This is a genomic window from Flavobacterium ranwuense, assembly GCF_004349315.1.
GTDB lineage: Bacteria > Bacteroidota > Bacteroidia > Flavobacteriales > Flavobacteriaceae > Flavobacterium > Flavobacterium ranwuense.
Genome location: NZ_SMLH01000009.1, coordinates 57,672 through 115,342, shown reverse-complemented (window position 1 = coordinate 115,342; position 57,671 = coordinate 57,672). Strand labels below are relative to the sequence as shown.

Sequence of the window (57,671 nt, the reverse complement as noted above, 5' to 3'; positions counted from 1 at the left end):
CAGTATTTGCAATTGGTTATAGGATAAAATAACTAATGGTAGTAATCCAAAAAAGAAAGCTCCTACCACTTCTCTCCAGGAATAACTTTGTGCAATAGGCTTGCTTTTACTGGAAGCATCTTCCCGTGAATACTCATGGGTAAAAATAATTGAAATTGCCGCTAATCGACTGATGGAATGCGCTGAAACAAGCAATAATAGAATTACAAATTGTGAATTATAAATTATAAATTTAGGATTATCCGACACATCAATTAATTGAGTCAACCCTTGAAATTTAAGCACTAACAATAGCACTAAACCAATAGCTCCATAAGCACCAATGGCGCTGTCCTTCATAATCATCAGTATTTTTTCTTTGGTCCAACCGCCACCAAAACCATCGCAAACATCAGCAAAACCATCTTCATGAAAAGCTCCCGTCACTAAAACGGAAGCAATTATAGAGAAGATTATCGCAATTTCAGGAGCAATTAAATAATTAAAAACACAGTATACTCCAAAAGCAACGCTACCTACAATCCACCCGATTAATGGAAAATAACGGGACGCTTTATTTAAATAATCTGGATTATGATCGATGTTTTTAGGACACGGAATCCTGGTGTAAAACATTAATGCCGTAAAAAATATGTGTACTTCTTTCTTCATTTTTGGAATTATATTTTGATTTTATTTCTCACGTAGAGACGCACTGCAGTGCGTCTCTACAATCGTGCGTCTCTATCGTTTATCGACCGCTAACCCCCGCAGATTCAAAACTCGCCATATCATTCAAGAAAGCTACAGCCGACTCAATTATAGGAAAAGCAATGGCACAACCCGTTCCTTCGCCCAATCGCAAATCGAGTTGCAATATAGAACGAGCTCCTAGATAATCTAATATTTTTTGATGTCCTTGCTCAGCAGAAGAATGGCAAAAAATAGCATTTTTAATAATGGACGGATTCTTTTTAGAGGCAATTAAAAAAGCGACACTACAGATAAAGCCATCAACAAGAATCAACATATTGGCTTCTTTTGCCTGAAGCATTCCACCTACCATTTGCATGATTTCAAATCCACCGAAATAGGCTAACTTGTTATCTAAATCATCCGAACCATCATAATTAGCAAGGCATTTTTTAAGGATACTAATTTTTTGATTCAACTGTTCTTTATTTACACCAGTGCCTTTTCCTACGCAATCTTCAATTGGTAATTCTAAAATAATACTCATTAAAACTGAAGCAGTAGCTGTGTTCCCAATGCCCATTTCACCAAAACCAATACAATTACTGCCCGTTTTTGCAATAGAGGCAACAATTTCACTTCCTTTCATAAAACACAATTCAACTTCTGTTTTACTCATTGCAGGTCCTTGTAAAAAAGAGTGTGTTCCCTTCCCTATTTTAGCCGAAATCAAATCCGTATTCATAGGGAAATCATAATTCACACCTGCATCCACAATAGCTAATTGGATCTTGTTTTGTTTACAAAACACATTGATTGCTGCCCCACCACTCAAAAAATTACTCACCATTTGTCTCGTTACATCTTGCGGATAGGCACTTACATCATGATTTGCAATTCCGTGGTCCGCTGCAAAAACAACTATATTTGGTTTTGTAATTTTAGGTTCTAAAGTTTGAAACACGATACCGATTTGTTTGGCGAGCACTTCTAAAACTCCCAATGAACCCGTGGGCTTAGTTTTTTGATCGATTTTATGTTGTAACGCATTTGCAAAAGCAGCAGTATCAATTTCCTTTTTAGAATCAAAAAACACTTTCTCCACCTTACTTTCGTGCAAAATACTGATTTCCTCAACTAATGGAACTTCTTGTTTTTGTTTCCAATTCAGTTGTTGCAACATGGGTTGATTGTCATAATTAGTAGCCGGTTTTCCCACACAAAAATACCCCAAGGGCTCCATATTTTCAGGCAAGCCTAATAATTGCTTGAACTGATGGTAATTCAATATGGAAACCCATCCCATGGAATACCCTTGCTCGGTTAAAGACAACCAAATATTTTGCGCCGCACAAACGGCACTAAACTTTACCGCTTCATTACTTCCAACGGTTCCAATCGTAAAATTATTCAAAACCGAACGGTCATAGCAAATGACCAAACCAAGTGGTGCTTCTTCAATCGCTTCCAGCTTAAGAGCTTTATATGCTAGTTTTTGTTGTTCGTCATCCGTTAGCGCAACTGCTTTTTCATCATAATCTAAAAACAAATTTTTAATGGCTTTCTTTATTTCAGCCGACTTGATCAGGTAGTATTTTGTTGCATCAGTCAAACCCACAGAAGGCGCCCAATGGCCCGCTTGCAGCGCTTTTTCTAGAACAGCATCCGGTACTTGATCCTCCGTAAAATGACGTGTGTCGCGACGGGATTTTAAAATTTCATCTAAATAAGTCATCTTAAAATAATTTTGTTTTTATGCTTCTTCCCAATTGATGAAACAATAATTTTCATAGGTAATCCTAGTAAATTCAGGCAGTTCAATCGCTTCAGAAAATAACGGACAATTAATTACCAAAGTATGAAATTCCCCATTTTCACCACAAGGATCTATCCCTTTTTCGTGTAATTCCTGCGCTAATTCTTTGGTCAAAATTTTTCCCAAATAATGTTCTCCCATCATTGTATTACAAGAAACAATCATCGTTACAATTCCTTTTTCAAGCATTTGGTTTACCAAAACGATTCGGTCTTGTTGCCACAAAGGTAAAATTGCTTTTAGCGATGCTGCGGCACATACTTTGTCTTCCCAATCTTTGTGGGGTTGCAAATCAATGTCTCCAAAAACGGCTGCTTCTAAATCATATTTGGCTTTTAGCATTTTCAAAACTGCAATAAACTTGGCTTCATAATCACCCCAAGTTGCAGGAATTCCTTCCAGAGGCAATCCCATTTTTTGGGCCTGTTGATTCAAAATAGACAAAGGCAATCCGTGAGAACGGGACACTTTTCCGTTTTCATTCATCATATTGAGCAGCACTTTTGGAATAAATCCTTGCATCATTGCTTGCATCATTGCATAACAACTGTCTTTTCCGCCACTCCAAGAAGTTACAAAATTCATTTTGTTTCTTTTATCGTTACAGGAATTCCAGAAACCATCAGCACCACAGTATCGGCAGTTGCAGCTATATATTGATTCATCCATCCTTGAAGTTCGGTGAATTTTCTACCAATGGGAGTTTCGGCATGAACGCCCATCCCTATTTCATTGGTTACCATAATAATTGTCGTATTTTCTTGATTGGCAATAGCATCAAATTCGGCTTTAGCTTGTTCTAAACATAATGAAACATCATTTTTAGTATCTACAAAAAAGTTTGTTAACCAAAGTGTTACGCAATCTACAATGGCGACCTTTCCAGAAAAATCAATTTCGCTCAAATTTTTTTCTTTCTCAACGTTTATCCATCGTTCGTCACGATCTTTTTGATGGCGATCGATTCTCTTTTGGAAATCATCATCCCATTTTCTGGCTGTAGCCACATACATTGGATTATCCGATAATCCTTTTGCTAAATTTTCGGCATAACTACTTTTACCGGAGCGTTCGCCGCCAGTTATTAAATATATCATTTTTATATTTTTTTAAATCCATACGGGCAATGTCGACATCCATTGCCACAACAATTCCCTCTTTTAAGATGAAACCAAGCCTTGAAAACATAGTTCCCATTTTCTAAATAATAGTCGATTCCTTCGATGAGATCAGTCGTTTTGGGTAAATCTTTAGCTTTATTATCCATTGCCGTTTCAGAAGATAGTATTGCAACATATTCGTCAATTTTAGTGGAGCAAGCAGTTGTAAAACAACTGGAACAGAGGCAATCCACCACTTCTGACGGAATAAAAATGGGCGGAAAATTGTTGCACCAGCATTTACTTCCTTCAGGTGTGTCCCCACAATTGAAAGGAGTTCCGCAAGTAGAACAGTTTTTGACTTTAATGCTATTCATTTCGTAAAGATAGTATTTGTTCAATTTTTTACTGCTAAAAATAAACAAGAAATTTTATAAATTTGGTATACCTTTGTTGCTATTGAAAAATTAAATCATGAAATTCACCTTTAAATTAATCCTTTTTGTTTTCTCTTTTTCAACTTTCGTTGGATGCAAAAAAAGTGAAAACGGGAACGTAAAAGAAAGTACTAATTCAAGAAATACAATCGAATATGCCTCGGGACTTTCTATTAATAAGCACGAAGGATATTCAGTAGTGACAGTTTCAAATCCTTGGCCTGAAGCCAATAAAAACTTCACTTATATACTAAAAGAAAAAAACGGCAGCATTCCTGATAGCCTACAAAAATACACCACAATTCCAGTTCCTTTAGAATCAATCGTCGTTACTTCAACTACCAATATTCCTTTTTTGGAAATGCTGGGAGTTGAAAAATCACTGGTGGGTTTCCCGCATACCGATTATGTTTCTTCCGAAAAAACCAGAAAACTAATTGATGCCGGCGCTGTTAAAAACATAGGACAAAACGAAAAATTAAATATGGAGCAACTCATTGAATTGGAGCCTAATTTAATTGTAACTTTTGGAGTTGACAACAACAATCCGATGATTGATAATTTACAAAAAAGCGGTCTTAAAGTATTCATTCAAGCGGACTGGATGGAACAAACTCCGCTTGGAAAAGCAGAATGGATTAAGCTTTACGGTGCTTTATTTGGAAAAGAAAAAGAAGCCAAAACGCTTTTTGATGGAATCGTTAAAAATTACAATGACGCGATACAATTGGTTGCAACCAAAAAACCAACAGCAACCGTTTTGTACGGATCTATGTATCAAAATCAATGGTATGTAGCAAGAGGAAATAGCTGGGTAGCCCAATTTATGAAAGATGCCAAAGCAAATTATTTGTGGGCAAATGTGGAAGGAACAGGAAGTCTTAGTTTGCCTTTTGAAAAAATATTAGAGAAAGCAAAAACAGCGAAATATTGGATAGCAACAGGTTCTTTTAAAAATAGTACTGAATTCGAAAACAGCAATACGCATTACAGTCAATTTGACGCTTTAAAATCTAAAAATGTGTATACTTTTGAAAGTAAATTAGGTGCAACTGGAGGAACTATTTATTATGAATTGGCACCAAGCAGACCGGATTTGGTATTGAAAGATTACATTAAAATCTTCCATCCGGAATTGCTTCCAAATTATACTTTTACTTTTGCACAAAAACTGAATTAAATTGGCGAATCAAAAACGAAATACGATTCTATTTTTCTTGCTTACTTTGGGGCTTGTGCTATTGTTTTTTGTAAACATTAGTTTTGGTTCCATCACCATACCTTTTAAAGAAGTCTATACCAGTTTAACGGGTGGTCAAGCGAGTAAATCTACTTGGGAATATATTATCATCAATTATCGGTTACCCAAAGCCATTACGGCAATTCTCGTTGGAATGGGATTATCAATCAGTGGTTTACTGATGCAAACTTTATTTCGAAATCCATTGGCCGGACCTTATGTTTTAGGACTGAGTTCTGGTGCCAGTTTAGGCGTTGCTTTCGTAATATTAGGAGCGAGCTTACTTCCGCCTTTTCTAAGTACAATTTTACTATCCTCGTATGGTGTTGTTTTAGCTTCAACTATAGGAAGCTCTATTGTATTACTCGCCGTTTTAATGGTATCACAACGGTTGCGCGATACAATGGCCATCTTAATTGTAGGGTTAATGTTTGGTAGTTTTACCAGCGCAATAGTAGGTGTTCTTACGTATTTTAGTTCGGCTGAACAATTGCAAAAGTTTACGTTTTGGTCCATGGGAAATTTAGGCAACTTATCGTGGTCTTCTATATTAATTTTATCCGTTTGTGTGGGAATTGGCTTATTATTAAGTCTGTTTAGCATCAAGCCACTGAATGCATTGTTATTGGGCGAAAATTACGCTCGCAGTTTAGGTTTGAATTTCAAAAAAACACGATTAATTATTATTTTTGCAACAAGTATTTTAGCCGGAAGCATCACCGCGTATGCAGGCCCAATTGCCTTTGTAGGACTGGCAGTTCCGCACATAGCAAAATTAGTATTCCAAACCAGCAACCATTCGGTTTTGTATTGGAGTACGTTACTTTTAGGGGCTTCGATTATGCTTATTTGTGATGTAATTTCAGAATTGCCCGGATTGGAGATCACTTTGCCAATCAATGCGGTGACGTCAATAATTGGGGCTCCTGTAGTAATTTGGTTGTTGGTCAGTAAACGAAAAATGATTGCCTAATGGAAAAAAAAATCATCTTACAAGCGTCTCAAATCAGCATTGGTTATTCTCATAAAAAAGAGAAAATCGTAGTGGCTTCGAATATTTCTATTGCTTTAAAAAAAGGAAAACTGATTGCTTTAATTGGTGCCAATGGCATCGGAAAATCAACGCTTTTAAAAACGATAACGGGAATCCAGAAACCGCTTTCCGGTGCTGTATTCTTGAATGAAAAGAAAATTACTGATTACGAACCTTTGGATTTAGCGCAAAACCTAAGTATCGTTTTGACTGAAAAATTACCGCCCAGTAATTTAACCGTTTTTGAACTCATTGCTTTAGGAAGACAGCCCTACACCAATTGGATGGGAACTTTATCGGATCTTGATATTGTAAAAGTTAACGAGGCCATGGCACTGACTCAAATCAGTCATTTAGCAACAAAAAAACATTATGAGATCAGTGACGGACAATTACAAAAAGTGTTGATTGCACGCGCATTGGCCCAAGACACTCCGTTAATAATTTTAGATGAACCTACCACTCATTTGGATTTATTGCATAAAGTAGCTTTATTCAAACTTTTGAAAAAGCTTACCCATGAAACCGGAAAATGCATTTTATTTTCTACCCATGATATTGATATGGCGATACAATTGAGTGACGAAATGATTATCATGACACCGGAAACAGTGCTTCAAGACGAGCCTTGTAATTTTATTTCTAAAGGAAGTTTTAATACTTTATTCAAAGATGAACATATTGTTTTTGACGCTGAAAAAGGGAAGTTTACAATTGTCTAAATCATTGCCCTTTCAATAAATTAATACTGACAGTCGCTAAATCAGAATCCGGAAATCTCCTGAAGAAATTAGGATCCGGATACAATCCCGCTTCAGCAGCTACTTTGTGTAAAACCGGAATTTCAACAATATACTGATCCGAAAAGCCATGCGTGGCGTCATAAGCCGTAGCAGCCGTTTTTCCAAGATTAGCAGCAGTCAAATTTGGAGCAATCGTATGCAATTCAATCATTAACAATCCGAATTTCCGAACATACGGCGACCATTTATGCAGATGTTCCAATAGATTGTCTTCGACCAAACTATTATGGATCCGTTCTCCTCTATGTGCAAATGCTCCAGTGGAATGACTCAGTCTGCCTTTGGTGATCTGTTTAGGCATTTCCCAAATTCGGTTGTGATCCAAGAAGGTTCGAACATTCAGCAAATCTTTCAAATCAATGTTATAATTTTCCAATAAATCATTGGCCAACAAATCCGGCTGGCCAATATCTCCCCAAATTACTTTGGCCCAAATATCGGCTTTGATTAAATTGGCTCGGGTTACTTTCAACGCCGCCTGGTTATAATCGGCACCCACAAGGAATAAAGGATAGTCATCCAGCATTTTTCCCCGCAAGGTTTGTCTTTCGATTACAGTATAAATATGTTCTATAAATGCTCCGTTTCCACAACCCATATCGAGAATTCCTTTTGGCTGATCCTCAATTGGCAAATTAAACAATTTGATAATAATTTCATCTACAACTTTAAAATACGTGTCATGTGCGCCTCCGCTTCCCCAAACATTCATTTCTCGGTCCACATGAATTTCATCTTCACCCGCGGCAACCGTTCGCAGTATATTTGGGTTACCAAAAAGCAAATCCTCCATTTTACTGAAAGTAGGCAAATAAGAAACCGTCACACCATAAGCAGCAGCTCTTTTGGCAAAAAACAAACCCATTTCCGTAAACTGATAATTCCCTTTTTTTTGGGTAAACCACCCCAAATGAGTAAAGAAATCGAGAATTATTTTGAAATTTTCGGGGGACTTATGAAATTCTTCGGGACGGAAGGAAATCTCCATAAAATATTTGTGAAACATGCCACTCATCCCAAGACGAACTAAAGTAGGACCTACCAAACATCCTTCTATATGTGTTAAAATCTGATGCTGAACAGAATTCGTCAACGCATCATTCGAAAAAGAAATTTCGTAATTGTGCCTGTATTTTTCGAAAATAACACGCAACCGTTCAAAAGGAGCTTCTTCAAATAATCTAGGGTGAAATTGCATCGAAAAATGCAATAAATCAATCACATCTTTATACAAATGAAACATTGAAAAAGCAGTTTCACTTTTATCATTGATGCTAAATTTAATTATATCGGTAGCATTATTGACATGATAATTCAGAAATCCTTGAGAACATAAATTCCGTAAACCCACGTTGAGATAACCTTCATTTGCTTTAAAATGTGAGGTAAGTTCGGTAAGTGTCACTTCCTTTCGGTCAAGAATATAAGACAACACTCCTTTTTTATGCAATTCATACGCAACAGGTGCAGTAACCAAACCATCCAAATGTTTGAAAATGGTACTTCTAAGGAGAACTTTATCAATCATAAAATAAGCTTTAAAGGAGGGAAAATACAATTTAATCCGGAATCACCTTCTCAAATATATGACATTTTACCCATAAAACGGACTGTATTTTTAGAGTCTAAAATTTACCGGTTATTTGCCTCTTTGCTTCGCCAATGACAAACGCCACTGAATTTGCAATATTGAAACTTCTAATTAACGGCGACATTGGAATTGTCAGATGATTGGGAAATTCGTTTAAGACAGCTGCACTCAAACCTTTACTTTCTTTTCCAAAAACCAACCAGTCACCATCTTGAAAATCATTCTCCAAATACGATTTTTCAGCATGGGAACTCATCAGGAAAACCCGGGATAAATCCGGAATTTGCGCTTTCCATTCGGCTACATTTTGATATTCTGTGACATCAAGGTGCACCCAATAATCCAATCCGGAACGTTTCAGGTTTTTATCATTAATGACAAACCCAAAAGGATGGATTAAGTGCAAACGGCTTTCGGTGCCTACACACAATCGGCCAATATTTCCCGTATTATTTGGGATTTCAGGTTCTACTAAAACAATGTTTAACATATTATACTTTATTAAAAAATTGAAAAATTAAAAAATTGAAAAATTCAGATCAAATCCTTTAAATTTCTATTTGAAAATTTTCTACTTCCAGAACTTCTCCCGCTTGTAAATCATTAAGATGTACGTTTCCTATTCGAACACGAACCAATCGTAACGTAGGAAAACCCACAGCAGCAGTCATTTTTCTGACTTGTCGAAACTTTCCTTCGTTGACTGTAATGGAAGCCCAAGAAGTAGGTCCGTGACGTTCATCCCGTATTTTTTTCCCTCTTGCACCAAAATCGGGAATTTCGTTTATCAGGAACGCCTTGCAAGGTTTCGTTATGTATTTGGTGCCATTAAAACCTATTTCGACACCTTTTTGCAATTGCTCAATTGCTTCCTGATGGATAACCCCATCAACTTGAACATAGTATTCTTTATAGACTTTTTTACTTCTTATGATTTCGCTCATCATTCCGTCCGTGGTCAACAACAATAATCCTTCGGAATCTTCGTCAAGACGGCCTATTGCCATCGTTCCTTTGGGAAAATTGTGCAATTCTCCAAGCAGTTTCTTTTTTCTTTTTAACTCGTAAATAAACTGACTCAGATACCCGTAAGGTTTGTGAATGATGAAATGAGAATGAGACATTTTATTGTATTATTTGTGCGTGCAAATATAGTTTTGTTTTTGCTGGATTTAAAATAGTGTTGCGATACATTTATTGGTGTAAACCAAAAGCTAAGTTAAATGATTAAATTACTTCGTTTAAAAGACGTAATATTATAATAGCTAATATGATATCATTAAAATTAAACATCATGGAAAATAACGATTTAGGTTCAAAAAAAACAAACAATAAGCAAAATATAAACGAAGGATTTAGCGGTCAGAATCTAGCCAAAAATACGAATCCTGAAGTATCACATCTAAAATCAGAGGTAGAAACTGATAGTCATGGAAATCAAAAAATTGTTCAAAGAGCACGTAATATTGACGGAACTCTCGAACAGAATGAGGACTGTACTCCTAAAAACTTAAGTTCAGATGTCGCGAATGTTTCCGAAGAACAAGCTAAAAAAATGGTAGAAAATAAAGATCATAACTCAGACATCATCCCAAATCGATATCCTAATGAACATCCTGATAACAAAGAAGACAGAGGGAATATCAAACTAGACGAATAAAAATTAATTTAGTTTAAAAAGGCCAATACAAATCTAATTCCGTATTGGCCATTTTTATTTTCTATCTAAATTACTGCTTCTTATTTTCCCAATCCCAATCAGTAAAGTCCCAAAAAAAAGAAAAGCCAATAGCATAAAAAAGCTGTTAAGCAACACTATATTGTAACCCAACAGATTCACATCGATAAACGGATACGGGTAAAAATTAAAAAAAGCGCCCCGAATTAAAGTGTAAACCAAATATAAGGAAGGGAAAATCAGCCAAAGGAAAATGTCTTTGAATCCCAATGCTTTTTTAGGTACAAAAAGAATCCAATATACTAAAACCAAAATTGGAATAACCAAATGCAACAATTCATCCACTACTTTTTGAGAACCCGTTGGAGCCCATAAAAATCGCAGAATCGCATTGTAAACAAGTCCTACAATGGTGATGTATAACGTAATTGCTGTTGTGTTTTTAGGTTTCGAAAAAAACAAACCCCATTTGGATTTTGGCTTCAGCCAAAGAAAAGTAAAACATATAGCCACCAAAATATTCGTTTGAATCGTAAAAAAACTAAAAAATCGAACAATTGTCTCCGGAAGAGAGGCCACACGATTGATAATGATAAGATACAATTGCAATACAACAGCAAACCAACCGACAATAGCTATAATTGCAAAAAAACGAGAATTCAATTTTAAAGATTTATCCTGCATATTTTTAAAAGTATAAAAATTAATTGACAACTAAATTTACAAATCCATGAATACTAAAACTTAAGGTAGTATTTTGATTTCCGAAAGGAAACAAGGAAACTTTTGTTTATTTTTACAAACTTACAAAAAGAAATTCTATGTCAAATATGCTTCCGTTTTTATTGATTTTCATTGTTGCTCTCGTTATTGGTATTTTCATCGGTAAACTGATTTTCTCTGCCCGATTCCAGTCGGAAAAAATTAGTTTAGAAGAAAAATTGATTGCATTTTCTTCCCAATTCAATCAACTAAAAGAACAGATTATTGTAGACAAAACAACTTTTGAAAAACAATTAGAAAACACCAATACTGAGAAAGAAAGTATTCGAAACGAAAAAGACAGCTTAGCCATCCAGCTTTCTAAAAAGGAAGTTGATTTTGAAAATCTTTGGGAGCGCAACAAAGAACAGAAAGAAGAAGTCGAAAAATTACAGGAAAAATTCACCAAAGAATTTGAGAATCTCGCCAATAAAATATTAGAAGAAAAGTCTACTAAATTCACGGAGCAGAACAAGGAAAACATGAAAAACATCCTGTCGCCTTTGCAGGATAAAATTCATTTGTTCGAAAAGAAAGTTGAAGACACACACAAAGAAAGTATTGATTATCATGCAGCTTTGCGCCAACAAATTCTAGGCTTACAAGAAATGAATATCCAAATGAGCAAAGAAACCATCAACTTGACAAAAGCTTTGAAAGGCGACAGCAAGATGCAGGGGAATTGGGGGGAATTAGTTTTAGAACGCGTTCTTGAAAAATCAGGATTAGAAAAAGGCCGTGAATATGAAGTACAACAAGCTTTCACTACCGAAGATGGAAATCGCGTTTTTCCTGACGTTGTCATCAATCTGCCGGATGGTAAAAAGATGATTGTCGATTCTAAAGTTTCTTTGACAGCTTATGAAAAATACATCAATGAGGAAGATGATATTCTGAAAATCGGATATCTAAAAGAACACGTCAATTCCATCAAACGCCATGTAGAACAATTAGGTAATAAAAATTACCACGATTTATACCAAATAGAAAGTCCTGATTTTGTCTTGCTTTTTATTCCTATTGAACCCGCATTTGCTATGGCACTGAATGAAGATACGAGTTTGTACAACAAAGCATTCGAGAAGAACATTGTCATAGTTACGCCTGCGACTTTATTAGCTACTTTACGAACTATTGACAGCATGTGGACCAACCAAAAACAACAGGAAAACGCTTTGGAAATTGCGCGCCAAGCTGGGGCTTTGTATGATAAATTTGAAGGTTTTGTAGGTGATTTAATCAAAATTGGAAAGAAGATAGACGAGAGTAAAATAGAATACAGCGGTGCCATGAATAAACTCGTAGAAGGAAAAGGAAACTTAATCGTGAGTGTGGAGAAATTGAAAAAAATGGGAGCCAAAGCGAAGAAAGCACTACCGGAAAGCATATTAAATCGAGCAGAAAAAGACGAAAATCAACTTTTAAACTAAACAAAGAATGAGGAAATTTTTAATGGTTATTGCATTAATACTTGTAGTATCAGTTGCCGGTTATTTCGCTTTTTTATACAATGCCACGTATAGCGAAGGGGTACGTTCAGGCGAACTAATAAAAGTGAGCCGAAAAGGAGTTGCATTCAAAACTTGGGAGGGCGAAATAAGTCAAGGGATTTCTGGAGCACAGATTTTCTCTTTTTCGGTGATGGACAATCAGGAAAAAGTGATTACTGATTTGAAAGATATGGAAGGTAAATATGTTCAGGTAACTTATGTGGAACGCTATAGAACATTTCCTTGGTGGGGCGATACGCGCTACTTTATTACAGACGTAAAAATGGTGAATTCTCCTTTTAAAATAAAATAAATGAACCGTACCTTTAAAACTGTCGCATCCTCTAATATTCGAATTTCAGAATTGATGCTACCGTCACACACTAATTTTAGCGGAAAGATACACGGAGGTTATATTTTGTCTTTATTAGATCAAATCGCTTTTGCCTGCGCTTCAAAATTTTCAGGAAATTATTGCGTAACCGCTTCAGTAGATACCGTGAATTTCTTAAAACCAATAGAAGTAGGCGAACTCGTTACAATGAAAGCCAGTGTCAATTATGTAGGTAACAGTTCCATGATTATTGGCATTCGTGTAGAAGCCGAGAACATTCAAACGGGAAAAATTAAACATTGTAATTCGTCTTATTTTACTATGGTCGCCAAAGACAAAGAAGGCAATAGCATGCTTGTTCCCGGATTAATTCTGTCCAATCTTAATGAAGTACGTCGCTTTTGCAATTGCATCAAACAAATCGCCTTAAAAAGGGAAAAAGACCTACACGAAGAAAAGTTTGATTACACCTCAAAAGAATCATTAGAGAACTTAAAAAAATACAACATTAAGTTGGAACTATGATTGTAATAATCATTAGTAAAGACGGCTTTTCTACGAATATTACATTTTAGAATTACAACCTAATTTCTGATTAAAAAAACCTTGAAAAATTAACTGATTTGGTGATTTTTCAACGGCTTAATGCTTTTATTTCATTTGTTTATTTCGTAACTTTAAGTAATTTAATTCATAAACCACTATGAAAAAAATTACTCTAATAGTATTACTAGTTATTGCGTTTAGAACTATTGCTCAAGAAAAAATGGTAACTTATGGAGGCACCATACATTTTGAAGCTTCAATCCCTTTATTTGAAGAAGTGAAAGCAATGAATGAAAAAACAACCTGTATTTTGATAACTAAAACGGGACAGATTGCCTGTTGGATGAACATCAAAGATTTCAAATTTGAAAGAAATCTGATGGAAGAACATTTTAATGAAAACTACATGGAAAGCAACCGATATCCCAGAGCAGTTTTTAAAGGTAAAATCGAAAAATTTGATTTAAAAAATATCAATTCAGTCGCTAAAGAATATAAAATAAATGGGAAAATTACCATTCATGGCAGAACTAGAAAAATAGGCATTAATAGTACCCTAAAAAAAGTGGATAAACGAATTGAAATTAACGCTCAATTTCCCTTAAACACTGATGATTTTATGATTGAAATTCCTTTTATTGTTCGCAGCAAAATATCTAAAAGTGTAAACACACAACTCATTTGTGTCTTAGAATAAATCTATTTTGCTATACAATCTCTTAATGCCACTTCAAGATTTTTAAATTTAAATTGAAAACCAGTTTGTTCAATTTTATCAGATGAGACTCTTCTTCCAGTCAGGACAATTATAGCCATTTCCCCCAGTACCAATTTTAATACAAAAACAGGAATATTAGGCAACCAAATAGGATAACCAAAAATACGCGCCAATGTTTTAGAAAAAATAGTATTGGTCGTATTGTCATTCATTGCTGCGTTATAAGGTCCTTCCATATTTGAATCAACTATTGCCTGAAAATAGATGCTACATAAATCATCAACATGAATCCATGGCATGTATTGCTTTCCGGAACCCAATGCAGAACCCAATCTAAACTTGAATAAAGGAAGCAGTTTCTTTAAAAAACCATCATTTTTCCCTAATACCAATCCCGTGCGGATTTTTACGGTTCGAATATGCAAGTTTTCAATAAAATCCAAAGTCCCTTCCCATCTCTGGCAGGTATACCCTAAGAAATCATTTGCAGGAGGCATGTTTTCTGAACAAATCTCTTCGCCATTTACGGCTCCATAAATACCTACCGCCGAAGCTGAAATAAAAGCTTCGAGTTTTTTATTGTTCGTTTTTAAAACGGAATACAACAACTGAGTAGATTTTTCCCGGCTGTCTATAATAGCAGCTTTTCGTTTGGCGGTCCATCTTTTCTCAGCAATATTTTCACCTGCTAAGTGAATTATATAATCAGCTTTTAAAACCGCTTCTTCATCGATAGTCTGATTTATAACATCCCACTTGTAATAGAAAATGTCACCCTTGTTTTGTTTTTCACTTCTACTCAAGATGGAAACTGAGTACCCTTTTGCTATCAATAAGCCTGTTAAATGGCTGCCAATAAATCCTGAACCTCCGCTGATTAACACATTTTTTTTCATCATAATGTAAAGCTAATGATTTATAATGATATAAAATTATATTAAATTTTGTTTAACTTTATTAATATATAGTTAAACATTTCATATCTTTATACTTTAATTAGAAATATACAAAAAATGGCTGCTAAAAAAACAATACTAACAAAGGACAAAATAGTTTTAATGTACATGAACTATGTACTCGATCATAGTGAAAAACCGAAATCAGTATATCATTTTGCAAAAATAAATGATTTTACGGAAGCTGATTTCTATACATTCTTTGGAACTATAGAAAGTATCGAGAAAGAGATTTTTAAAATGTTTTTAGAAAAAACGGTAGAATTACTGAATAAAAACAAAGAATACGAGATGTATGATATGAAAAGTAAAATGCTAAGTTTCTATTTTACTTTTTTTGAAATTCTAACAGCGAACAGAAGTTATGTTATGCTCGTTTTAAAAGAACACAACATTCAATTAAAGAAACTAATGCAACTTTCTAAACTTAGAAACAGTTTTAAAAATTATCTGATTGAAATAATCTCAGACGAGTTTAGAACGCAACAAGAAAAACTTCAAAATTTCCAAGAGAAAGCATTTCAGGAAACGTCTTGGATACAACTTTTATTGACGCTAAAATTCTGGCTAGATGATTCTTCTCCTGCTTTTGAGAAAACAGACATCTATATTGAGAAGTCTGTAAAAGCCACATTTGAATTGATGAACATCACTCCGCTAGATAGCTTAATAGACTTTGGAAAATTTATTTTCAAAGAAAAAATATACAACAAGTAATGAAAACGATAGACTACATACCTACTACAAAAATTGAAAGAGCTACAAAACTGGTGCAAACAGGTGCAAAAGTTGGTGTAAACTACCTGAAATATTACGGAAAAAAAATGGTTAATTCAGATTTGACTCGTGACAAACTCAACGAAGATAACGCAGAAGATATTTATGACGGACTGAAAAGTTTGAAAGGAAGTGCGCTGAAAGTAGCGCAAATGTTAAGCATGGACAAAAGCTTTTTGCCGCAGGCTTATGTAGAAAAATTTTCACTTTCACAATTTTCTGTTCCTCCACTTTCGGCACCATTAGTGTTAAAAACCTTCCAGACAAATTTTGGAAAAACACCTTATGAAATTTTTGATGAATTCAATGCTAATTCTGTTAATGCCGCAAGTATAGGACAAGTTCATGTTGCAGTAAAAGATGGTAAAAAGCTGGCTGTAAAAATCCAATATCCTGGCGTTGCCAATAGTATTTCGTCAGATTTGGCTTTGGTAAAACCAATAGCGATTAGAATGTTTAACCTTCAGGGGAAAGATTCTGACAAGTATTTTAAGGAAGTTGAAGACAAATTGATTGAGGAAACCAATTATTTATTGGAATTGAAACAAAGCCAAGAAGTTGTTGAAGCCTGTAAAAAGATTGAAAATTTGGTTTTCCCGAATTACTATTCTGAATATTCATCGGAGAAGATTATCACGATGGATTGGATGACAGGAATACATCTTTCGGAGTTTACCAATAAAAATGACAATCAGGAAATCGCAGACAAAATTGGTCAAGCTTTATGGGATTTCTACATGTATCAGATACATATCCTGAAAAAAGTACATGCTGATCCGCATCCGGGAAATTTCTTGATTAACGATGAAAACCAATTAATGGCACTGGATTTTGGTTGTATGAAACTAATCCCTAATGACTTCTATATTCCTTATTTCGAATTAATAAACAAAGAAGTAATTGATAACAAGAAACTTTTTAGCCAAAAATTATTCGAATTAGAAATCCTTAGAGTGGATGATTCCAAAGAGGAAGTGGCGTATTTCACTCAAATGTTTTACGATTTGTTATCGCTTTTCACTAAACCTTTTCAAACCGAAACTTTTGATTTCTCGGACGCAGCATTTTTTGAAAGCATCGCACAATTGGGCGAACGATTTTCAAAAGACACAAATCTTAGAAAAATGAATGGCAATCGAGGTTCCAAACACTTCATTTATATGAACCGAACTTTTTTTGGATTATACAATTTGATGTTTGATTTGAAAGCGAAAATCGTTGTCAATGAATATCAAAAATACAACTAGTGAAAAAGGGAAATCTGCCTTCAAAAATGTGTTTGGTTTGTAACCGACCTTTTAGCTGGCGGAAAAAATGGGAAAAGGTTTGGGACGAAGTCAAATATTGTAGTGAAAAATGCAAAAGAAACAAAAAGGGTTAGTCTGGTTTAGAAATGATTTGAGAGTCAATGATAATGAATCTTTGACAAATGCTATTGATGAAAATGAAATCGTAATCGCGATGTACTGTTTTGATCCAAGGCATTTTAAACAAACAAGATTTGGTTTTAAGAAAACAGAGAAATTCCGGGCTAAATTCCTAATTGAATCGGTAACAGCATTGAAACAAAATCTGGAAAAATTAAATATTCAACTTTTGGTGTATCATCAAAATCCCGAAGATTCTATTCCCGAAATTGTAGCTCAAAACGAAATTAATTCTGTTTACTTTCAAGAAGAATGGACGAGTGAGGAAATGGAAGTTTTAGAGAATATAAAATCTAAAGTTCCAGATTCAGTATTGTTCAAAGCTACTTACAATCAGTTCTTATTTCATCCTGCAAACATTCCGTTTGACATTTCATCTATTCCAAATGTTTTTACACAATTCAGGAATCAATGTGAAAAATCAATAAAAGTCAGACCTGAATTTGCAGCTCAACCGCTGTCTAAAGAAAATTGGGCCACAAACAAAACTGTAATTCCTACGATGAAAACATTAGGATTTAGTGATTTTGAAATAGATTCCAGAACGGCATTTCCTTTTTGCGGTGGTGAAAACGAAGCGCTACAAAGACTGGAGCATTATTTTTGGAAAACCAAAAAACTAAGTGTTTATAAATTGACTCGCAACGGATTAATTAGGACTGATTTTAGTTCGAAATTTTCTCCTTGGTTGGCAAACGGTTCCATTTCGGCGAAAACTATTTATTGGGAGATTGTTAGATATGAGCAACAAATCAGGAAAAATGATTCTACGTATTGGTTGATTTTCGAACTGATTTGGAGGGATTATTTTAAATATGTTTCGATGAAAAATGGGAATTCGATTTTTAAAATTGGAGGGATTTTAGACAAAAAATACGATTGGAAAACCAATCCATCAGACATAAACAATTGGATTAACGGCACGACAGAAGAGCCTTTTGTAAATGCCAACATGATTGAATTACAACAAACCGGTTGGATGAGCAATCGCGGGAGACAAAATGTAGCATCTTATTTTGCAAAGGAGCTTCTGTTAGACTGGCGTATCGGAGCCGCTTATTTTGAAGCGATGCTTATTGATTACGATGTACACAGCAATTACGGGAATTGGATGTATGTTTCAGGAGTTGGAAACGACCTAAGAGATCGAAAATTCAATATTAAGCTACAAGCTGAAAATTACGACGGGCAATCAAAATTCCAGAAATTATGGCTACAACAACAATTATTTTAAAAATTAAATGAATACAAACAAGAAACATATCAATGTAGTTTGGTTTAAAAGGGACCTTCGTTTACAGGATAACGAAGCGATTTTTAATGCTACACAAACTGATACACCTACTTTGTTGCTTTATGTATTCGAAAAATCTTTAGAAAACGATTCGCATTACAGTCCGAGACATTGGAATTTCATCAAGCAATCGCTTTTAGACATCAACAAACAACTGGAAAAATCGAACACACATGTTTTAGCGGTGTCCTCAGAGGTGCTTCCCGTTTTCAATACTATACAAGAAATATATAAAATAGATTTGGTTTTTTCGCATCAGGAAACGGGATTAAAAATCACGTACGAAAGAGACAAAACCTTTAAACGTTTTTGTAAAAACAATCAAATCAATTGGGTTGAAAACACCAATAACGGAATTTTTAGAGCGTTGAGAAACAGAACAAACTGGATTTCAAAGTGGGAAAAATACATGAATGAACTCCAATTTATTTTTGATTCGAAAGCAGAAAATTTCCTCGATACGGAAGCAATAACAGAACTCGAAAAAGCATTAGAAAAGACAAATTTAGAAACCATTCCGGATACTGTTTTTCAAAAAGGAGGCAGCACAATGGCTGGTAAATATTTACAAAACTTCTTTGACGAGCGCTATCACAATTATAATTCCCATATTTCAAAACCTTTATTGGCTCGAAAAAGTTGCAGCAGATTATCCCCATACATTGCTTGGGGAAATATATCATCCAGGCAAGTTTTGCAAAAAGCAGCATCGTTCAGATTGACGTGCAGCCATAAAAAGCAAATTGACTCTTTTATATCCAGACTGACTTGGCAGGCACATTTCATTCAAAAATTTGAAATGGAAGAAGTCATGGAGTTTGAAAGTGTCAATAAAGGCTTCCATTCGTTAAAAAAGAAAGTCAATGAAAATTATATTGAAGTTTGGAAAACAGGAAAAACGGGATTTCCATTAATCGATGCATCTATGCGGTGCTTGAATGAAACCGGTTATTTGAACTTTAGAATGCGTGCCATGTTAGTATCGTTTTTTACACATAATCTATGGCAACCTTGGCAAGAAGCTACACAACATTTATCACAAATGTTCTTGGATTTTGAACCCGGAATTCATTTTCCGCAGTTGCAAATGCAGGCTGGTGAAACCGGAATCAATATGTTACGTATATATAATCCAATAAAGAACAGTTACGAACACGATCCTGATGGTGAATTTATAAAAAAATGGGTTCCGGAATTGCGCAATTTGCCACGAGGATTTGTACATGAACCGTATAAAATGACCTATTTAGACCAGAAATTTAATGATTTCGAAATAGGCATCAGTTATCCGAAACCAATTGTAAATATGGAACGGACGAGAAAATTTGCCAGTGATTTTTTATGGAAAATGAAGAAAAATCCATTGGTAAAAGAGGAAAGTTCCCGCATATTAAAGTTACACACTATGGCTGATATTGGCGACAGCGAATAATTTTTCAATAGCAATTTGAATTAAATAAAATATCGTGACTATAAAAAAAGAACTTACTGATTTAGACAAAGACCGAATCATAGAAATGGCTTGGGAAGACCGAACCACATTTGATGCGATTTTAATGCAATTTGGATTAAAAGAACAAGAAGTAATCGACTTGATGCGCATCGAAATGAAACCTTCGAGTTTTAGAATGTGGCGCGAAAGAGTGCAAGGCCGTAAAACAAAACATGAAAAATTAAGGGATTTTAAGGAAGGACGTTTTAAATGTACCATGCAAAGACAAATTAATAATAACAAAATTTCCAAACGATAAAAATTAGTGTTCAGTGAACAGTAATCTGTTAAAACAACAATATATATAAAATGAAAAACATAGTAATCATTGGTGGTAGTAAGGGAATTGGTAGTGCAATTTTGTTGCAACAATTAGAAACAAACATGGTGTACAACATTAGTAGAAACGCGCCAGATATCACACATCCCAATCTGAAACACTTTTCTGCAGATGTTTTGCAGGATGCACTTCCGGAAATAGAAACTATTGACACCTTGATTTACTGTCCGGGTTCCATCAATTTGAAACCAATAGGAAGTCTTAGTATCGATGATTTTAGAAATGATTTTGAAATTAATGTAATTGGCGCAGTAAAAGCCATTCAGAAATATTTACCTGTTTTAAAAAAGGGAACTAATCCATCGATTGTTTTGTTTAGCACCGTAGCCGCAAAATTAGGAATGCCGTTTCATGCTAGTATTGCTACCGCAAAAGCAGGAATTGAAGGATTAGTGAAATCGCTGGGAGCAGAATTGGCTTCGGTAGTACGCATCAATGCCATTGCTCCCACGATTACCGAAACATCACTTTCGGCAGGTATTTTAAGAAATGATCGAATGAAAGAAAATATGGTGGAACGCCACCCGATGAAAGGTTATTTGAAACCGGAAGAAGTGGCCAATATGGCAAACTTCCTGATTTCTGAAAATACGAAATCAATCTCAGGTCAGATATTCGAAATGGATTACGGAATAGTGACTTTTAAAATCTAAAAAAATAATTAGCCAAACTTAATATTGAAAGACAGCATACCATGATAAAAGAAATGAAAAGTTACGAAAAAATCGAACAATACGATACTGAAATAACGGAAGCTTTAGCTGATAATTATAGAGTAATAATTGAAAATTTAGGAGAAGATGTTACTCGTGAAGGTCTTGAAAAAACACCTGAACGTGTTGCAAAAGCAATGCAATATCTAACTCATGGTTACGGATTAGATCCTTTGGAAATACTAAAATCAGCGATGTTTATCGAAGACCATCAACAAATGATTGTGGTAAAAGACATCGAAGTTTACTCTATGTGTGAACACCATATGTTGCCGTTTTTTGGAAAAGCACATGTCGCTTATATTCCAAATGGTAAAATTGTAGGTTTAAGTAAAATCCCAAGAGTCGTGGATGCTTTTGCCAGAAGAATGCAAGTTCAGGAACGATTGACAGACCAGATTAAAAACTGTATTCAGGACGCTTTGAATCCACTTGGTGTAGCCGTTGTTATTGAAGCCCAACACATGTGCATGCAAATGCGAGGCATTCAAAAACAAAACTCAGTTACCACAACATCATCTTTCACCGGTGCTTTCGAAAAAGACAAAACCAGAAAAGAATTTATTAGTTTGGTTTCTAATAAACTGAGTTAATTTTAATAACATCACGATTTTTAAATTATAAAATTAGTGCCTTAACGGCAAAAAAACACAAAATCATGAAAATTCTCTTAACAGGTGCAACAGGTTATATCGGGAAGCGACTTTTGCCTTTGTTGGTGGCACAAGGACATGAAATAATCTGTTGTGTAAGAGATAAAAACAGGTTTTATTGTCCAATAGAATTTCAAAAAAGTGTTACCGTAATTGAGATCGATTTTCTCAAACAAGAAACATTGACAGCCATTCCAGATGCTATTGATGCTGCTTATTATCTGATTCATTCCATGTCAGGATCTGCTAATAATTTTGATGAATTAGAAAGCGTGTCAGCACTGAATTTTGTGCAACGATTGAATGAAACCGAAGCAAAACAAGTTATTTATTTGAGCGGAATCGTAAATGACAAATCCCTTTCGAAACATTTATCATCCAGGAAAAAAGTAGAAGAAATTTTAAATATTGGAACGTTTGCCACGACAACTTTACGAGCTGGAATTATTGTGGGTTCTGGAAGTGCTTCGTTCGAAATCATTCGGGATTTAGTGAATAAATTGCCCATTATGATAACTCCAAAATGGCTCAACACAAAATGCCAGCCGATTGCAATTCCAGATGTACTTGATTTTTTATCCAAATCCTTATTAAATCCGCTTACCTACAATCAGAGTTTTGACATTGGCGGACCGGATATTTTAACGTACAAAGAAATGCTTTTGGGTTTTGCAGAAGCAAAAAAACTAAAGCGATGGATTTTTACTGTCCCAATAATGACTCCAAAATTATCCTCGTATTGGTTGTATTTTGTAACCTCAACATCGTATAGACTCGCATCAGCATTGGTTAGCAGTATGAAAGTCGAAGTGGTTTGCAGTGATAACAGAATCAATGCTTTATTGAATGTTTCTCCTATGACCTACAAACAAGCGCTTTCCCGTGCTTTGATAAAAGTAGACGAAGACAAAGTAGCTTCGAGCTGGAAAGATTCCTTAATCAGCGGGCGTTTTAGCAGCAATATGTCGGAGTATTTGAAAGTTCCAAAAAAGGATTGCTACATCGACCGCCGTAAAATGGAAATCATAGACCGCGATTTTACCATCAGCAGAGTTTGGTCCATTGGTGGTGATTCGGGTTGGTATTATGGCGATTGGCTTTGGAATTTACGAGGTTTTATAGACAAATTATACGGTGGCGTGGGTTCCCGAAGAGGAAGAACGAACCGACATGACATTCATTCCGGTGATGCCTTAGATTTTTGGCGTGTTTTGTATGCCAATAAAGAAGAGGGAAAGTTAATTTTATTTGCCGAAATGAAATTACCAGGTGAAGCTTGGTTAGAATTCAAAATAATAGGAAATACTTTGTACCAATCCGCAACATTCAGACCAAGAGGAATTTGGGGAAAATTATACTGGTATTCCGTTTTGCCATTTCATGGATTTATTTTCGAGGGAATGCTGAAGAAATTGATCCGTTAGTAAACAAATATCCTTTTCTATACCTGCTTGAAAAAGGAAAATAAAGATTGAACGAATTATGAATCCGTTCAATCTTTATCTTTTTATTTTAAAATTCCGGCTTTGTAAGTCGCAATCGCTCTGTCTCTAGCCATAGCATGTTCTACCATTGGTTTTCCATAACCTAAATCAAATTCTGGAATCCATTTTCGGATGTAGCTTCCTTTTTCGTCAAATTTTTTCTGTTGTATTTCCGGATTGAAAACACGAAAATAAGGAGCGGCGTCACAACCGGTTCCTGCCGCCCATTGCCAGTTTCCTACATTGGCAGACAATTCATAATCCAGTAATTTTTGAGCAAAATAAGCTTCACCCCATTGCCACTGAATCAATAAATGCTTGCAGAGAAAACTCGCCACGACCATTCGGACTCTGTTGTGCATGTATCCGGTTTCATTGAGCTGACGCATTCCGGCATCAACCATTGGATATCCGGTAGTTCCCGAACACCAACGTTTGAAATCATCATCGTTATTACGCCACTGAATCCCATCATACGCTGATTTGAAGTTTTGTGTTACGACTTTTGGGAAACTGAATAAAATTTGCATGAAGAATTCTCTCCAAATCAATTCACTCAAAAAGACATCATTTTTATGAAATGCCCAATTGACTAATTTCCTAACGCTTACGGTTCCAAAACGCAGATGTGGCGAAAGATATGAGGTTTTGTCCAAGGCTGGAAAATCCCTTATATCGTGATAATTTGCAATGAATTTTAAATTGTGCGGCTTTACTTTTATTGGACTTTCTTCGAAACCTATTTGTTCTAATGTTGGAAAAGTAAAACTATTTTTATGGAAATTAGAAAACATATCCGTGGCATCATATTCTGGAACCGGAGCCATTGATTTGTATTTTTCTAACCATTTATTTTTAAAAGGAGTGTAAACCGTGTACGGCAATCCATCAGCCTTTATGATTTCTTTTTCTTCAAAAATTACTTGGTCTTTAAAAGAATAAGAAATGGTATTGTTGGCTTCCAAAATTTCACAAATAATGGTGTCACGTTGTATGGCGTACGGTTCGTAATCTTTGTTGAAGAAAACTTCTTTGGCATCGAATTCTTGAATCAGCGATTGCCAAACGTCAATAGTTTTTCCTTTTTTTACCAAAACAGAACTTCCTGTTTCCTGTAATTGTTGATTTATTTTTGAAAGTGATTCGTGGATGAAACCTACTCGAGCATCATTTTTTGGTAAACTGTCTAAAATGGAATCATCAAAAATAAACAACGGAATCACTGGATATTTAGACTTCAAAGCTTGAAATAATCCAACGTTATCTTCTAAACGCAAATCGCGTCTGAACCAAAAAAAAGATACTTCTTGTTTCACCATTATTTTGAATTAAACATTTGATCTACCATAACACGTCTGTGATCAAAAATGGCTTTCAATTTATTTTTTACGATAAGTGTGTTCATAATGCGACCAATGAAACCCAAAGGCAGCGCATAATGAACCAAATCAGTCATTTTTACTCCGTTTTCAGTGGCTTCAAAAAAATGTTTGTGATGCCACAATGCATAAGGGCCAAAACGTTGTTCGTCGATAAAATAACTATTCTCTTTTACAAATGTAATTTCAGTAACCCAAGGCAATTTTAATCCTAAAAGTGGTGATACTTTGTATTGTATTATTTGCCCTGCGTACATGGATTTATTATCGAAATCTGTGATTTCGAAACCCATTGTTTCCGGTGTAATTTTCTGAAGATTACTTGGACTGGAAAAAAAAGCCCAACATTCTTCTAAACTTGCATTAACATGTTGAATGCTTTCTTTTTTATAGAGTTTCATTTTTACAATTAAATTTTATAGTACTTAAAAGGCACGAATAGCATTCCGAAACACTCTCCTTGTTCCTTACCCAAATGTTTGTGATGTACTTTGTGTGCTTTGCGTAATCCAATCAAATACTTGTTATTGGTGTTTTTGAACCACTTGAAACGTTGGTGGATCAAGACATCATGAATCATGAAATAACAAAATCCGTAAAATGTGGTTCCGAGACCAATAAAAAACAAATAGTTCATTCCGCCTTCAACTCCAAAGTAAAAAAGTAAGATACTGGGTATAGCGAAAATTAGAAAGAAAAAATCATTTCGTTCGAAAACATTGGCGTATTTAGGTTGGTGATGATCGGCATGAAAATACCACATCAAACCGTGCATAATGTACTTATGTGTAAGCCATGTCACACATTCCATGAAAAGGAAAACACCCAAAAAGATTAAAAAAGAAATCATTGTTTTTTTATTTAATTAAAAATATACTTTTCAAAACTGGTATTATTTTATACCAATTTTAATTTATACGTTACAAAAGATTGCGCCAAGAGACCTGCTTTGGTATAATTAGAAACCCGAATCCTTGCATTTCCAATCTCATCGCAAGGTGTGTTTTCTAATTTTTTTAGTAGTTTTTTGTAGTACACAAAGGCGGTGTAAACTCCAAACTTAGCTTCTATTGGCAATTTCACAATTCCTTCATAGGCGACTTTGAAATCTTCTTCGATTTCATTGATGATTGCTGTTTTAGCTTTTTCATCGAATGAATTCAAATCGACTCCCGGGAAATAATTTCGGTTCAATACCAAATTATCATCTTTCAAATCTCTCAAAAAATTAACTTTCTGAAAAGCAGAACCCAATCGCATGGCTTCGTCTTTTAGTTGCTCATATCGTTTATTATCACCGTCAACAAAAACCTTTAGACACATCAATCCAACCACATCTGCAGAGCCATAAATATATTCATCATATTCAGCTTTGCTGTTATAATCGGATTTGATTAAATCTAATTTCATACTTTTCAAAAAAGCCTGAATCAAGTCATCAGTAATGTTATATTTCTTTACCGTTTGCTGAAAAGAGTTCAAGATTGGATTTAAACTTATTCCTCTTTCGATTGCTTTGTAATACTCATCCTCAAACTCCGTGATTAAACTTTCTTTGTCAAAACCGTGAAATGAATCTACAATTTCATCGGCAAAACGAACAAATCCATAAATACTATAAATGGCATCTCTTATACTAGGCGACAACATGTAAACCGCCATAGAAAAAGAGGTGCTATAGTTTTTTGTAACTAGCTTACTACATTTAAAAGATACGTCATCAAATAATTGCTTCATATTATTGCTCTGAAAATTGCTTGTTAATTAATTCTGACACTAATTTTCCTGAAATTAATGCTGGCGGAACACCCGGTCCCGGAACGGTCAATTGACCTGTGAAATATAAATTTTTTACTTTTTTACTTTTTAATTTAGGTCTCAAAAAAGCGGTTTGCAATAACGTATTCGCCATTCCGTATGCATTTCCTTTATAAGAGTTGTACTCCGATACAAAGTCGTTTTTGCAAAATGATTTTTTAAATATAATATTATTTTTCACACTTTGCTGTGTTAACGTTTCAAAACGATCTATTATTTTTTCAAAATATTCTTCTCGTAACGCCTCATTATCAGTGATTCCTGGAGCCAGAGGCACTAAAAAAAAACCGGACTCCATTCCTTTGGGAGCGGCAGTTTTATCTGTCACTGATGGAAAATTGGCATAAAACAACGGTTCTTTTGGCCATTGTGGTTCATCATAAATATCCTTAGCATGCTGATAAAAATCGACATCAAAAAATAATGCGTGATGTGAAATATTATCTATTTTTTTATTGAAACCAACATAAAACAATAATGATGAAGGTGCGAAAACTCGGCTGTCCCAATATTTCTCAGAATACGCACGATGTTCTTGATCCAATAATGTTTCGGTATGATGGTAATCGGCACCACTCAAAATCAAATCGGAAGCAATTGTTTCGCCATTTACAACTAAAGCCTTAGCTGTTTTATTCTCAACAATTATCTTTTCAATATTAGAATTCGTTTTGAATTTGACTCCTAATTCTAATGCTAAACTTTCCATGGCACGAACCACATCAAACATTCCTGTTTTTGGATGCCAGGTTCCAAGACCAAAATCGGCATAATTCATAAAACTGTAAAACGAAGGCGTATCGGATGGTTTTGCACCAAGAAACAAAACTGGAAATTCCAGAATTTGAATCAACCTTTCATTTTTAAATTTCTTACGTATATCTTTACTGATGTTGCTGAAAAACTGTCCTACTTTTTTAGCCGTTTCAACGGTTATTAACTCCAGTGGAGAAACTCCCGGACGGTATACTAAATCCTTTATGGCAATATCATAATTGCTTTTGGCCTCAGCCATAAAATCATTTAATATTTTTCCACTACCTTTTTCAATCGCTTCAAAAGCAAATATTATATCGGTTAAATTATCCGCAATGGTAATAAAATCATCGATTCCGTAATACACACGATACGCTGGTGATAACTTTATTAACTCGTAATAATCAGAAGTTTTTTTATCAAAATCAGCAAAAAAACGATCGAACACATCTGGCATCCAGTACCAACTTGGTCCCATGTCAAAAGTAAAACCCTCCATTTTTAATTGTCGAGCTCTTCCGCCAATTGTCGCATTTTTTTCATACACGCTAACATCATGACCACTTTGTGCTAAATAGCAGGAAGCAGCAAGCGAAGAAAACCCAGAACCTATAATTGCAACTTTTTTTATTTCTCTCATTTGTTTAGCAAATATACGAAAAGTTTAAACAAAAAATTAAATTTCATCCACTAATTCAGAAATGGAATTGAAAATTGATATTTTATCTGAGAGTCCTTCTTTATTAATAAACTCAACCAAACGTCCAGTATACCATAATTCAGTAGTATCATCCAGTAATTCTTCAGACATTTTTTGGATGTATTCGTCCAAAATATCTCTTTCAGGTTGCACCGTGAGATAGGAAATAAAAATAATGGAGTCAAAATGTTTTTTTAAATCTTTTAAATTACTGATGGGCATACTTTCACCCAGATAGATGGTTTTATAACCCAATAATAAAATTTCATAATTTAAATACATCAACCCAAGTTCATGAATTTCATTCATAGGAAGAGAAAGCACAAAAACTTTATCTTTTTTAGTTTGCTTTAAAACCTGCAATTTCTCAGTATTTATGAGTAATTTTTGTTTGATTAAATAGCTGATAAAATGCTCATGAGCCGGCGTTATGGTATCTGATTGCCATAATAATCCCAGTTCGTTCATCAAAGGAATAAAAACTTGAAGAAATACTTCCTTGAATGATTTGTCAGCAATCAACCAATTGTAAGTATTTAAAAATAATTCTTGGTCAAAATTCATCATCGCCATCTTAAATTCACTCACAGCATGGCTTTTGGCTGTTCTATTCGAAATTATTTCTCGTACAAGAGACGGGATTTTATCTTGAGGATACGTAGCTATTTTTGAAATTTTATATCCATAGTCGTGTAGCAAAGTAATGTTTAATAGTTTTTGCAAACTAGCCAAATCATATAATCGGATATTAGTATCTGTACGCATCGGTTGAAGAATATCATATCTTTTTTCCCAGATTCGTATCGTGTGCGCTTTGATTCCTGAAAGATTTTCAAGATCTTTAATACTAAACACACTTTTTATATTGTTTATCATTTATCTAAATTTAATAAACAAATGTAAAATAAATTTTATTATAAATTTGAAATAATTTGAAAACTATTGTATTATTCTAAAGTGACGTTGTAAAAGGCATTTAATTTGTCTAAATCAAGAATAGTTTTGGAATTATCAGTGCTTCGCGTATACATAGGTTCAAATTTTGCTCCGTAAATAACTTCTTCAAAAGTATACGAAGTACGAATGGCAACGGTATTGCTAAACATATCATCAAAGGTTTTTATAAAAACAAGGATTTCACCATGAATATTATCAAAATCTTCTTTGGTTAAGTTATAAAGTGGGCTGTTTTCTGTTATGGGATGCACCAAAGTCCAGCTTAAGGTTAATGCATTTATTCTTTCCAATTCTAATGCTAAAGAATAAAATTTATTAGTCTTTGCACCATTCTCTTCCACACTCATTCCGAGCGTCATTTTAGCTTCGGCATCAGTGAAATTAGTATTTTTAAAAGGTGTAATCCTAATCATTAAACCCTTTGTTTCCCCATAAGGAGCGATCAGGGCATTGTGTGAAAACTTCAAAAAAGCGGTGGGCTTACTGAAACGCCCAAAGAATAAACCGGTCGCAATTGCAAAACTCAACAATCCTATCAATGCCTCTACAGCCGCTAATAAACTGGTTAAAAAACCGGAAGGACTAATGTGCCCATACCCCACTGTTGTAAATGTTTGTGCACTAAAAAAATAGGCCTGACCAAATTTAACCCAATTTGAACCTGAAGAATCAATCCCATTCAAATTTTCGATTCCAATTGCATAGTACAGTAACGCAAATAAAAAATTCATCCCCACATAGAATAAAAGAAGAATTAACATAAATTTCCATCTTGGCAAATCAATCATGGTATGATACCAACTAATGCGATGCAAAAGTTGCATGCCTCGCTTTTCTACATTAGCAGATCCATTTTTATTCACAAAACGTCCACCATAATTATTAGCATTTGTTCCAAAACCAGTATTCGTATCTGCCTTTGCTTTTGAATTTATTTTCTTCATTGCAGTTATTACTATCCATTTGTTGTGAAGTAAAAATAGCAAAAAACATTTTATAAATAAGTAGTGATTTTAGTTTTTAAATAAGTCTTTCCTTAGTCTAAATTGTTTTTTATTATGCTACTTTTTCATTTGTAAAAACCATGTTTTTTAATCGTCCTTAATATTCCTTTTCAATAATTTTTTTAGCATAATTTATAATCTCAACACTAATATATTTTAAAAAAAAATCGCAATCATTTGAAAATCAATATATTTATGTGTAATTTTATTCTTTTACATAAAACTCAAAATTATGTATAACGAGATATTAAAAGATAGAATTGAGGCTGGTTTATTGCTTTCGGAGAAACTAAAAAAGTACCAGAATAGCAATACCATAATAATTGCCGTTCCCAGAGGTGGCGTGCCTGTGGGATATGTAATTGCTAAAAACTTACATCTTCCTTTAGATATTGTGCTCTCAAAAAAAATAGGACATCCTAATAATAAAGAATTTGCGATTGGTGCCGTCTCATCAGATTCCATGATTCTTGATGAGCATTCAAATATTCCCAAAAAGTACATTGATGATGAAATTATCCGACTGCGGAAATTAATGAAAGAGAAATACGAGCTCTACGTGGGCAACAGAAAACCGCAGGATATAAAAGGGAAAAATATAATTTTAGTAGATGATGGCATCGCTACAGGAAATACTTTGCTTGCCAGTATCGCAATGTTACGAAAAAAAAAACCTGCAAAAATAATTGTCGCCACGCCTGTAATACCTTATGACACCGTGCCTGTATTTAAAAAAAATACTGATGAGTTTGTCTATTTGATGGCTCCCAAATATTTTAGTGGAGTAAGCGGATTTTACGAAGAATTCAATCAAGTGGAAGATAAGGAAGTGATACAATTGTTGCGTCTTCCCATTAGCACTGAATAATATGATTTTAAGATGCGGTTTTATTTTTAAAATTTGAAATGATGGAGAAATTAGATTTAGATATCCCTTTATCATCTGTAACATTGAAAGGAGATTTGATAATTCCTGAAAATGCAAGAGCAATAGTCATTTTTTCTCACGGAAGTGGCAGTACCAGATTCAGTTCCCGAAACAGAGTGGTAGCCGAGTTGATTCAAAAACAAAAGATAGGCACATTTCTTTTTGACTTACTCACGGAAGAAGAAGATAAACTTTATGAGAATCGATTCAATATTGATTTACTGAGTGACCGATTGATAGAAACGACGCAATGGCTGATGGACTATAAGAACATTAAAGATTTGCCCATAGGTTATTTTGGTGCAAGTACTGGAGCTGCATCGGCATTGCGGGCGGCAGCTTATTTTAAGAAAAAAATAAAAGCGGTAGTTTCCCGTGGCGGACGTCCAGATTTAGCCATTACCGAATTGCCACAGGTAACCGCTCCCACTCTGCTCATTGTAGGCGGTCTTGATGTTGCGGTTATTGGCATGAATAAAATGGCCTACGGTCAATTAGAATCCGTAAAAAAAATAAAAATAATCCCCGGAGCAACACACCTTTTTGAAGAACCTGGAAAATTACTTGAAGTAGCTGATTTAGCAATTGTTTGGTACAAAAGGCATTTGGTAAACAAAAAAGAATAATAACACACATAAAAGTTTAACAATTAAACACAATCACAATGGCAACAGTAAACACGTACATCACCTATAATGGGAATTGCGAAGAAGCGTTCAATTTTTACAAATCAGTTTTTGGCGGTGAATTTTCTTATTTTGGAAAATTTAAGGACATGCCACCGATGGACGGCAAAACTTGTCCTCCTGGAGAAGCAGAAAAAATAATGCATGTATCCTTACCCATTAGTAAAGAAACGGCTATAATGGGAAGTGACAGCTTCGAATCCTTTGGAACCAAAACCATTTATGGGAATAATTTCTCGATTTCCATCAATGCAGAAAGCAAAGAAGAAGCTGACAAATTATTCAATGCGCTTTCAGCAGGCGGAAAAGTGGGAATGCCAATGGAAGATGCGTTTTGGGGTGACTATTTTGGAACTTTTACCGATAAATTCGGGGTCAACTGGATGGTGAATTTTGATAAAAATCAAGCGAAATAAAACACACATGAAAAAAGAAAAACACGAATTTCACAAATTTACATGAATTAATTCGTGTAAATTTGTGAAGTGCGTGTTTAAACATTAAGCCCAATATTTGGGTCTATAATGTAGGATTTCCAGATATTTTTTTCTTAATACTCTTATATTACTATCTCATTTACGAAGTTCATTTCCCTGTATCTGAGCAACAGCTTTTTTCAGTACTATGTTTATTGATTCAAAAAGGGCTAACATTTGCTCTTTATCTTGCGTTTCCCTAACCAATTTTTCAAGAGCTTTTACATCGTCAATAATGGAATTTATTTCGAAAATTTCTATACTGGGCTTTATTTCATGTATCAATTGCCCCACTTCCATAAAATTATCGTTAATAATTTTTTGTTCTATTTTTTCAAGTATAACTGCGGTTTGCTCTACAAAAATTAGCATCATTGAATCTATAAATTTCACATTTCCTTTACTTAAATCATATACTGAATTTAGATTGTATAGTTTATTCGTACTGGCAATCTCTTTCGCATTCACTGACAACGAAGTCGTATTATTTCTGACATGTTTAGCAATAGTTTCAATCATTACTTTCTCATCAAAAGGCTTAGCTATATAGTCATCCATCCCTGCTTCACGGCATTTTTCAATTTCAGATTTAAAAACATTTGCAGTCAGAGCAATAATTGGCGTAGTAAGTTTAAATTCATTTCTAATAATTTTTGTAGCCTCAATGCCATCCATTTCCGGCATTTGGATATCCATGAGGATAACATCAAAATCTTGTCTTCTCAAAATTTCGAGCGCTTCAAGTCCGTTTTCTGCTTCGGTTACTTTACAATTGAAATATTGCAAAGAATTTTGGGCTACCAACCTATTTAAATCATTGTCCTCTACCAAAAGGATTGATATATTGTCTATTCGCACTGACTCTTTATCAACATGTATCTTATTTATATTTTTTTCATTGCCTTTATTAAAACTAAGATTAATTCGAATTGTTGTTCCTTTATTTTTTTCACTTTCAACATCAATTCTTCCTTCCATTAATTGAACAAACTCTTTAGTTATAGCCATACCTAAGCCCGTACCTCCGTATCTTCTGGTTATTGCTTTATCTTCTTGAGAAAACTTATTAAAGATAGTATCAACAAATTTTTTATCCATACCTATTCCTGTATCCGAAATAGAAATACTCACTTCTTGGGAAACATCGGTATCGCTTATGAGTTCACAATTAACAGCTATTTCTCCTTTTTGGGTAAACTTTAAGGCGTTACCAACAAGATTAAACAATATTTGTTCCAATCGTAAGGCATCTCCATTTAACACTTGGTGAATGGCTTTTGAAATATTCGCAGTAAGATTTAATCCTTTTTGTTCTGCTTTAGACTGAAGCACACTGATTACGTTAGTTATAGCATTTTCAAAAACAAAATCTTCATAATCAAGCGACATCTCGCCTGCTTCAATTTTTGAAATATCTAAAATATTATTAATAATGGCTAATAAATGCTTCGAAGCAATGGAACTGTTTTCAATATATTTCTTTTGAAGTTCCGTAAGTTCCTGTTTTTCTAATTCTCTTAAAAATCCAATAATTGCATTAAGCGGTGTTCTTATTTCATGGCTCATATTGGCCAAAAAAGCTTCTTTAGCTTTTGAAGCTTCCTGAGCTTTTATTTTCTCTTTTTCAAGGGCGATTTCCAGCTGTTTTTGTTCGGTTACATCCAAATGAATCCCAATGGAGCCAATTAATTCCCCTTTGTCATCATATTCCGGTGCCCCGCCTATTGCCCACCATCTTGGCTCCCCACTTTTGTTTTTCACACATAGTTGGTAAACATCAGAAACTCCATTTTCTCTCATTTCCTTTTTGGAATTCATAATCTCAGAATTTTCTTCAGTAGCAAAAACCTCTGATGCATTTTTTCCCAGAAGATCATCCATTTCATAACCGGAAATGGATAAAAAACTCTGATTGGCAAATTGAATGATCTCATCATTATCAACCACCATTAAACCAAGATTCATATTGGCAATAATATTTCGGTATTTTTCTTCTTGAGATTTTAGATTTTCTTCTGCTTTTTTCCTTTCTGAGATATCCTGAATAAAGGAACAGAAAAATGTTTCGCCATTCTGTTTTATAGGAATTATGGAAATTTCTATGGGAAATTCATTTCCGTTTCTGTTTATGGCCGTAATTTCAAAATGTCTGTTTAAAACAGGGCCGTCACCCGTTTTCATATAGTGCTTCATTCCCCTGTTATGCGCTTCAGCATATTGATGAGGAATAATTATTTCTGATAAATCTTTTCCTAACACTTCCTCTTTCTCCCAACCAAAAATAGTTTCGGCAGGGCTGTTCCAAAAAGTAATAATCCCATTGCTGTCTATCGTTATAATAGCATTTAACGAAGCATTCATGATGAGTCTGCTTCGCTTCTCACTTTGTTCCAAAAGATTCCTATTTTGTATGCTTTGGGTAACATCTACATACCTCCAAAGATGACCTTCAGATTCATTACCTATAGAAATTGGTATATAGTCTCTTTCTAAAAACCGGCCGTCAACCCTCTCCAGAAGTTCATTAGTCACAACCTTTCTTTCGGCTAAAATTTCATTGATTCTGGGACTAAAAGCTTCAGGTTCTTTAAACAAGCTTTTGTACTGTTCTTCTGAGTTGGTACAATCCACCCCAATCATGGTTTCGGGTAGCATTGGAATTGAAAATACATCGCAAAACGATTGATTAGTAAACAATAGTTTTCGGTTTTCATCTTCCATTAAAATCCCTGCCGGAAGATTGGCCAATAATGTTTTTAATAATTCAACCGTTCGTGAGAGCCGATTTTCAGTTTCTTTTCTTTTTCTAATTTGTTCGCTTATATACTTAGAAATAAAGAGTGAATTGTTCTTTTCTTCTTCATTAAAAGCATCATAATTTTCTTCATCTTCCTGAAGGCTTTCATATAGATTTTTAATGGTGTTCGTCTTTAATTCATCCTCGCTTTTTAAATCTTCATTAACTTCGCGGTATTCTTTTTCGCTTTCTTGAAAAGCGTGATTCATCAAATTTTTATCTCTTTCAAAAGTCAGATAAGAGTCATTAATCGCCTTAAAAAAAGATTTAAACTCATTATTTTCGGCAAATTCAAGAGTCAAGTACTGCTTTATTTGTTTCTGCAAAAGTTTATGAAAACCCATAATTAGTCTATTTCGTTTATACAAGTGATGGTCATTGTCTGGTTATGAAGTTCACAATTTGCTAATGGTTTTAATGGCGAAATTTCTCCATAAGAATAAAAGCCAGTAAGTGTGGTATGGTCTCCAAAAATAGCTTCCACTGCCTCAACTTCTTCCTCAACTCTATTTCCAAGAAGTATTTTTCTGCCAACACAACTGATTAGTATCGCTAATTTAGGCTTGTCTTTGGACATTTCTAAACAAGAAATTGCAGCCTCAGTTGAGGCATCAATTAATTGGTCAAAATTTGCTTTCGCAAACCGGACTTTACTTCCTTCCGGAATGTCTCCTGCAAAAGTCATCGTTTGATTTTCAGCATCAATAGAAAGAATAGCCCTAACAACAGGGTCCTGATCTTCATCTAATTTAATTGATAACGGAAAATGCAGCGCTGACTCTGGTAGTTCATCCGCATATTCCCTTAAATACTTTTTATATATGCCAAGTGCACTTTTATGGTCTATTTCAAATAAAACATTTGCCTTCGCTTTGGTAATAGTCCTTTCTATACCAAAAGCTTCCCAACCTCCTGATGAACCATGAGACAAAACCAATTTATCCCCATAAAAACCTATCGCAATAATATTTCCTGATTCGGGTCTTTGATTTAACCCTACAATTGTTTTTTCAAATTTTGTTCCATCGCCAGCTAAGCCACCTGTTATTAAAACCTCATTATCCTTTAAAAAATTCATTCCTTTTACCAGTTCGCTCCCGTTTACTTTTCCGCCATCGGATAGCACAAAAATGAGTTTTAAATTTTCTTGTGAAAAATTTTGAATAAGTGCTTTACCCGCTTCAAAGCTGGAAGAATAATCATCGATACGAACTTGTGTAGTTTCTAAAGAAGTTGATTTGAATTGAAGGGCAACCAATGAGATTGTGTTGTCTAAAACTTCATTTTTAAAAATTTCTCCAGCAGAGGAACATAATGCAATTTGGGCATTTGGAAATTTAATTTTAATTTCATTAAAGGGATTGTCTTGAGACAGTAACTCCCTTGATCCAAAACCAATTATTAATTGGGCTTCATTGAAATTCATATTCTCATTATTTCTTTCTCTGAAAAAAATATTGTTTTTGTACAATAATGACGCTATTTTCATATCTATTTTTATGTTAGAAAGACTTAGTTAATACCATTTAGAAGAATAACATCTCTATATTTTCAATATGCCAATTATTTATTAATGCGATTTTAAAGATTTTAAAAAAATAGTGCTAAAAAATGTGAATCTTAAGAGTATACATTGCGCTCTAATCCCAAGCTTAATCCTTTACTAAAATAGTAAAAAAGAATCAATCTCGCTATTTTAAAAAAAAGAAAGAAAAAACTTAAAAGTAAATTTACAATTGCCAATTCCTTAAAACGGCATTTTTGGAGTTTGATAAAACAATCGCTTTTTTTCCTAAATTAGTTGAATCAAAATAAATGCTATGAAAAAACTAACCAAAGAAGATATCAGTCAGGAAGTATTTGACTTATACGATGACTACGCCCATAACAAAATTGAAAGAAGACAATTCGTCGAGAAACTATCCTTGTTTGCGGTAGGAACGCTTACGCTTCCGTCACTTCTTAGCTTTATGACACCAAATTACCTGGATTCTATTTTGATTAAACCCGGTGATCCAAGGCTGAAATCAGAATTTATAATCTACGATTCTCCTAAAGGCGGTGGAAAAATCAAAGGTCTTTTATCCCAACCCACAGGAACCAAAAAAAAATTACCGGGAATTATTGTTGTACATGAAAACCGTGGACTGAATCCGTATATTGAAGATGTAGGACGAAGAGCTGCCGTGGAAGGATTCATCACTTTGGCACCCGATGCCTTATCTCCACTGGGCGGTTATCCAGGGAATGATGATGCGGGAAGGGAATTACAGAAAAAACGTACCCGTGAAGAAATGCTCGAAGACTTCATTGCAGCTTATGAATACTTAAAATTACACAAAGATTGTAATGGTCATATCGGTGTGGTAGGATTTTGTTTTGGCGGTTGGATTGCCAATATGATGGCGGTCAAAATCCCAGATTTATGCGCCGCAGTTCCCTATTACGGAGGACAACCCACTGCCGAAGAAGCCGAAAAAATAAAAACACCCATTATGGCGCAGTATGCAAGTTTAGACACTCGCGTAAATGAGGGTTGGCCTGCATTTGAAGCTATACTTAAAAAGAACAAAGTAGAACACACCGCTTATTTCTATCCCGGAGTGAATCATGGTTTTCATAACAATACGACTCCCAGATATGATGAAAAAGCCGCCACTTTATCGTGGACACGAACCATTGATTTTTTCAAGGAGAAATTGAAGAAGAAATAATTTCAGAATTATGTTATGTAAAAGTTCAAATATTTTGTAAACACAAAGCAATAGCGAATTTGGCTACATTTAATAGCGATAAAAAAATGTCTGATAACTTTCAAAAATACGGTGGCCTGTTTCAAGTAGATGTTGAACATTTTGAAGAGTTTTTTTCTCTTTTGAAAAGTATTACGCTTGGAAAATCAGAGTTCTTTTTACAACAGGAAGAGAAATGCCAGTATATTGGTTTTGTAAAAAACGGTACGATGAGAAGTTTTTATAACAATGAAAATGGTAATGACATAAGCTTTATTTTTCATTTTCATAATCAATTCTTTACTGATTATGAAAGTATATTGTGTGACAAAAAATCAAAATTAAACATACAAGCAATTCACAAATCAGAACTTTTGCTTTTACATAAGGATGATTTACAAAAATTATATAACAAAGAAGCTTATTGGCAGGAATTCGGTCGAAAAATGACAGAAAAATTATATCTTGATGCAAAAAAAAGAATCGAAGACTTACTATACTATACCCCTGAAAAACGATATAAGAATCTATTAAAAGAAAACCCATTGGTTTTCCAACAAATCCACCAAAAACACATTGCAAGCTTTTTGGGTATTACGCCACAATCTCTTAGCAGAATAAGAAAACGGATTTCTACTAATTAACTTAAGTGAATGTTTATTGAATTTTAAGTGGATAGCTTTGTGTTATAACAATTTAAAAAATAAAAATTATGGCAACAAAAGACTTGACCATTATTTTGGTCCATGGTGCTTGGGGCGATGGCTCCCATTGGCAACACGTAATTCCTGCATTGGTAAAAGAAGGTTATAAAGTACGTAGCGTTCAAAATCCTTTAACCTCATTGCAAGATGACATCAACAAAACAAACGATTTAATTGATGCACAAGACGAAAAAGTCCTATTGGTGGGACATTCTTACGGAGGAGCAGTAATTTCAGGAGCAGGAAACCACGACAAAGTTGTCGGCTTGGTATTCATTGCTGCATTTGCACCCGATGCAGGTGACAGTTTAGGCGCACTTTTAGGTCGACGAGCTTCCTCGGGAGGAGCCAGTATTTACCCCGATGCTAAAGGATTTTTATGGATTAAATATGATGAATATCACAAAAATTTCTGCCAAGACTTAAATGAGGAAGACACCTTGGTAATGTCTTTATCGCAAAGACCAATCCACAGCCAATGCTTTGGCGACATAGCAGGTACACCAGCGTGGAAAACAAAACCGAGTTGGTATCAAATTTCCAATCAAGACAATATGATACCACCAGTAACTCAGAAAGAAATGGCAGAAAGAATGAATCCTAAAAAAATCATTAATCTTGGCGCAGGACACGCCTCTTTGGCATCTCACCCAAAAGAAGTAACAGCGCTGATTTTGGAAGCGGCATCAACATTTGAATAAAACATACCGCTAATAGGGGTTTACAATAGTAGAGAAACAGTGCTTAATTGGACATTTATGCATATTTGCATCAGTGTTTAATAATTCTCCACCATCGCAAAGCACTGACCCTGCTGGTGCGAGCGTCCCACCCCGCTCTACGAAGAGTTAGTCTGTATACGCTGGGCAAATGTCTCTGACTTTGACCCCGTAACTATAAGCAAATAAAACACTATCCCACAAAAAAGCCCCAAACGGGGCTTTTTACATATACTAAATTCAAGTATTATTTACTCAAATACATTTTTCTTCTGGAGTACAATTCGTAGAACTGATCGTCCTTCAAATCATCAATAAACAAGATGCTTTCTCCTGTTGATTTCATTTCCGGTCCTAATGCTTTATTTACATTATGGAACTTACTGAAAGAGAAAACCGGTTGCTTGATGGCATATCCTTTCAACTGTGGGTTGAAAGTAAAGTCGGTTACTTTATTGTGGCCTAACATTACTTTAGTCGCATAATTCACATAAGGTTCTCCGTAAGCTTTCGCAATAAAAGGAACCGTACGAGAGGCTCTAGGATTCGCTTCAATAATATAAACGATATCATCTTTAATCGCAAACTGAATATTTATTAAACCAACCGTTCTCAAAGCCAACGCAATATTCTTGGTATGGTCTTTTATTTGTTGCATGACAAACTCCCCTAAGTTAAATGGTGGCAAAGTCGCGTTACTATCTCCAGAGTGTACTCCGCAAGGTTCGATATGCTCCATAATTCCTATGATGTACACATTTTCGCCATCGCAAATTGCATCGGCTTCGGCTTCTATTGCACCATCTAAATAATGGTCTAAAAGCAATTTATTTCCTGGAATCGTTTTCAATAAATTGATTACGTGTTCTTCTAATTCTTGTTTGTTGATTACAATTTTCATTCCCTGACCACCCAACACGTACGAAGGACGAATCAATAATGGAAAGTCTAAAACATCCGCTAAAGCCGAAGCTTCGTCAGCCGTTTCGGCGATACCAAATTGTGGGAAAGGGATTTTCAAATCGGTTAAAAGTTCAGAGAAACGTCCTCTGTCTTCGGCTAAATCCAAAGCATCAAAACTCGTTCCTATAATTTTAATACCGTATTTAGACAATTTTTCAGCCAATTTAAGAGCCGTTTGCCCTCCTAATTGCACGATAACACCTTCTGGTTTCTCGTGTTGGATAATATCGTAAATATGTTCCCAGAAAACCGGTTCGAAATATAATTTATCGGCTGTATCAAAATCAGTCGAAACCGTTTCCGGATTACAGTTGATCATGATGGTTTCGTAGCCACATTCTTTGGCGGCAAGCACACCGTGAACACAAGAATAATCAAATTCGATTCCTTGTCCAATTCTATTTGGGCCTGACCCAAGAACAATTATTTTCTTTTTATCAGTAACTATACTTTCGTTGTCAACGTAACGTGTTCCGTCCGCTTTTTCTATTTCGGCTTCAAAAGTCGAATAGTAATAAGGCGTTTTTGCTTTGAACTCCGCCGCACAAGTATCCACTAATTTGAATACACGATTGATGTTCATTGTAGTACGCAACGTATGCACTTGGCTTTCCAAGCAACCTACCATGTGCGCGATTTGTCTGTCTGCAAAACCTTTTTGTTTCGCTTCCAACAATAATTCTCTTGGCAAAGAATCTACTTTATAGTTTGAAATTTCTTTTTCTAACGTATAAAGTTCTTCGTATTGTTTCAAGAACCACATATCGATTTTGGTAATTTCATGAATGCGACTCAACGGAATTCCCATCGCGATAGCATCATAAATTACAAAAACACGATCCCAACTCGCAAAAGTAAGTTTCTCGATAATCTGCTCGTAGTTAGTGTATCCTTTTCCATCAGCACCTAATCCATTCCTTTTGATTTCCAATGATTGAGTGGCTTTGTGCAACGCTTCCTGGAACGAACGTCCAATTCCCATTACCTCTCCAACGGATTTCATTTGAAGTCCCAATGTTCTGTCAGCTCCTTCAAATTTATCAAAGTTCCAACGTGGAATTTTCACAATCACATAATCCAAAGTTGGTTCGAATAAAGCCGAAGTCGATTTGGTGATTTGATTTTGTAATTCGTCTAAGTTATATCCCAAAGCCAGTTTGGAAGCAATTTTTGCAATAGGATAACCCGTTGCTTTTGATGCCAAAGCGGATGAACGAGATACACGAGGATTGATTTCAATCGCTACTATATCTTCTTTATCGTCAGGTGAAACGGCAAACTGCACATTACAACCTCCGGCAAAGTTTCCGATGCTGCGCATCATCAAGATTGCCATATCACGCATTTTTTGAAAAGTCGTATCAGACAAAGTCATCGCAGGCGCAACCGTGATTGAATCTCCCGTATGAATTCCCATTGGGTCCATATTTTCGATAGAACAGATAATTACAACATTATCGTTTTTATCTCTCAAAAGTTCCAATTCATATTCTTTCCAACCCATTAAAGCTTTATCAATTAAAACTTCGTGAATTGGTGATGCTTCTAAACCTCTGGTTAAAAGTTCATCAAAATCTTCTTTTTTATAGACAATAGCAGCTCCGGTTCCTCCAAGTGTAAACGAAGGACGAATTACTAATGGAAAACCAAATTCCTGAGCAATTTCTTTTCCCCTAAGATATGAAGTACATATTTCTGCAGGTGCAGAAGGCACCCCAATTTTTTTAAGCAATTGTTTGAACTGTTCTCTGTCTTCCGTAATATTAATGGCATTGACATCAACACCTATCAACTTTACTCCGAAATCCTGCCAAATTCCTTTTTCATCTGCTTCCAGACACAAGTTTAAAGCGGTTTGTCCTCCCATGGTAGGTAAAACTGCATCAATTTGAGGATGGGCTTTAAGGATTTCGATAATTGATTTCGTCGTTAATGGCTTCAAATAAACATGATCGGCCATGGTTGGGTCGGTCATAATTGTTGCCGGATTGGAGTTTATCAAAATAACTTCAATTCCTTCTTCACGAATAGAACGGGCAGATTGAGAACCTGCATAATCAAATTCGCACGCTTGACCAATAACAATAGGACCTGAACCTATTATTAAAACTGATTTTATGGATGTATCTTTTGGCATTGTATGGTATTATTGTGTTGTGTAGTTGTTGTTTTCAAAAGATTAAAGTTACTGAACTCAAACCCTTTAACTGTAAATCTTAAACTTTTTTTAACGAATAGGTATAAAAAAAGGCGATACTAAAAAAAGTAACGCCTTATTTATGTTTATAGAAACATTATTTTTTGTGTCTTGGTTCGCAAGAAACAGTCAATTTATGTCTTCCTTTAGCTCTTCTACGCGCAAGAACTTTTCTTCCATTAGCAGAAGCCATTCTGTCCATAAATCCGTGCTTATTTCTTCTTTTTCTTTTCGATGGTTGAAACGTTCTTTTGCTCATTGCTTTGTATCTTTAAAATCTTATTTATATGTCTTCCTATTTTTGAATAACTGTTATTCTAAAACCGAGTGCAAATATACAAAGACTTTTTTTTCTCACAAGCAGTTTTGTAAAAATATTTTCAATTCATTTTACTATATTTGTGATCTTAAAATAATCACACTATGTTTCACAGAAATATTAAACTTATTATCGCCGGACTAATTATCATTACTGGCATTTGGCAATTTACAGAAAGCAATATCGGTAATGGAATTTTCCTTATATTATTGAGTGCATTTCCTATTTTCCTTTACTTTAAAAACGAATTCATCTTATTAGCCTTCTTAAAACTAAGAAAACAAGATTTTGAAGGTGCTAAAAAATGGTTGGCTTACATCAAAAACCCAGAAACAGCTTTGGTACAAAAACAACAAGGATACTTTAATTACCTGCACGGAATCATGCTTTCGCAAACAAATATCAATCAAGCGGAGAAATATTTCAAAAAAGCAATTGAGTTAGGATTATCAATGGATATGGATTTGGCTGTAGCCAAATTGAATTTAGCCGGAGTTGCAATGACACGCAGAAGGAAATTAGAGGCTACTACCTTATTGAATGAAGCTAAAAAATTAGACAAACAAAATATGTTGAAAGAACAGATTGTGATGATGAAAGAACAAATGAAGAAAATATAATTTTTATAATTATCGAAAAAGGGGCAAATGATACACATTTGGCCCTTTTTTTATTTGGTTCCTATTCTACTTTTCGCAAGAACAGAACTACTTCACATTTTTAAAATCAACCCTATAAGAAATATAAGTTCATTTAAGCAATTGCTGATTTTAGTTTTTACGTGACTTATATTTCCTTATATGACTGTCCTGCTAAACAGACCATGATTATTTTTTTACTATCATCAACAATGAGATTAAGAGTCAATTTTTTCAACAAATTCTTAAAAAAATCACTGAATGTCGTGAATGCCGCTTGATATCTTTATTTCTTGTTTAAAAAAAAAATCTCATTCTTAAAACAGAAAAAAGCCAGCATCTCTTAACCTCTAAACCTCACTGTTTAAGAATTACAATGTTTTCTTTGTTAAATTCAATATTTACAGGTATTTACAAAGCACTTTTGTAAGCTTGAATTTTAATACAGAGATTGAAATATTTTTTTTGGCATTCGTAACGGACAGTCATATTTCCTTAAATGCCTTATATGGTTCAAAAAATCAGTTAATACCCCTTCAAAGGAATCTCGATTTGGTATTTTTTACCGGTATCATTTATTAATTTAGTTTCCCTGAGCCAAGGATTGTGAATTTTCAAAATCTTATAGTTAATCCCTTCACTTTTAGCAAAATCAGCCAAATCTGTAATTGTACTATCAATTTCAATTTTTCGAGTTGGCAAAATTCCATATAAATCTTCCGGAGCAATGGTAAATCCATATTTCACAGGATTCGTCATGATTTCTTTCAAAGCTAAAATCCTGAAAACATAGCGAGACGTTTCTTCGGTAAGCAACAAATCATAATAATTAGATACTTTTTGGATGCCAATTTGTTTATTCACACCTGTCATTCCTCCGTTATAAGAAGCTGCCGCCAAGGTCCAGCTTCCAAATTTTCCTTTGGCACTCAAAAAATAACTGCAAGCCGCATGCGTTGATTTTTCTAAATCATAGCGCTGATCCACATTTTCATTGACTTCCATTCCGCGCTCCTTGGCTGTATCAGGCATGAATTGCCAAATTCCTCTTGCTCCTGCTGGCGAAACCACATTTACTAATCCACTTTCTATAACTGCCAGATATTTAAAATCATCCGGAATACCGTTCTTTTTTAAAATAGGCTCAATTACAGGAAAAGCACGATTCGCTCTTTTTATAGCTAAAATAGTGGACGCATGCAGATTTACATTTACCAGCAACTCTCTGTCCAAACGCTCTTTTACATCCGATATTTTCAAGGGAGTTTCTTCACCTGCAAAATCCAATTTTACAGGAAAATCACTAGCAATTTCTTTTGCTACCTCTTTTTCTTCGTTCGGATTTTTAGCAGCAAAAATAAATACACCGCTCGCAAAAATCACGGTAAGGACCAAGGCAACTTTATTAATTAATTTCATTTTTTCTTTTTTATGCCTTTCATATAGTTATAAAAGTGCGTTTACTCTTTTTCTGTTCCCAATATAATGGAAGGTAAATTTTCATTCAACCATTTGTATTTGTTCAAAATCATTATATGCGTCCCTCCTTTTACAACGACACAATTCTTGATATATTTTATAGGAAAAACATCATCCATATCTCCATGAATGTGGATTACTTTTTCATCTGCAGCAGTTCTGTTCCATAAAATCACCTGCTCCACCGCCCAATTCAAATAACGAATATCTCGAACCGAGAGAAATTTCTCGTAAAGCTTAAGTCTTTGATTTACTTTTTCGCCAAAGGAAAACTTAGCAAGACTCTCAATATTTGCAATCAGATTCATGGGAATTAATTTATAGGCTTTGGTAGTTTTAGCAATTTTCATTCTTCTGGGAAATTCCACATTACTTTTGACACTCGAAATGATAATAACTTTCCTAGCTTCAACATATTTAGCCATTTCCTGTACCAAAATACCTCCAAACGAAACTCCGATTAAAACGGGATTAGCATGTTTAATTTTAACTGTAAGTCTCTTCGCATAATCCGCTAAAGACTCTTTATCAAGAGGAATTTCCCATTCCAAAAGATGAATTTCAAAAGCATCCTCCGGAAGCGCAATTCGCTCAAAAATGGCAGTACTTGCCGCTAATCCTGGCATTAAATAAACTGGGATTTTACTCATGATTGTTTTAACTATTTTTCAATAACGTCCGATTTATTATCTCTATTTTTTTATAAAATTAATTTTTTAATTGAAATCAAGCTGATTTACTACTTTATATTATCAATAATTTATGACTGTAAAACTATTTTGAATAGAATTCAAAAATAAAGCTAATTTTGGTTAACTTAAAATTACGATTATAAGCATTGACTGACAAAGAAGGAGCTGCACCAAGATACGCCAAGAAATCATTTGATATTGAGAATCAAATCAATACCTTTGTAAATATCGTTTCGCCAAAAGACAGTAATGACGAAAATGCGCTTTGGATTTACCAGAAAACTTTTTTTTATTTAGGTATTTTCGATAGCAATTCACTCGACATATGAAGTTAAAATTCCTCAAAACGGAGTTTATTTATTTTTTAATTGATAGCGAAATAGAAGTTAATAGTCAAATTTGAAGGTAAGAGATACCATGGGAATAACTCATCTCGGTCTATTCGAGATCAAGATTAGCACCAAATTAAAAATACTATTGGCAGAAACACCAATGAATCAAAGTTAATTATTATGGAAGCAGGAATCATTATGGAAATCAAAGACAATACTTTTTCAAGACAATTTGAAACTATGGTAGACGAAGGATTAGTTTCTGTCGAATATTCATTTCAGGAGAAAAAAATATTTTTAACAAAAATAAATGTGCCCGAAACATTTGAAAACGAAGAATTCATTTCTAATTTTCTAAAAAACATTATGGAAATTGCCATTGAACGAAAACTAAAAGTTGTCCCTATTCTTCCCAAAATAGTTGTGTTTTTCAAAAAAAACCCAATTTACAAAGAATTACTTCCTCCCGGAATACGATTATAAAAAAAGGCTGTATAATTAAAAACACAGTCTTTTTTTAGTAAAAATTCAAATTTTGAATTAATTTCTATCCTTACCACGAGAAGGGTTATTCGTTCTTGCCGGCGGCGTTTTTTCCACAGGTCTTCTTGATGGAGCGGAACGTGTTCCTTCGTTTCGTTGGCGATTCGCTGGTGCAATAGATCTAGCCGGTCGGGTTGTTGAAGGATTATCTTGACGTGTTCTTGGTGCCTGTTGGCGATTTGTTGGTGCCGTAGGCTGAACTGGATGCGCTGACGAAGGATTTCGCTGGCGGTTTTCATCTACATTTTGACGTCTTGTTGGTGTCATGGGCTGAACTGAAAGGGAAGTTCGAGGATTTGCGGAACGGTTTCCTCTCATTTGCTCTCGAGTTCTAGGAAGAACTGTTCCTTCCGGTCTTCTAAAATTCCTTCCTTGATACGTCTCTCTATAAGTATTATTCATCCGGTTTCTCTTTACTACTGGAGAGCTATTCCTTCTGGAATAATAATACGAATGCGCAAGAGGATATCTTACATATCCTACTCTTCGATAAAAATCGTTTCTATAATAATGACGATGGTAATCCCAATAATTATAATAATAAACAGGAGTCCACGCACGCCAATAAGATGGATAATATCCCCAACGCCATGGAGATATGTAAATTACAAATGATGGAGAAAATAAATTGATTACTATTGGCCAATTATTAACATATAAAACACCGTTCCAATAATTACCCGTGTACGCTCTTTCATAACCTAAATAACCCGGATTTGGAGTATAATTATCCCCTGATGAAGGTTCCAAAATATAATCTTCACCATACAATTCTTCATCACCTATAATTTGAATAACAACCTTCCCAAATCTATTTTTATTGACTTCTATAACAGCTACATCCTGATATTCAATCCTATTTACCGCCACGCGAAGGACTATTGAATAAGAATCTCCATCCCTATAACTAACTACCTGAATGTAATCTACATAGCCATCATTATTCAAATCAAGATTATTAATATTGGTATCTTTATCATTAATCGCTCTTTCAAATTCTTCTAAAGTTTTTGATTTTTGAAAAATATCTAATACTGCATAAAGATTAAGGTTATCACCCGGCATACCCAAAGCTACAGCTCTACTTTCTATTTGAGAAAAAAGTGGCGCACTAAACAGCGCGGTAGCTAAAAAGACAAAGGATAAAATTAATTTTTTCATGACTAAAAATTTTATACATTGAAATTCAATTACAATACAAGGTACGAAAAAATTAAAATTAAAATATTACTAACAAGCACTTTAACCTTTTATATATAAAAAATTACCTTCAAAAATCACTATGTTTTTACTACAAAAAAAATTCTCAAAACTTGACTTAAACAAAAAAGACATGCGTTATACGCATGTCTTTTTTGTATCTATAACCTGTTCTATCTGAACACTATTTCTCTATCTCTCGCATACTGTCCATTTTCTTATGAGCCAAGAAACCGGTAATATCTTCAAAATGTTCTACTACTCTTTTGTTTCCAAACTCAAAAACTTTAGTTGCCAATCCATCCAAGAAATCCCTGTCGTGAGAAACCAAAATTAATGTTCCGTCAAAATCACGCAACGCATCTTTGATAATATCTTTGGTTTTCATGTCCAAGTGATTCGAAGGCTCATCCAAAATCAATAAATTCACTGGTTCCAACAATAGTTTAATCATTGCCAAACGCGTTTTTTCGCCACCGGAAAGTACTTTCACTTTTTTGGTCACATCATCACCCTGAAACATAAAAGCTCCTAAAATATCTTTAATTTTAGTTCGAACATCACCCACGGCAATATCATCAATAGTTTCAAAAATAGTGGCGTTTTCATCTAATAAAGAGGCTTGATTTTGAGCAAAATAACCAATTTGGGCATTATGACCAATTTCTAAACTTCCACCATTTATTTCGATTTCTTTCATAATGGCTTTGATCATCGTTGATTTCCCTTCCCCATTTTTCCCTACGAAAGCTACTTTTTCTCCTCTTTCAATGACCATATTTGCATTCGAAAAAACAACGTGATTGCCATACGATTTTGTTAAATCTTTTACAATTACCGGATATTGTCCTGAACGGGCAGCAGGTGGGAATTTTAGTTTCAAAGCCGAAGTATCCACCTCATCAACCTGAACAATAACCAATTTCTCTAACATTTTAACACGGGATTGAACGGCATCCGTTTTAGAAAATGTCCCTTTAAAACGATCGATAAAAGTTCTATTATCAGCAATCATTCGTTGTTGCTCGTCATACGCTTTTTGCTGATGCACACGTCTGTCTTTTCTAAGTTCCAGATAATGAGAGTATTTAGCTTTATAATCATAAATACGTCCCATCGTAACTTCGATGGTACGATTGGTAATATTATCGACAAAAGCTCTATCGTGAGAAATTACCACAACCGCTTTGGCTGAATTAATCAAGAAATCCTCTAACCATTGAATACTTTCAATATCCATATGATTGGTAGGCTCATCCAGTAAAATTAAGTCTGGTTTTTGCAAAAGAATTTTGGCAAGTTCAATTCGCATTCTCCATCCTCCAGAGAATTCTGAAGTTTGGCGGACAAAATCTTCGCGGACAAAACCTAAACCAATTAATATTTTCTCTACTTCGGCTTCGTAATTTATTTCTTCAATAGCATAAAATTTCTCGCTTAAGTCAGAAACTCTTTCGATTAATTTCATGTATGCATCACTTTCATAATCCGTACGAATGGTTAATTGTTCATTGATTTCATCAATCTCCGCTTTCATTGCAAAAACTTCTCCAAAAGCTTTCGACGTTTCTTGCATCACCGTTGCACCGTCTGTAGTCAACAAATGCTGAGGCAAATAGGCCACAACAGCATCTTTTGGTGCCGAAATATTACCGGTTGAAGGCTTGCTTTGACCCGCAATAATTTTAAGCAGCGTCGATTTTCCTGCTCCATTTTTACCCATTAGGGCAATTTTATCATTTTCATTTATAGCAAAAGAAACATCACTAAAAAGTGTTGTGCCACCAAATTGCACAGAAATATCGTTAACTGTAATCATTTAGATTATAAGATTTTTAGATAATTTGATTATCTGATTTTAAAAGTGCAAAGATAGATTAATTCAGTAATTGGACAATTGAATAATTTATAACAATTTAAATTTTAAATACAAGAAATAAAAAAATTAAACCGAGCACAATAATAGTGTTTTTTTATAGTTTTGTAGTTGATATTTAGACCTTTACTAACTAAAAATATTTTGCATTTGAAACAAAAGAAAAATCTTAAAAACAACAAATCCCTAAATCATGATGAAAACAGTTATCCATGTTTAAACAATGTAAAAAACAGGAGAATAGTGTAGAAAACAAAATCGATGTGTAAACGAAAAACCTAATTTTTCTAGGTTGAATGAAAATTTAAAAACTAGTTCATGAAAAAAACATTAACAATTATTCTCTTATGCGCTTTTAATTTTATTGTAGCTCAGAGCAATGAAGAAATTGTACAGAAAGCTTGTGAAGTACAAACAAAATGGGGTTCTAAAGCCAAAAATAAAAATATTATTACGCTAATTGATTTTTCAAAATCAATCAACGAAGCAAGGCTGTATGTTATTGATTTAAAAAATAACAAAATACTTCTGACCAGTAATGTTGATCATGGTTCCGGCTCAGGAACCGGATTGACTCCTAGTTCATTTAGCAATATTGAAGGAAGTAAAGCCACTTCATTAGGATGTTATGTTACGCTACAGACCTATCAAGGCATGTGGGGATATTCTTTAAGATTAGATGGTTTAGAAAACGATAAAAATTCGAATGCTTTGAAAAGAAATATCGTGGTTCATTCGTCAAAAAAAATGTTTAGTAAGTTCAGTTGGGGATGTTTTTCTGTTCCTGACAATAATGCCAATCCGTTGATTGACTTGATAAAAAACGGCTCCCTTATTTATGCTTATCAATAAACAGCTATTTACTTAGTAGTACTTAAAATAAAAAAAAGCCTCAATCAAGAGGCTTTTTACATTGTATATAAAGTAGAAATTATTCTTTTCTCCACTTTTTTGATTCCTCAAAAACATGTTCTAGAATAGCTTCTTCTCTTTCGTCAAAATCCACATTTCTACGACTCATTACTAATCGAGCCGTTTCAAAAGCTTTTTTGGTCACATAAGTGGTAAAACCGGAAGCGCCACCCCAGGAAAAACTAGGTACAAAATTGCGAGGAAACCCACTGCCAAAGATATTAGCACTCACTCCTACTACCGTCCCCGTATTGAACATAGTATTAATTCCGCATTTGCTGTGATCCCCCATCATCAATCCGCAAAACTGAAGTCCAGTTTTAGCAAAACCTTCCGTTTCATAACTCCACAATTTCACTTCTTCGTAATTATTCTTTAGATTAGAATTGTTGCTGTCAGCACCAATATTACACCATTCGCCAAGAACAGAATCTCCAAGAAACCCATCATGTCCCTTATTCGAATATGCAAAAAGCACTGTGTTTTTTACCTCCCCACCAATCCTGGAATACGGACCAACAGTTGTAGCGCCATATACTTTTGAAGCCATTTTTACTTGCGCATTTTCGCACAAGGCAAAAGGTCCTCTGATTACGGAACCTTCCATAATTTCTGAATCTTTACCTATATATATGGGACCTAAAGAAGCATTTAAAGTTACAAACTCTAACTTTGCCCCTTCTTCTATAAATATGTTCTCCGGCGCAATGACATTGACACTTTTTGGGATGGGTTGTGATTTCCTGTCTTCCGTTAAATATTCGAAATCTTCTCGTATCGCAGCATCATTTTTAGAAAAAATATCCCAAGTATGCTCAACTGTCAAGCAATCATCATTGTATTCAATAATTTTATAGGTATCAAAATCTACTTCTTCTTGTTCCTCATTCGTATAAAAAGCAATGACTTCATCGCCTTTAAAAATGGCTTGATTTGGTTCCAGATTACTAACCAGCTCTGCTAATACATCATTAGGAAGAAAAGAGGCGTTTATCATTACATTTTCTTCTAATTCTACCATTGGAAATTTCTCTGATAAATATTCCTCTGTCAATGTAGTTGTAGTAGAACCCAGACGCATTTCCCATTTTTGACGAATGGTCATGATTCCGATAAGAATATCAGCAACCGGGCGTGTGAAAGTAAATGGCAAAAGTGCATTTCGAGCGGGACCATCAAAAAGGATGTAATTCATAAATAAATTGATTTGGCAATTATTAAAATATTGATTTGGTTATCGGGTTCAAAGTTACAAAGATTTATATTTATTTTAATGGGAGTGACTGTATAACTCATTCTATATTAAATAAAAAAAGCCTTCCAAAAAGGAAGGCTTGATTGTATTTGAGAACAAGTTAAAATTATTTAACGTGTTTAGCGTATTTAGTTTTGAATTTATCAATACGTCCTGCAGTATCAATAAGTTTAGATTTACCTGTGTAAAAAGGGTGAGATGTTCTAGAGATCTCCATTTTTACAACTGGATATTCAACTCCGTCAACTGTTAATGTTTCTCTTGTATCTGCAGTAGATTTAGTGATAAAAACTTCGTCATTTGACATGTCTTTAAATGCAACTAATCTGTAATTTTCTGGGTGAATTCCTTTTTTCATCTTGTTAATCTTTTTTATTTGTTAATTATAATTTGTCTTGAAGCTTTTCTTCTAACAGAAAAGGTATAAACTCCTTATAACTTTTTGTTTTACAATATTATTTTGAGTTTGCAAATTTACAATTATTTTCCAATAAACAAATCTTTGCATCACTTTTTTTATATAATCGTAAAAAACGATTTTTAGCTACGAATATATTGGGAATTGTTATATTTGTGGATTAATTCTAAAACAGTAACAATGATAAATGAAATTATTAAAAAGAATGGAATAACCTTTGGAGTAACAATTGGAATTGTTTCTGCATTAATTACTTCGACAATATACGCTATTGATTTAAATCTGTTTACTTCTTGGTGGATTGGAGCTTTAAGCATTTTAATTTACCTTGTATTGGGAATTGTTTTACTTTCGAAAACAAAAAAAGAGCTCAACAATGTTTTCTCTTTCAAAGATGCTTTTACGACTTACTTCATTGCTACACTAATAGGTATTTTAATTTCTACACTTTTTAATGTTCTTTTATTCAATTTTATTGATCCTTCTGCTAAAGAGACTTTAAGTGAATTAATGATTAAATATACTGTCAATATGATGCAGAAATTTGGCACACCAGCATCAGCCATTAACGAAGCAATAGCAAAAATGAAAGAAAACAATCCTTATTCTACATTGGAATTACTAAAAGGATCCGTTTTTAGTATTGTTTTTAGTTCAATTTTCGGATTAATTTTGGCAGCATTTTTCAAAAGCAAATCTACACAAGAATAAAAATTAATGAATTTATCTATACTCATACCGCTTCTTAATGAAGAGGAATCACTTAATGAACTGTATAACTGGATCATTAAAGTGATGCAATCTCATAATTATTCTTATGAAATCATTTTTCTGGATGATGGAAGTACGGATAATTCATGGAATATTATCGAAGGATTTGCCCAAGAAAACCCACACGTAAAAGGGGTTCGTTTCATGAAAAATTTCGGAAAATCACAAGCCTTACATGCCGGTTTTGCAAAAGCAAAAGGCGATGTCATTATCACCATGGATGCCGATTTACAAGATAGCCCAGAGGAAATTCCGGGATTGTACGATATGATTACCAATGGTAAATATGATTTGGTTTCCGGTTGGAAAAAGAAACGCTACGATTCTGTTGTGGCAAAAAACTTACCTTCTAAATTATTCAATTGGGCGGCGAGAAAAACATCAGGAGTTGAATTGAATGATTTCAATTGCGGATTGAAAGCGTACAAAAATGTTGTGGTGAAAAACATTGAAGTTTCAGGTGAAATGCACCGATACATTCCAGTTTTGGCAAAAAATGCCGGTTTTGGAAAAATTGGTGAAAAAGTGGTGCAGCATCAAGCCAGAAAATATGGCGAAACTAAATTTGGGATGGAACGTTTCATCAATGGTTTCTTGGATTTAATTACCATTTGGTTTCTTTCAAGGTTTGGAAAAAGACCAATGCATTTATTTGGTGCCATGGGCTCCGTAATGTTTATCATTGGTTTTATGCTTGCCGGATATATTGGTATTTCAAAACTATATCATATGTATAATGATATGCGCTATAGTCTGGTAACGAGTAATCCTTGGTTTTATATCGCACTTACCACAATGGTTTTGGGAACACAATTATTTTTGGCTGGATTTCTTGGTGAAATAATTTTGCGAACAAAAAACAATGAAGAGCGTTATAAAGTGTCAAGTGAAGTTAATTTTTTATAAATTTAATTAAAACTAAATTTAAAGGAAATGGTTATGGTTTAGCCAATACCTAGCCCTGATTACTTCACATAACTTTTATTTTGATAAGAGTTCAGTGAATTTCATTTGCAGCAACATACTTTTTCTTTTTTTTCTTTAAAAAAAGAAAAAGATACAACGAATAGCAGGATATAGCTCCTAAAAAAACAAAAAACTGTATTTAAATTTTAATTACAAATTTAGAAACTAAAAAAAATAGCATGGATATCAAACAAAATATTTTGGACGCAGTAAATGAGTGGCTTACGCCAACATTTGACACCGCTACTCAGGAAGCTATTACCGAATTGATAACTACATCCCCTAAAGAACTGGAAGAGAGTTTTTATAAAAATCTTGAATTTGGAACTGGTGGAATGCGTGGTGTTATGGGTGTAGGAAACAATCGCATCAATAAATATACGCTTGGAAAAAGCACACAAGGACTTTCGGATTATATGCATACTGCATTTCCCAATCAGTCTTTGAAAGCCGTTATTGCTTACGATTGTCGTCATAATAGTGATACTTTGGCCAAATTAGTTGCGGATGTTTTCTCAGCTAATGGAATTGAAGTTTATTTGTTTTCGGAATTGAGACCCACACCAGAATTGTCATTTGCGGTTAAACTTTTAGGTTGTCAATGCGGAATTGTTCTTACGGCATCTCACAATCCGCCGGAATACAACGGATACAAAGTATACTGGGAAGATGGCGGACAAATTGTGCCACCGGAAGATGAGGGAATCATCAATGTTATTGAGAATTTAAATTACAATCAAATCAAGTTTACTGCCAATGAAGATTTGATACACTATATTGACAAGGAAGTTGATAAAGCTTTTATCAGATCGACTATCGAGAATGCCAGTTTTGGAACTTCGGCTGAAGCCAAAGAAAATCTAAATGTTGTTTTTACTTCGTTACATGGAACTTCAATAACGTTGGTTCCTGATACCTTATCAGAAGCAGGTTACACAAACGTTCATATTGTTCCGGAACAAGCGGAGCCAAATGGTGATTTCCCAACGGTAAAATCTCCAAATCCTGAAGAGCCGGAAGCATTGACGATGGCATTAGCCTTGGCTGATAAAACCAATTCTGATATTGTTATTGGGACTGATCCTGACTGTGACCGTTTAGGAGTTGCCGTTAGAAATAACGAAGGCAAAATGACTTTGCTTAACGGAAATCAAACCATGATTTTGATGACTGCCTTTTTATTGGAACAATGGAAAAAAGCAGGTAAAATCAATGGCAAGCAATTTGTAGGTTCTACAATAGTTTCTACTCCTATGATGATGGAATTAGCGACAAACTACGGCGTAGAATGTAAAGTTGGTTTGACAGGTTTCAAATGGATTGCCAAGATGATTAAGGATTTTCCGGAGTTGGAATTCATTGGTGGTGGTGAAGAAAGTTTTGGCTACATGGTAGGCGATGCCGTACGTGATAAAGATGCTGTGGCGGCGACTTTATTGATTTGCGAAGTGGCGGCTCAAGCCAAAGCTAAAGGAAGTACTGTTTACAAAGAATTACTAAAACTGTATGTTGACAACGGTTTTTACAAAGAATACTTAGTTTCATTGACTAAAAAAGGAATGGATGGCTTACAGGAAATTAATCAGATGATGATTGATTTACGTGAGAATCCATTGAAAGAAATCAACGGATTGAGAGTTGTAATGATGGAAGATTACCAATCTTCAATTGCTAAAAACTTGCTTACCGATGAGGAAACCAAAATGGAAATCCCAAAATCGAACGTGCTTATTTATTACACTGAAGACGGCTCTAAAATATGCGCCAGACCAAGTGGAACTGAACCTAAAATAAAATTCTACATCAGTGTAAATACTGAATTGGATTCCGTAGAAGATTTCAACGAAGTAGAGAGCATTTTGGGCAACAAAATAAAAAATATTATTGCATCAATGCAATTGAACTAATTTAATAAAAAATTGATTTTTCAGACAGACCCGATAAGTGGAGAACTCATCGGGTCTTGATGATAAAAAAACAACTTAAATGGACTCAAATTTCAAAAAAATTATTCCTTTCACAAACCCATATCGCTCTCATGTGGTCTGGAACGTAATATTCAATATTTTTTACGCACTGTTTAGTACCTTGTCTTTTATTGCATTAATCCCAATGATGGATGTCCTTTTTGGTACTTCTGAAAAAATCGATAAAAAACCTGTTTTAGAGTCTATTTTTGACATCATCAAATTTTCTAAAGAATACTTATATTACAACATCACACTACTAACCGAAAAGAATGGTCCTGAATTTGCCTTACTGTTAGTTATTGCCATAGTAAGTGTAACTTTTCTATTAAAAAATCTATTTAATTACCTAGCATCCAATCATTTGATGCATCTTAAAAATGGTGTACTGAAGGATTTAAGGAATTCAATGTATCACAAAATCATTAACTTACCTGTTTCCTACTATTCTGAAAAAAGAAAAGGTGATATTATGGCTCGAATGTTAGGTGATGTAAACGAGGTTCAAAATTCTTTTTTTTCTATCTTAGAATTAATCGTTAAGGAGCCAATGACCATCGTATTCACTCTTATTGGTATGATTGCTATAAGTTTCAAGTTAACCTTGTTTGTCTTTATTTTTATCCCACTTTCAGGACTATTAATATCAAAAATTGGTAAATCACTGCGCAGCAAATCCGAAAAAGTTCAATATGAAAACGGCTATCTAATTTCGATTGTAGAAGAATCGTTATCTGGACTAAAAGTTGTTAAAAGTTACAATGCCGAATCAAATTTTAAACAAAAATTTAATGATTCAGTCACCCGAGTTTTAAAATTGTCTAACAGTATAGGTAAAAAAAACAACTTGGCTACGCCTTTAAGTGAGTTCTTAGGGATTATTACTATTTGCATATTGCTTTGGTTTGGTGGAAAAATGGTACTTGTTGATACATTACCTAATGGAAAAGCATTACTTGATGGTGCTAAATTTCTAGCCTACATGGGTCTTGCTTATAATATCTTAACTCCTGCCAAAGCCATTTCTAAAGCCTCTTATTCGGTAAAAAATGGACTAGCAGCTGCTCAACGTGTTTTTGAAGTTTTAGAAGTAAATAATGAGATTACAGACGGCAAAAATGCAATTAAAAAATTAGCTTTTGAAGACAGTATAGCAATTAAGAATATTAATTTTAGATACGAAGACGAGAACGTTTTAAAAGACTTTTCACTTAACGTAAAAAAAGGACAAACAGTTGCTCTTGTAGGACAATCCGGAAGTGGAAAAAGTACGATTGCCAATTTATTAACTCGTTTCTATGATGTAAATGAAGGAACAATAAGCATCGATGGAATCAACATCAAAGACATTAATTTGCATTCCCTTCGTGATTTGATGGGATTAGTGACTCAAGACAGCATTTTGTTTAATGACACCATAAAAGCAAATATCGCACTTGGTAAACATGACGCCACGGATACAGAAATCATCGAAGCGTTGAAAATTGCCAATGCGTACGAATTTGTAAAAGACTTACCACTCGGAATTCACACAAATATTGGCGACAGCGGAAACAAACTTTCCGGCGGACAAAAACAACGATTATCAATTGCCAGAGCAGTTTTGAAAAATCCTCCAATTATGATTCTCGATGAAGCAACATCAGCATTGGATACCGAAAGCGAAAAATTCGTTCAAGTAGCTCTGGAAAATATGATGCAAAACAGAACTTCAATTGTTATTGCACACCGTCTTTCGACTATTCAAAAAGCAGATTTGATTGTGGTGATGCAAAAAGGAAAAATAGTCGAGCAAGGAAAACATGACGAACTTATTGCAATGAATGGCATGTATAACAAATTAGTGACAATGCAGTCCTTTGAATGAAGATTGCAGATTAACGATTTTTGATTTAAGATTTTATTGAGGGTCGAAAATCTTTAAATAATTCAATTTTTTAAATTTTTAAATCTAAAAGATGTACATCAACAATCCAAACATAAAACTTCCTGAAGATCCAAATACTGTTGTTTGGAAATACCTTGACTTATCTAAGTTTCTTGATTTGTTGTTGTCACAAAAGCTGTTTATGTCGCGATCCGATAAATTTGAAGATCAATACGAAGGTACCTTTAGCGAACCAACTTTTGA

60 protein-coding genes (2 of these 60 cut by a window edge) are annotated in these 57,671 nt (G+C 34.4%); 33 read left to right on the top strand and 27 right to left on the bottom strand.

Annotated features, from left to right (window positions below; genetic code table 11):
* From E0I61_RS13785 to E0I61_RS16500, 5 genes are all read right to left on the bottom strand, one after another.
* Positions 1–651, bottom strand: partial view of an adenosylcobinamide-GDP ribazoletransferase gene (locus tag E0I61_RS13785; RefSeq protein ID WP_132072105.1) — the 5' portion only. The gene continues 156 nt to the left of window position 1, outside the view; only the first 651 of its 807 coding nucleotides appear in the window; the start codon lies at positions 649–651; its stop codon lies beyond the left edge, outside the window.
* 79 nt (positions 652–730) lie between these two features.
* Positions 731–2,407, bottom strand: a complete 1,677-nt coding sequence (gene cobT, locus E0I61_RS13780) for a nicotinate-nucleotide--dimethylbenzimidazole phosphoribosyltransferase (protein WP_132072103.1) — start codon at positions 2,405–2,407, stop codon at positions 731–733.
* A gap of 18 nt (positions 2,408–2,425) precedes the next feature.
* Entirely contained in the window at positions 2,426–3,073 is a 648-nt protein-coding gene (locus E0I61_RS13775; RefSeq protein ID WP_132072101.1) for a Dph6-related ATP pyrophosphatase, read from the bottom strand.
* Complete coding sequence (gene cobU, locus E0I61_RS13770; protein WP_132072099.1) at positions 3,070–3,585, bottom strand: bifunctional adenosylcobinamide kinase/adenosylcobinamide-phosphate guanylyltransferase; 516 nt, start codon at positions 3,583–3,585, stop codon at positions 3,070–3,072. The genes E0I61_RS13775 and cobU overlap by 4 nt, the downstream gene beginning before the upstream one ends.
* A 2-nt stretch (positions 3,586–3,587) precedes the next feature.
* A complete protein-coding gene (locus E0I61_RS16500) occupies positions 3,588–3,755 on the bottom strand; it encodes a DUF5522 domain-containing protein (protein WP_235832131.1) in 168 nt (55 codons plus the stop codon).
* On the opposite strand from E0I61_RS16500, the gene E0I61_RS16495 reads away from it, so the two are divergent.
* The 4 genes from E0I61_RS16495 (at position 3,712) to E0I61_RS13750 (ending at position 7,020) form a co-directional block, all read left to right on the top strand.
* A complete protein-coding gene (locus tag E0I61_RS16495) occupies positions 3,712–3,972 on the top strand; it encodes a hypothetical protein (RefSeq protein WP_235832132.1) in 261 nt (86 codons plus the stop codon). The two genes, E0I61_RS16500 and E0I61_RS16495, sit on opposite strands and share 44 nt — an antisense overlap.
* Before the next feature lie 90 nt (positions 3,973–4,062).
* Complete coding sequence (locus E0I61_RS13760; protein ID WP_132072095.1) at positions 4,063–5,205, top strand: ABC transporter substrate-binding protein; 1,143 nt, start codon at positions 4,063–4,065, stop codon at positions 5,203–5,205.
* Between the two features lies 1 nt (position 5,206).
* The gene (locus E0I61_RS13755) at positions 5,207–6,238 is read left to right on the top strand and encodes an iron ABC transporter permease (RefSeq protein WP_131992750.1); all 1,032 of its coding nucleotides are present in this window, start codon (positions 5,207–5,209) and stop codon (positions 6,236–6,238) included.
* On the top strand, positions 6,238–7,020 hold the full coding sequence (locus E0I61_RS13750; RefSeq protein ID WP_132072093.1) for an ABC transporter ATP-binding protein: 783 nt from the start codon (positions 6,238–6,240) through the stop codon (positions 7,018–7,020). Before E0I61_RS13755 ends, E0I61_RS13750 begins: the two co-directional genes overlap by 1 nt.
* A 1-nt stretch (position 7,021) precedes the next feature.
* Here E0I61_RS13750 and E0I61_RS13745 read toward each other — a convergent pair whose 3' ends face one another.
* From E0I61_RS13745 to E0I61_RS13735, 3 genes are all read right to left on the bottom strand, one after another.
* Positions 7,022–8,629, bottom strand: coding sequence for a class I SAM-dependent methyltransferase (locus E0I61_RS13745; protein ID WP_132072091.1), 1,608 nt, complete (start codon positions 8,627–8,629; stop codon positions 7,022–7,024).
* 97 nt (positions 8,630–8,726) lie between these two features.
* On the bottom strand, positions 8,727–9,182 hold the full coding sequence (locus tag E0I61_RS13740) for a tRNA (cytidine(34)-2'-O)-methyltransferase (RefSeq protein ID WP_132072089.1): 456 nt from the start codon (positions 9,180–9,182) through the stop codon (positions 8,727–8,729).
* A 58-nt stretch (positions 9,183–9,240) separates the two neighbouring features.
* Complete coding sequence (locus tag E0I61_RS13735; protein ID WP_132072087.1) at positions 9,241–9,816, bottom strand: pseudouridine synthase; 576 nt, start codon at positions 9,814–9,816, stop codon at positions 9,241–9,243.
* A gap of 170 nt (positions 9,817–9,986) precedes the next feature.
* Here E0I61_RS13735 and E0I61_RS13730 point away from each other — a divergent pair, with 170 nt between their 5' ends.
* Complete coding sequence (locus E0I61_RS13730; RefSeq protein ID WP_131992764.1) at positions 9,987–10,352, top strand: hypothetical protein; 366 nt, start codon at positions 9,987–9,989, stop codon at positions 10,350–10,352.
* A 54-nt stretch (positions 10,353–10,406) separates the two neighbouring features.
* Here E0I61_RS13730 and E0I61_RS13725 read toward each other — a convergent pair whose 3' ends face one another.
* A complete protein-coding gene (locus tag E0I61_RS13725) occupies positions 10,407–11,054 on the bottom strand; it encodes a Pr6Pr family membrane protein (protein ID WP_132072085.1) in 648 nt (215 codons plus the stop codon).
* Positions 11,055–11,191: 137 nt separating this feature from the next.
* On the opposite strand from E0I61_RS13725, the gene rmuC reads away from it, so the two are divergent.
* The 4 genes from rmuC to E0I61_RS13705 all read left to right on the top strand — a co-directional run bounded on the left by rmuC (position 11,192) and on the right by E0I61_RS13705 (position 14,199).
* The gene (gene rmuC, locus E0I61_RS13720) at positions 11,192–12,562 is read left to right on the top strand and encodes a DNA recombination protein RmuC (RefSeq protein ID WP_131992770.1); all 1,371 of its coding nucleotides are present in this window, start codon (positions 11,192–11,194) and stop codon (positions 12,560–12,562) included.
* A gap of 7 nt (positions 12,563–12,569) precedes the next feature.
* A complete protein-coding gene (locus E0I61_RS13715; RefSeq protein ID WP_131992773.1) occupies positions 12,570–12,935 on the top strand; it encodes a 6-phosphogluconate dehydrogenase in 366 nt (121 codons plus the stop codon).
* The gene (locus E0I61_RS13710; RefSeq protein ID WP_132072083.1) at positions 12,936–13,481 is read left to right on the top strand and encodes an acyl-CoA thioesterase; all 546 of its coding nucleotides are present in this window, start codon (positions 12,936–12,938) and stop codon (positions 13,479–13,481) included. It begins immediately after the preceding gene.
* Positions 13,482–13,659: 178 nt separating this feature from the next.
* Entirely contained in the window at positions 13,660–14,199 is a 540-nt protein-coding gene (locus E0I61_RS13705) for a YceI family protein (RefSeq protein WP_132072081.1), read from the top strand.
* A 2-nt stretch (positions 14,200–14,201) separates the two neighbouring features.
* Here the strand turns inward: E0I61_RS13705 and E0I61_RS13700 are convergent, their stop codons facing one another.
* Positions 14,202–15,119, bottom strand: a complete 918-nt coding sequence (locus tag E0I61_RS13700) for a TIGR01777 family oxidoreductase (RefSeq protein WP_235832128.1) — start codon at positions 15,117–15,119, stop codon at positions 14,202–14,204.
* Positions 15,120–15,233: 114 nt separating this feature from the next.
* On the opposite strand from E0I61_RS13700, the gene E0I61_RS13695 reads away from it, so the two are divergent.
* The 9 genes from E0I61_RS13695 (at position 15,234) to E0I61_RS13655 (ending at position 23,296) form a co-directional block, all read left to right on the top strand.
* Complete coding sequence (locus tag E0I61_RS13695; protein ID WP_131992782.1) at positions 15,234–15,893, top strand: TetR family transcriptional regulator C-terminal domain-containing protein; 660 nt, start codon at positions 15,234–15,236, stop codon at positions 15,891–15,893.
* On the top strand, positions 15,893–17,200 hold the full coding sequence (locus tag E0I61_RS13690; RefSeq protein WP_132072079.1) for an ABC1 kinase family protein: 1,308 nt from the start codon (positions 15,893–15,895) through the stop codon (positions 17,198–17,200). Before E0I61_RS13695 ends, E0I61_RS13690 begins: the two co-directional genes overlap by 1 nt.
* Complete coding sequence (locus E0I61_RS13685; RefSeq protein ID WP_131992787.1) at positions 17,200–17,334, top strand: DUF2256 domain-containing protein; 135 nt, start codon at positions 17,200–17,202, stop codon at positions 17,332–17,334. The genes E0I61_RS13690 and E0I61_RS13685 overlap by 1 nt, the downstream gene beginning before the upstream one ends.
* On the top strand, positions 17,310–18,614 hold the full coding sequence (locus E0I61_RS13680) for a DASH family cryptochrome (RefSeq protein ID WP_132072077.1): 1,305 nt from the start codon (positions 17,310–17,312) through the stop codon (positions 18,612–18,614). Before E0I61_RS13685 ends, E0I61_RS13680 begins: the two co-directional genes overlap by 25 nt.
* 7 nt (positions 18,615–18,621) lie before the next feature.
* Complete coding sequence (locus E0I61_RS13675; protein ID WP_132072075.1) at positions 18,622–20,106, top strand: cryptochrome/deoxyribodipyrimidine photo-lyase family protein; 1,485 nt, start codon at positions 18,622–18,624, stop codon at positions 20,104–20,106.
* Between the two features lie 34 nt (positions 20,107–20,140).
* A complete protein-coding gene (locus E0I61_RS13670; RefSeq protein WP_262708583.1) occupies positions 20,141–20,425 on the top strand; it encodes a TIGR03643 family protein in 285 nt (94 codons plus the stop codon).
* A gap of 50 nt (positions 20,426–20,475) precedes the next feature.
* Positions 20,476–21,159 carry an SDR family NAD(P)-dependent oxidoreductase gene (locus tag E0I61_RS13665; RefSeq protein WP_132072073.1) on the top strand — a complete coding sequence of 228 codons (684 nt, stop codon included), beginning with the start codon at positions 20,476–20,478 and terminating at the stop codon, positions 21,157–21,159.
* Positions 21,160–21,200: 41 nt separating this feature from the next.
* Entirely contained in the window at positions 21,201–21,812 is a 612-nt protein-coding gene (gene folE, locus E0I61_RS13660; protein ID WP_235832127.1) for a GTP cyclohydrolase I FolE, read from the top strand.
* 65 nt (positions 21,813–21,877) lie between these two features.
* Positions 21,878–23,296, top strand: a complete 1,419-nt coding sequence (locus tag E0I61_RS13655; RefSeq protein ID WP_132072069.1) for an SDR family oxidoreductase — start codon at positions 21,878–21,880, stop codon at positions 23,294–23,296.
* 83 nt (positions 23,297–23,379) lie between these two features.
* On the opposite strand, the gene E0I61_RS13650 is transcribed toward E0I61_RS13655, so the two are convergent.
* The 7 genes from E0I61_RS13650 to E0I61_RS13620 form a co-directional block, all read right to left on the bottom strand.
* A complete protein-coding gene (locus E0I61_RS13650) occupies positions 23,380–24,675 on the bottom strand; it encodes a cryptochrome/photolyase family protein (RefSeq protein ID WP_132072067.1) in 1,296 nt (431 codons plus the stop codon).
* A complete protein-coding gene (locus E0I61_RS13645) occupies positions 24,675–25,136 on the bottom strand; it encodes an SRPBCC family protein (protein WP_131992807.1) in 462 nt (153 codons plus the stop codon). Before E0I61_RS13645 ends, E0I61_RS13650 begins: the two co-directional genes overlap by 1 nt.
* Before the next feature lie 8 nt (positions 25,137–25,144).
* Positions 25,145–25,585 (bottom strand): sterol desaturase family protein, encoded by a 441-nt coding sequence (locus E0I61_RS13640; RefSeq protein ID WP_131992810.1) that lies wholly within the window; start codon positions 25,583–25,585, stop codon positions 25,145–25,147.
* Positions 25,586–25,632: 47 nt separating this feature from the next.
* A complete protein-coding gene (locus tag E0I61_RS13635; RefSeq protein WP_131992813.1) occupies positions 25,633–26,472 on the bottom strand; it encodes a phytoene/squalene synthase family protein in 840 nt (279 codons plus the stop codon).
* A gap of 1 nt (position 26,473) precedes the next feature.
* Positions 26,474–27,949 carry a phytoene desaturase family protein gene (locus E0I61_RS13630; protein WP_132072065.1) on the bottom strand — a complete coding sequence of 492 codons (1,476 nt, stop codon included), beginning with the start codon at positions 27,947–27,949 and terminating at the stop codon, positions 26,474–26,476.
* A 36-nt stretch (positions 27,950–27,985) separates the two neighbouring features.
* Positions 27,986–28,885, bottom strand: a complete 900-nt coding sequence (locus tag E0I61_RS13625; protein ID WP_165930232.1) for a MerR family transcriptional regulator — start codon at positions 28,883–28,885, stop codon at positions 27,986–27,988.
* A gap of 71 nt (positions 28,886–28,956) precedes the next feature.
* Complete coding sequence (locus E0I61_RS13620; protein WP_394346067.1) at positions 28,957–29,910, bottom strand: ion channel; 954 nt, start codon at positions 29,908–29,910, stop codon at positions 28,957–28,959.
* Between the two features lie 292 nt (positions 29,911–30,202).
* Here E0I61_RS13620 and E0I61_RS13615 point away from each other — a divergent pair, with 292 nt between their 5' ends.
* From E0I61_RS13615 to E0I61_RS13605, 3 genes are read left to right on the top strand one after another with little or no spacing between them, the layout of a single operon-like run.
* A complete protein-coding gene (locus tag E0I61_RS13615) occupies positions 30,203–30,838 on the top strand; it encodes a phosphoribosyltransferase (protein WP_132072063.1) in 636 nt (211 codons plus the stop codon).
* Positions 30,839–30,876: 38 nt separating this feature from the next.
* Positions 30,877–31,524, top strand: a complete 648-nt coding sequence (locus E0I61_RS13610) for a dienelactone hydrolase family protein (RefSeq protein ID WP_235832126.1) — start codon at positions 30,877–30,879, stop codon at positions 31,522–31,524.
* A 38-nt stretch (positions 31,525–31,562) separates the two neighbouring features.
* Complete coding sequence (locus tag E0I61_RS13605) at positions 31,563–32,000, top strand: VOC family protein (RefSeq protein WP_131992822.1); 438 nt, start codon at positions 31,563–31,565, stop codon at positions 31,998–32,000.
* 156 nt (positions 32,001–32,156) lie between these two features.
* On the opposite strand, the gene E0I61_RS13600 is transcribed toward E0I61_RS13605, so the two are convergent.
* Positions 32,157–35,201, bottom strand: coding sequence for a PAS domain-containing hybrid sensor histidine kinase/response regulator (locus E0I61_RS13600; protein WP_132072061.1), 3,045 nt, complete (start codon positions 35,199–35,201; stop codon positions 32,157–32,159).
* A gap of 2 nt (positions 35,202–35,203) precedes the next feature.
* The gene (locus tag E0I61_RS13595) at positions 35,204–36,346 is read right to left on the bottom strand and encodes an FIST signal transduction protein (RefSeq protein ID WP_132072059.1); all 1,143 of its coding nucleotides are present in this window, start codon (positions 36,344–36,346) and stop codon (positions 35,204–35,206) included.
* A gap of 331 nt (positions 36,347–36,677) precedes the next feature.
* On the opposite strand from E0I61_RS13595, the gene E0I61_RS13590 reads away from it, so the two are divergent.
* The 3 genes from E0I61_RS13590 to E0I61_RS13580 all read left to right on the top strand — a co-directional run bounded on the left by E0I61_RS13590 (position 36,678) and on the right by E0I61_RS13580 (position 38,994).
* The gene (locus E0I61_RS13590) at positions 36,678–37,571 is read left to right on the top strand and encodes a dienelactone hydrolase family protein (RefSeq protein WP_132072057.1); all 894 of its coding nucleotides are present in this window, start codon (positions 36,678–36,680) and stop codon (positions 37,569–37,571) included.
* Between the two features lie 86 nt (positions 37,572–37,657).
* A complete protein-coding gene (locus tag E0I61_RS13585) occupies positions 37,658–38,233 on the top strand; it encodes a Crp/Fnr family transcriptional regulator (protein ID WP_132072055.1) in 576 nt (191 codons plus the stop codon).
* 68 nt (positions 38,234–38,301) lie between these two features.
* The gene (locus tag E0I61_RS13580; protein WP_132072053.1) at positions 38,302–38,994 is read left to right on the top strand and encodes an alpha/beta hydrolase; all 693 of its coding nucleotides are present in this window, start codon (positions 38,302–38,304) and stop codon (positions 38,992–38,994) included.
* A 265-nt stretch (positions 38,995–39,259) separates the two neighbouring features.
* Here E0I61_RS13580 and carB read toward each other — a convergent pair whose 3' ends face one another.
* Together carB and rpmH are read right to left on the bottom strand one after the other, a co-directional pair.
* Positions 39,260–42,112, bottom strand: coding sequence for a carbamoyl-phosphate synthase large subunit (gene carB, locus E0I61_RS13575; RefSeq protein WP_131992834.1), 2,853 nt, complete (start codon positions 42,110–42,112; stop codon positions 39,260–39,262).
* A gap of 157 nt (positions 42,113–42,269) precedes the next feature.
* On the bottom strand, positions 42,270–42,431 hold the full coding sequence (gene rpmH, locus E0I61_RS13570; RefSeq protein ID WP_007136275.1) for a 50S ribosomal protein L34: 162 nt from the start codon (positions 42,429–42,431) through the stop codon (positions 42,270–42,272).
* 164 nt (positions 42,432–42,595) lie between these two features.
* Here rpmH and E0I61_RS13565 point away from each other — a divergent pair, with 164 nt between their 5' ends.
* Positions 42,596–43,111, top strand: a complete 516-nt coding sequence (locus E0I61_RS13565; RefSeq protein WP_131992837.1) for a DUF2892 domain-containing protein — start codon at positions 42,596–42,598, stop codon at positions 43,109–43,111.
* A 543-nt stretch (positions 43,112–43,654) separates the two neighbouring features.
* On the opposite strand, the gene E0I61_RS13560 is transcribed toward E0I61_RS13565, so the two are convergent.
* The gene (locus E0I61_RS13560; protein WP_132072051.1) at positions 43,655–44,548 is read right to left on the bottom strand and encodes a lytic transglycosylase domain-containing protein; all 894 of its coding nucleotides are present in this window, start codon (positions 44,546–44,548) and stop codon (positions 43,655–43,657) included.
* 41 nt (positions 44,549–44,589) lie between these two features.
* Positions 44,590–45,258 (bottom strand): alpha/beta hydrolase, encoded by a 669-nt coding sequence (locus tag E0I61_RS13555; protein ID WP_132072049.1) that lies wholly within the window; start codon positions 45,256–45,258, stop codon positions 44,590–44,592.
* Between the two features lie 188 nt (positions 45,259–45,446).
* Between E0I61_RS13555 and E0I61_RS13550 the strand changes: the two genes are divergently transcribed.
* Both E0I61_RS13550 and E0I61_RS13545 read left to right on the top strand, forming a co-directional pair.
* Positions 45,447–45,629 (top strand): hypothetical protein, encoded by a 183-nt coding sequence (locus E0I61_RS13550; RefSeq protein ID WP_131992845.1) that lies wholly within the window; start codon positions 45,447–45,449, stop codon positions 45,627–45,629.
* 201 nt (positions 45,630–45,830) lie between these two features.
* The gene (locus tag E0I61_RS13545; RefSeq protein ID WP_132072163.1) at positions 45,831–46,115 is read left to right on the top strand and encodes a GNAT family N-acetyltransferase; all 285 of its coding nucleotides are present in this window, start codon (positions 45,831–45,833) and stop codon (positions 46,113–46,115) included.
* Positions 46,116–46,172: 57 nt separating this feature from the next.
* Here E0I61_RS13545 and E0I61_RS13540 read toward each other — a convergent pair whose 3' ends face one another.
* Positions 46,173–47,336, bottom strand: a complete 1,164-nt coding sequence (locus E0I61_RS13540) for a hypothetical protein (protein ID WP_132072047.1) — start codon at positions 47,334–47,336, stop codon at positions 46,173–46,175.
* Positions 47,337–47,559: 223 nt separating this feature from the next.
* Positions 47,560–49,194: an ABC-F family ATP-binding cassette domain-containing protein gene (locus tag E0I61_RS13535; protein ID WP_132072045.1), complete on the bottom strand. Its 1,635-nt coding sequence runs from the start codon at positions 49,192–49,194 to the stop codon at positions 47,560–47,562.
* A gap of 375 nt (positions 49,195–49,569) precedes the next feature.
* Between E0I61_RS13535 and E0I61_RS13530 the strand changes: the two genes are divergently transcribed.
* Positions 49,570–50,103 carry a murein L,D-transpeptidase catalytic domain family protein gene (locus E0I61_RS13530; RefSeq protein WP_131992851.1) on the top strand — a complete coding sequence of 178 codons (534 nt, stop codon included), beginning with the start codon at positions 49,570–49,572 and terminating at the stop codon, positions 50,101–50,103.
* Positions 50,104–50,182: 79 nt separating this feature from the next.
* On the opposite strand, the gene E0I61_RS13525 is transcribed toward E0I61_RS13530, so the two are convergent.
* Positions 50,183–51,358: a GlmU family protein gene (locus E0I61_RS13525; RefSeq protein ID WP_132072043.1), complete on the bottom strand. Its 1,176-nt coding sequence runs from the start codon at positions 51,356–51,358 to the stop codon at positions 50,183–50,185.
* Between the two features lie 166 nt (positions 51,359–51,524).
* Positions 51,525–51,776, bottom strand: a complete 252-nt coding sequence (locus E0I61_RS13520) for a type B 50S ribosomal protein L31 (protein WP_039109118.1) — start codon at positions 51,774–51,776, stop codon at positions 51,525–51,527.
* A gap of 240 nt (positions 51,777–52,016) precedes the next feature.
* Between E0I61_RS13520 and E0I61_RS13515 the strand changes: the two genes are divergently transcribed.
* The 5 genes from E0I61_RS13515 to E0I61_RS13495 all read left to right on the top strand — a co-directional run.
* Positions 52,017–52,547 (top strand): DUF4199 domain-containing protein, encoded by a 531-nt coding sequence (locus E0I61_RS13515; RefSeq protein ID WP_131992857.1) that lies wholly within the window; start codon positions 52,017–52,019, stop codon positions 52,545–52,547.
* Positions 52,548–52,553: 6 nt separating this feature from the next.
* Positions 52,554–53,513: a glycosyltransferase family 2 protein gene (locus E0I61_RS13510; protein ID WP_132072041.1), complete on the top strand. Its 960-nt coding sequence runs from the start codon at positions 52,554–52,556 to the stop codon at positions 53,511–53,513.
* A 239-nt stretch (positions 53,514–53,752) separates the two neighbouring features.
* Complete coding sequence (locus E0I61_RS13505; RefSeq protein WP_132072039.1) at positions 53,753–55,480, top strand: phospho-sugar mutase; 1,728 nt, start codon at positions 53,753–53,755, stop codon at positions 55,478–55,480.
* Between the two features lie 79 nt (positions 55,481–55,559).
* Positions 55,560–57,407: an ABC transporter ATP-binding protein gene (locus tag E0I61_RS13500; protein WP_132072037.1), complete on the top strand. Its 1,848-nt coding sequence runs from the start codon at positions 55,560–55,562 to the stop codon at positions 57,405–57,407.
* Positions 57,408–57,498: 91 nt separating this feature from the next.
* Positions 57,499–57,671: the 5' end (the start) of a DUF2971 domain-containing protein gene (locus E0I61_RS13495; RefSeq protein WP_131992869.1), read on the top strand. The gene runs 529 nt beyond the window's last position; 173 of the gene's 702 nt are visible here — the first part of the coding sequence; it begins with the start codon at positions 57,499–57,501; its stop codon lies off the right edge, out of view.

What these genes read in the sequence shown, in the direction of transcription:
- cobT (WP_132072103.1), bottom strand. Translation starts at nt 2,407, where the DNA reads ATGACTTATTTAGATGAAATTTTAAAATCCCGTCGCGACACACGTCAT.
- E0I61_RS13775 (WP_132072101.1), bottom strand. Translation starts at nt 3,073, where the DNA reads ATGAATTTTGTAACTTCTTGGAGTGGCGGAAAAGACAGTTGTTATGCA.
- cobU (WP_132072099.1), bottom strand. Translation starts at nt 3,585, where the DNA reads ATGATATATTTAATAACTGGCGGCGAACGCTCCGGTAAAAGTAGTTAT.
- E0I61_RS16495 (WP_235832132.1), top strand. Translation starts at nt 3,712, where the DNA reads ATGAGATCAGTCGTTTTGGGTAAATCTTTAGCTTTATTATCCATTGCC.
- E0I61_RS16500 (WP_235832131.1), bottom strand. Translation starts at nt 3,755, where the DNA reads ATGGATAATAAAGCTAAAGATTTACCCAAAACGACTGATCTCATCGAA.
- E0I61_RS13760 (WP_132072095.1), top strand. Translation starts at nt 4,063, where the DNA reads ATGAAATTCACCTTTAAATTAATCCTTTTTGTTTTCTCTTTTTCAACT.
- E0I61_RS13750 (WP_132072093.1), top strand. Translation starts at nt 6,238, where the DNA reads ATGGAAAAAAAAATCATCTTACAAGCGTCTCAAATCAGCATTGGTTAT.
- E0I61_RS13745 (WP_132072091.1), bottom strand. Translation starts at nt 8,629, where the DNA reads ATGATTGATAAAGTTCTCCTTAGAAGTACCATTTTCAAACATTTGGAT.
- E0I61_RS13740 (WP_132072089.1), bottom strand. Translation starts at nt 9,182, where the DNA reads ATGTTAAACATTGTTTTAGTAGAACCTGAAATCCCAAATAATACGGGA.
- E0I61_RS13735 (WP_132072087.1), bottom strand. Translation starts at nt 9,816, where the DNA reads ATGTCTCATTCTCATTTCATCATTCACAAACCTTACGGGTATCTGAGT.
- E0I61_RS13730 (WP_131992764.1), top strand. Translation starts at nt 9,987, where the DNA reads ATGGAAAATAACGATTTAGGTTCAAAAAAAACAAACAATAAGCAAAAT.
- E0I61_RS13725 (WP_132072085.1), bottom strand. Translation starts at nt 11,054, where the DNA reads ATGCAGGATAAATCTTTAAAATTGAATTCTCGTTTTTTTGCAATTATA.
- rmuC (WP_131992770.1), top strand. Translation starts at nt 11,192, where the DNA reads ATGTCAAATATGCTTCCGTTTTTATTGATTTTCATTGTTGCTCTCGTT.
- E0I61_RS13715 (WP_131992773.1), top strand. Translation starts at nt 12,570, where the DNA reads ATGAGGAAATTTTTAATGGTTATTGCATTAATACTTGTAGTATCAGTT.
- E0I61_RS13710 (WP_132072083.1), top strand. Translation starts at nt 12,936, where the DNA reads ATGAACCGTACCTTTAAAACTGTCGCATCCTCTAATATTCGAATTTCA.
- E0I61_RS13705 (WP_132072081.1), top strand. Translation starts at nt 13,660, where the DNA reads ATGAAAAAAATTACTCTAATAGTATTACTAGTTATTGCGTTTAGAACT.
- E0I61_RS13700 (WP_235832128.1), bottom strand. Translation starts at nt 15,119, where the DNA reads ATGATGAAAAAAAATGTGTTAATCAGCGGAGGTTCAGGATTTATTGGC.
- E0I61_RS13695 (WP_131992782.1), top strand. Translation starts at nt 15,234, where the DNA reads ATGGCTGCTAAAAAAACAATACTAACAAAGGACAAAATAGTTTTAATG.
- E0I61_RS13690 (WP_132072079.1), top strand. Translation starts at nt 15,893, where the DNA reads ATGAAAACGATAGACTACATACCTACTACAAAAATTGAAAGAGCTACA.
- E0I61_RS13680 (WP_132072077.1), top strand. Translation starts at nt 17,310, where the DNA reads ATGCAAAAGAAACAAAAAGGGTTAGTCTGGTTTAGAAATGATTTGAGA.
- E0I61_RS13675 (WP_132072075.1), top strand. Translation starts at nt 18,622, where the DNA reads ATGAATACAAACAAGAAACATATCAATGTAGTTTGGTTTAAAAGGGAC.
- E0I61_RS13665 (WP_132072073.1), top strand. Translation starts at nt 20,476, where the DNA reads ATGAAAAACATAGTAATCATTGGTGGTAGTAAGGGAATTGGTAGTGCA.
- folE (WP_235832127.1), top strand. Translation starts at nt 21,201, where the DNA reads ATGATAAAAGAAATGAAAAGTTACGAAAAAATCGAACAATACGATACT.
- E0I61_RS13655 (WP_132072069.1), top strand. Translation starts at nt 21,878, where the DNA reads ATGAAAATTCTCTTAACAGGTGCAACAGGTTATATCGGGAAGCGACTT.
- E0I61_RS13650 (WP_132072067.1), bottom strand. Translation starts at nt 24,675, where the DNA reads ATGGTGAAACAAGAAGTATCTTTTTTTTGGTTCAGACGCGATTTGCGT.
- E0I61_RS13645 (WP_131992807.1), bottom strand. Translation starts at nt 25,136, where the DNA reads ATGAAACTCTATAAAAAAGAAAGCATTCAACATGTTAATGCAAGTTTA.
- E0I61_RS13640 (WP_131992810.1), bottom strand. Translation starts at nt 25,585, where the DNA reads ATGATTTCTTTTTTAATCTTTTTGGGTGTTTTCCTTTTCATGGAATGT.
- E0I61_RS13635 (WP_131992813.1), bottom strand. Translation starts at nt 26,472, where the DNA reads ATGAAGCAATTATTTGATGACGTATCTTTTAAATGTAGTAAGCTAGTT.
- E0I61_RS13630 (WP_132072065.1), bottom strand. Translation starts at nt 27,949, where the DNA reads ATGAGAGAAATAAAAAAAGTTGCAATTATAGGTTCTGGGTTTTCTTCG.
- E0I61_RS13625 (WP_165930232.1), bottom strand. Translation starts at nt 28,885, where the DNA reads ATGATAAACAATATAAAAAGTGTGTTTAGTATTAAAGATCTTGAAAAT.
- E0I61_RS13620 (WP_394346067.1), bottom strand. Translation starts at nt 29,910, where the DNA reads ATGAAGAAAATAAATTCAAAAGCAAAGGCAGATACGAATACTGGTTTT.
- E0I61_RS13615 (WP_132072063.1), top strand. Translation starts at nt 30,203, where the DNA reads ATGTATAACGAGATATTAAAAGATAGAATTGAGGCTGGTTTATTGCTT.
- E0I61_RS13610 (WP_235832126.1), top strand. Translation starts at nt 30,877, where the DNA reads ATGATGGAGAAATTAGATTTAGATATCCCTTTATCATCTGTAACATTG.
- E0I61_RS13605 (WP_131992822.1), top strand. Translation starts at nt 31,563, where the DNA reads ATGGCAACAGTAAACACGTACATCACCTATAATGGGAATTGCGAAGAA.
- E0I61_RS13600 (WP_132072061.1), bottom strand. Translation starts at nt 35,201, where the DNA reads ATGGGTTTTCATAAACTTTTGCAGAAACAAATAAAGCAGTACTTGACT.
- E0I61_RS13595 (WP_132072059.1), bottom strand. Translation starts at nt 36,346, where the DNA reads ATGAAAATAGCGTCATTATTGTACAAAAACAATATTTTTTTCAGAGAA.
- E0I61_RS13590 (WP_132072057.1), top strand. Translation starts at nt 36,678, where the DNA reads ATGAAAAAACTAACCAAAGAAGATATCAGTCAGGAAGTATTTGACTTA.
- E0I61_RS13585 (WP_132072055.1), top strand. Translation starts at nt 37,658, where the DNA reads ATGTCTGATAACTTTCAAAAATACGGTGGCCTGTTTCAAGTAGATGTT.
- E0I61_RS13580 (WP_132072053.1), top strand. Translation starts at nt 38,302, where the DNA reads ATGGCAACAAAAGACTTGACCATTATTTTGGTCCATGGTGCTTGGGGC.
- carB (WP_131992834.1), bottom strand. Translation starts at nt 42,112, where the DNA reads ATGCCAAAAGATACATCCATAAAATCAGTTTTAATAATAGGTTCAGGT.
- rpmH (WP_007136275.1), bottom strand. Translation starts at nt 42,431, where the DNA reads ATGAGCAAAAGAACGTTTCAACCATCGAAAAGAAAAAGAAGAAATAAG.
- E0I61_RS13565 (WP_131992837.1), top strand. Translation starts at nt 42,596, where the DNA reads ATGTTTCACAGAAATATTAAACTTATTATCGCCGGACTAATTATCATT.
- E0I61_RS13560 (WP_132072051.1), bottom strand. Translation starts at nt 44,548, where the DNA reads ATGAAATTAATTAATAAAGTTGCCTTGGTCCTTACCGTGATTTTTGCG.
- E0I61_RS13555 (WP_132072049.1), bottom strand. Translation starts at nt 45,258, where the DNA reads ATGAGTAAAATCCCAGTTTATTTAATGCCAGGATTAGCGGCAAGTACT.
- E0I61_RS13545 (WP_132072163.1), top strand. Translation starts at nt 45,831, where the DNA reads ATGGAAATCAAAGACAATACTTTTTCAAGACAATTTGAAACTATGGTA.
- E0I61_RS13540 (WP_132072047.1), bottom strand. Translation starts at nt 47,336, where the DNA reads ATGAAAAAATTAATTTTATCCTTTGTCTTTTTAGCTACCGCGCTGTTT.
- E0I61_RS13535 (WP_132072045.1), bottom strand. Translation starts at nt 49,194, where the DNA reads ATGATTACAGTTAACGATATTTCTGTGCAATTTGGTGGCACAACACTT.
- E0I61_RS13530 (WP_131992851.1), top strand. Translation starts at nt 49,570, where the DNA reads ATGAAAAAAACATTAACAATTATTCTCTTATGCGCTTTTAATTTTATT.
- E0I61_RS13525 (WP_132072043.1), bottom strand. Translation starts at nt 51,358, where the DNA reads ATGAATTACATCCTTTTTGATGGTCCCGCTCGAAATGCACTTTTGCCA.
- E0I61_RS13520 (WP_039109118.1), bottom strand. Translation starts at nt 51,776, where the DNA reads ATGAAAAAAGGAATTCACCCAGAAAATTACAGATTAGTTGCATTTAAA.
- E0I61_RS13515 (WP_131992857.1), top strand. Translation starts at nt 52,017, where the DNA reads ATGATAAATGAAATTATTAAAAAGAATGGAATAACCTTTGGAGTAACA.
- E0I61_RS13510 (WP_132072041.1), top strand. Translation starts at nt 52,554, where the DNA reads ATGAATTTATCTATACTCATACCGCTTCTTAATGAAGAGGAATCACTT.
- E0I61_RS13505 (WP_132072039.1), top strand. Translation starts at nt 53,753, where the DNA reads ATGGATATCAAACAAAATATTTTGGACGCAGTAAATGAGTGGCTTACG.
- E0I61_RS13500 (WP_132072037.1), top strand. Translation starts at nt 55,560, where the DNA reads ATGGACTCAAATTTCAAAAAAATTATTCCTTTCACAAACCCATATCGC.